This window comes from Niallia circulans (genome assembly GCF_003726095.1).
In the GTDB taxonomy this organism is placed as follows: Bacteria; Bacillota; Bacilli; order Bacillales; family Cytobacillaceae; genus Niallia; species Niallia circulans_A.
This window is the reverse complement of record NZ_CP026031.1, coordinates 4769600-4827270: the sequence shown is the minus strand read 5'-3', so window position 1 is coordinate 4827270 and position 57671 is coordinate 4769600. Positions and strand designations below refer to the sequence as shown.

51 protein-coding genes and 1 riboswitch (2 of these 52 running past the window's edge) are annotated in these 57671 nt (G+C 36.6%); of the genes, 8 read left to right on the top strand and 43 right to left on the bottom strand.

What is annotated here, in order from left to right:
* The 12 genes from C2I06_RS23015 to C2I06_RS22960 form a co-directional block, all read right to left on the bottom strand.
* Window positions 1-251: the 5' portion of a GNAT family N-acetyltransferase gene (locus C2I06_RS23015; protein ID WP_095330929.1), read on the bottom strand. The gene continues 181 nt to the left of window position 1, outside the view; 251 of the gene's 432 nt are visible here — the first part of the coding sequence; it begins with the start codon at window positions 249-251; its stop codon lies off the left edge, out of view.
* A gap of 4 nt (window positions 252-255) precedes the next feature.
* Window positions 256-1347, bottom strand: coding sequence for a threonine aldolase family protein (locus C2I06_RS23010; protein WP_123258943.1), 1092 nt, complete (start codon window positions 1345-1347; stop codon window positions 256-258).
* 262 nt (window positions 1348-1609) lie between these two features.
* Window positions 1610-3412 (bottom strand): ABC transporter ATP-binding protein, encoded by a 1803-nt coding sequence (locus tag C2I06_RS23005; protein ID WP_095330925.1) that lies wholly within the window; start codon window positions 3410-3412, stop codon window positions 1610-1612.
* A complete protein-coding gene (locus C2I06_RS23000; protein WP_095330923.1) occupies window positions 3409-5148 on the bottom strand; it encodes an ABC transporter ATP-binding protein in 1740 nt (579 codons plus the stop codon). Before C2I06_RS23000 ends, C2I06_RS23005 begins: the two co-directional genes overlap by 4 nt.
* Before the next feature lie 137 nt (window positions 5149-5285).
* The gene (locus tag C2I06_RS22995) at window positions 5286-5594 is read right to left on the bottom strand and encodes a hypothetical protein (RefSeq protein WP_123258942.1); all 309 of its coding nucleotides are present in this window, start codon (window positions 5592-5594) and stop codon (window positions 5286-5288) included.
* Window positions 5579-6601, bottom strand: a complete 1023-nt coding sequence (locus C2I06_RS22990; RefSeq protein ID WP_123258941.1) for an anti-sigma factor — start codon at window positions 6599-6601, stop codon at window positions 5579-5581. Before C2I06_RS22990 ends, C2I06_RS22995 begins: the two co-directional genes overlap by 16 nt.
* 3 nt (window positions 6602-6604) lie before the next feature.
* Window positions 6605-7111, bottom strand: a complete 507-nt coding sequence (locus C2I06_RS22985) for a sigma-70 family RNA polymerase sigma factor (RefSeq protein ID WP_047945023.1) — start codon at window positions 7109-7111, stop codon at window positions 6605-6607.
* Window positions 7112-7335: 224 nt separating this feature from the next.
* Complete coding sequence (nrdF, locus tag C2I06_RS22980) at window positions 7336-8313, bottom strand: class 1b ribonucleoside-diphosphate reductase subunit beta (protein ID WP_095330917.1); 978 nt, start codon at window positions 8311-8313, stop codon at window positions 7336-7338.
* Window positions 8314-8379: 66 nt separating this feature from the next.
* Window positions 8380-10473, bottom strand: coding sequence for a class 1b ribonucleoside-diphosphate reductase subunit alpha (gene nrdE / locus C2I06_RS22975; RefSeq protein WP_095330915.1), 2094 nt, complete (start codon window positions 10471-10473; stop codon window positions 8380-8382).
* The gene (gene nrdI, locus C2I06_RS22970) at window positions 10433-10834 is read right to left on the bottom strand and encodes a class Ib ribonucleoside-diphosphate reductase assembly flavoprotein NrdI (protein WP_047945020.1); all 402 of its coding nucleotides are present in this window, start codon (window positions 10832-10834) and stop codon (window positions 10433-10435) included. Before nrdI ends, nrdE begins: the two co-directional genes overlap by 41 nt.
* Before the next feature lie 609 nt (window positions 10835-11443).
* Window positions 11444-11680, bottom strand: coding sequence for a DUF6171 family protein (locus tag C2I06_RS25675; protein WP_095330913.1), 237 nt, complete (start codon window positions 11678-11680; stop codon window positions 11444-11446).
* Window position 11681: 1 nt separating this feature from the next.
* The gene (locus tag C2I06_RS22960; RefSeq protein WP_123258940.1) at window positions 11682-13133 is read right to left on the bottom strand and encodes an alpha-N-arabinofuranosidase; all 1452 of its coding nucleotides are present in this window, start codon (window positions 13131-13133) and stop codon (window positions 11682-11684) included.
* A gap of 286 nt (window positions 13134-13419) precedes the next feature.
* Between C2I06_RS22960 and C2I06_RS22955 the strand changes: the two genes are divergently transcribed.
* Window positions 13420-14334, top strand: coding sequence for an ArsR/SmtB family transcription factor (locus tag C2I06_RS22955; RefSeq protein WP_095330909.1), 915 nt, complete (start codon window positions 13420-13422; stop codon window positions 14332-14334).
* Between the two features lie 689 nt (window positions 14335-15023).
* On the opposite strand, the gene C2I06_RS22950 is transcribed toward C2I06_RS22955, so the two are convergent.
* Complete coding sequence (locus tag C2I06_RS22950) at window positions 15024-17030, bottom strand: beta-galactosidase (protein WP_123258939.1); 2007 nt, start codon at window positions 17028-17030, stop codon at window positions 15024-15026.
* Between the two features lie 114 nt (window positions 17031-17144).
* Here C2I06_RS22950 and C2I06_RS22945 point away from each other — a divergent pair, with 114 nt between their 5' ends.
* On the top strand, window positions 17145-17957 hold the full coding sequence (locus C2I06_RS22945; protein ID WP_123258938.1) for an AraC family transcriptional regulator: 813 nt from the start codon (window positions 17145-17147) through the stop codon (window positions 17955-17957).
* 38 nt (window positions 17958-17995) lie between these two features.
* Here the strand turns inward: C2I06_RS22945 and C2I06_RS22940 are convergent, their stop codons facing one another.
* From C2I06_RS22940 to C2I06_RS22905, 8 genes are all read right to left on the bottom strand, one after another.
* On the bottom strand, window positions 17996-18934 hold the full coding sequence (locus C2I06_RS22940) for a magnesium transporter CorA family protein (protein ID WP_095330903.1): 939 nt from the start codon (window positions 18932-18934) through the stop codon (window positions 17996-17998).
* Window positions 18935-19318: 384 nt separating this feature from the next.
* Window positions 19319-20680 (bottom strand): MATE family efflux transporter, encoded by a 1362-nt coding sequence (locus C2I06_RS22935; RefSeq protein ID WP_123258937.1) that lies wholly within the window; start codon window positions 20678-20680, stop codon window positions 19319-19321.
* Window positions 20681-20858: 178 nt separating this feature from the next.
* Entirely contained in the window at window positions 20859-21302 is a 444-nt protein-coding gene (locus C2I06_RS22930; RefSeq protein ID WP_047941643.1) for a MarR family winged helix-turn-helix transcriptional regulator, read from the bottom strand.
* A gap of 155 nt (window positions 21303-21457) precedes the next feature.
* Window positions 21458-22468, bottom strand: coding sequence for an SPFH domain-containing protein (locus C2I06_RS22925; RefSeq protein WP_095330900.1), 1011 nt, complete (start codon window positions 22466-22468; stop codon window positions 21458-21460).
* Between the two features lie 35 nt (window positions 22469-22503).
* Window positions 22504-23355, bottom strand: coding sequence for a TPM domain-containing protein (locus C2I06_RS22920; protein ID WP_095330898.1), 852 nt, complete (start codon window positions 23353-23355; stop codon window positions 22504-22506).
* Window positions 23352-24380 carry a TFIIB-type zinc ribbon-containing protein gene (locus tag C2I06_RS22915; protein WP_047941645.1) on the bottom strand — a complete coding sequence of 343 codons (1029 nt, stop codon included), beginning with the start codon at window positions 24378-24380 and terminating at the stop codon, window positions 23352-23354. Before C2I06_RS22915 ends, C2I06_RS22920 begins: the two co-directional genes overlap by 4 nt.
* Before the next feature lie 246 nt (window positions 24381-24626).
* On the bottom strand, window positions 24627-26102 hold the full coding sequence (locus C2I06_RS22910) for a protein adenylyltransferase SelO (protein WP_123258936.1): 1476 nt from the start codon (window positions 26100-26102) through the stop codon (window positions 24627-24629).
* A 147-nt stretch (window positions 26103-26249) separates the two neighbouring features.
* Window positions 26250-27221 (bottom strand): sensor domain-containing diguanylate cyclase, encoded by a 972-nt coding sequence (locus C2I06_RS22905; protein WP_123258935.1) that lies wholly within the window; start codon window positions 27219-27221, stop codon window positions 26250-26252.
* Between the two features lie 108 nt (window positions 27222-27329).
* Window positions 27330-27415, bottom strand: a riboswitch (cyclic di-GMP riboswitch).
* A 254-nt stretch (window positions 27416-27669) separates the two neighbouring features.
* Between C2I06_RS22905 and C2I06_RS22900 the strand changes: the two genes are divergently transcribed.
* Entirely contained in the window at window positions 27670-28206 is a 537-nt protein-coding gene (locus C2I06_RS22900) for a CueP family metal-binding protein (RefSeq protein WP_095330894.1), read from the top strand.
* A gap of 50 nt (window positions 28207-28256) precedes the next feature.
* Here C2I06_RS22900 and C2I06_RS22895 read toward each other — a convergent pair whose 3' ends face one another.
* From C2I06_RS22895 to C2I06_RS22885, 3 genes are all read right to left on the bottom strand, one after another.
* Window positions 28257-29081, bottom strand: coding sequence for a GNAT family N-acetyltransferase (locus tag C2I06_RS22895; RefSeq protein ID WP_061800605.1), 825 nt, complete (start codon window positions 29079-29081; stop codon window positions 28257-28259).
* A 65-nt stretch (window positions 29082-29146) separates the two neighbouring features.
* Window positions 29147-30208 (bottom strand): UvrB/UvrC motif-containing protein, encoded by a 1062-nt coding sequence (locus C2I06_RS22890; protein ID WP_123258934.1) that lies wholly within the window; start codon window positions 30206-30208, stop codon window positions 29147-29149.
* 22 nt (window positions 30209-30230) lie between these two features.
* Complete coding sequence (locus tag C2I06_RS22885) at window positions 30231-31196, bottom strand: S66 family peptidase (RefSeq protein WP_123258933.1); 966 nt, start codon at window positions 31194-31196, stop codon at window positions 30231-30233.
* 124 nt (window positions 31197-31320) lie between these two features.
* On the opposite strand from C2I06_RS22885, the gene C2I06_RS22880 reads away from it, so the two are divergent.
* Window positions 31321-31533 carry a DUF5316 family protein gene (locus tag C2I06_RS22880; RefSeq protein ID WP_061800598.1) on the top strand — a complete coding sequence of 71 codons (213 nt, stop codon included), beginning with the start codon at window positions 31321-31323 and terminating at the stop codon, window positions 31531-31533.
* Between the two features lie 15 nt (window positions 31534-31548).
* Here the strand turns inward: C2I06_RS22880 and abc-f are convergent, their stop codons facing one another.
* On the bottom strand, window positions 31549-33180 hold the full coding sequence (abc-f, locus tag C2I06_RS22875) for a ribosomal protection-like ABC-F family protein (RefSeq protein ID WP_061800594.1): 1632 nt from the start codon (window positions 33178-33180) through the stop codon (window positions 31549-31551).
* 536 nt (window positions 33181-33716) lie between these two features.
* Between abc-f and C2I06_RS22870 the strand changes: the two genes are divergently transcribed.
* A complete protein-coding gene (locus C2I06_RS22870; RefSeq protein ID WP_235850288.1) occupies window positions 33717-35111 on the top strand; it encodes an amino acid ABC transporter substrate-binding protein/permease in 1395 nt (464 codons plus the stop codon).
* Window positions 35098-35826 carry an amino acid ABC transporter ATP-binding protein gene (locus C2I06_RS22865; RefSeq protein ID WP_095330890.1) on the top strand — a complete coding sequence of 243 codons (729 nt, stop codon included), beginning with the start codon at window positions 35098-35100 and terminating at the stop codon, window positions 35824-35826. The genes C2I06_RS22870 and C2I06_RS22865 overlap by 14 nt, the downstream gene beginning before the upstream one ends.
* A 31-nt stretch (window positions 35827-35857) precedes the next feature.
* Here C2I06_RS22865 and C2I06_RS22860 read toward each other — a convergent pair whose 3' ends face one another.
* Window positions 35858-36205, bottom strand: coding sequence for a winged helix-turn-helix transcriptional regulator (locus C2I06_RS22860; RefSeq protein WP_047941655.1), 348 nt, complete (start codon window positions 36203-36205; stop codon window positions 35858-35860).
* Window positions 36206-36377: 172 nt separating this feature from the next.
* Here C2I06_RS22860 and C2I06_RS22855 point away from each other — a divergent pair, with 172 nt between their 5' ends.
* Window positions 36378-37238, top strand: coding sequence for an SDR family oxidoreductase (locus C2I06_RS22855; protein WP_123258932.1), 861 nt, complete (start codon window positions 36378-36380; stop codon window positions 37236-37238).
* A gap of 42 nt (window positions 37239-37280) precedes the next feature.
* On the opposite strand, the gene C2I06_RS22850 is transcribed toward C2I06_RS22855, so the two are convergent.
* The gene (locus tag C2I06_RS22850; protein ID WP_095330886.1) at window positions 37281-38114 is read right to left on the bottom strand and encodes a helix-turn-helix transcriptional regulator; all 834 of its coding nucleotides are present in this window, start codon (window positions 38112-38114) and stop codon (window positions 37281-37283) included.
* Window positions 38115-38220: 106 nt separating this feature from the next.
* On the opposite strand from C2I06_RS22850, the gene fabF reads away from it, so the two are divergent.
* Window positions 38221-39453, top strand: coding sequence for a beta-ketoacyl-ACP synthase II (fabF, locus tag C2I06_RS22845; RefSeq protein WP_095330884.1), 1233 nt, complete (start codon window positions 38221-38223; stop codon window positions 39451-39453).
* A 50-nt stretch (window positions 39454-39503) separates the two neighbouring features.
* On the opposite strand, the gene C2I06_RS22840 is transcribed toward fabF, so the two are convergent.
* The 16 genes from C2I06_RS22840 to C2I06_RS22765 form a co-directional block, all read right to left on the bottom strand.
* Window positions 39504-40772 carry an MFS transporter gene (locus C2I06_RS22840; RefSeq protein WP_123258931.1) on the bottom strand — a complete coding sequence of 423 codons (1269 nt, stop codon included), beginning with the start codon at window positions 40770-40772 and terminating at the stop codon, window positions 39504-39506.
* 133 nt (window positions 40773-40905) lie between these two features.
* Window positions 40906-41439, bottom strand: a complete 534-nt coding sequence (locus tag C2I06_RS22835) for a hypothetical protein (protein WP_123258930.1) — start codon at window positions 41437-41439, stop codon at window positions 40906-40908.
* Between the two features lie 74 nt (window positions 41440-41513).
* The gene (locus tag C2I06_RS22830) at window positions 41514-42557 is read right to left on the bottom strand and encodes an ArsR/SmtB family transcription factor (RefSeq protein ID WP_095330878.1); all 1044 of its coding nucleotides are present in this window, start codon (window positions 42555-42557) and stop codon (window positions 41514-41516) included.
* A 127-nt stretch (window positions 42558-42684) separates the two neighbouring features.
* Window positions 42685-43899, bottom strand: a complete 1215-nt coding sequence (locus tag C2I06_RS22825; RefSeq protein WP_123258929.1) for an MFS transporter — start codon at window positions 43897-43899, stop codon at window positions 42685-42687.
* Between the two features lie 243 nt (window positions 43900-44142).
* Window positions 44143-45126 (bottom strand): ketoacyl-ACP synthase III, encoded by a 984-nt coding sequence (locus C2I06_RS22820; RefSeq protein WP_095330874.1) that lies wholly within the window; start codon window positions 45124-45126, stop codon window positions 44143-44145.
* 216 nt (window positions 45127-45342) lie between these two features.
* Complete coding sequence (locus tag C2I06_RS22815) at window positions 45343-46503, bottom strand: sugar ABC transporter permease (RefSeq protein ID WP_123258928.1); 1161 nt, start codon at window positions 46501-46503, stop codon at window positions 45343-45345.
* A complete protein-coding gene (locus tag C2I06_RS22810) occupies window positions 46478-48019 on the bottom strand; it encodes a xylose ABC transporter ATP-binding protein (RefSeq protein WP_123258927.1) in 1542 nt (513 codons plus the stop codon). Before C2I06_RS22810 ends, C2I06_RS22815 begins: the two co-directional genes overlap by 26 nt.
* Before the next feature lie 68 nt (window positions 48020-48087).
* Window positions 48088-49185, bottom strand: coding sequence for a D-xylose ABC transporter substrate-binding protein (gene xylF / locus C2I06_RS22805; RefSeq protein WP_123258926.1), 1098 nt, complete (start codon window positions 49183-49185; stop codon window positions 48088-48090).
* 382 nt (window positions 49186-49567) lie between these two features.
* On the bottom strand, window positions 49568-51184 hold the full coding sequence (locus C2I06_RS22800) for a response regulator (RefSeq protein WP_164463767.1): 1617 nt from the start codon (window positions 51182-51184) through the stop codon (window positions 49568-49570).
* An 11-nt stretch (window positions 51185-51195) separates the two neighbouring features.
* Complete coding sequence (locus C2I06_RS22795; RefSeq protein ID WP_123258924.1) at window positions 51196-52956, bottom strand: sensor histidine kinase; 1761 nt, start codon at window positions 52954-52956, stop codon at window positions 51196-51198.
* The gene (locus C2I06_RS22790; protein WP_164463766.1) at window positions 52957-53994 is read right to left on the bottom strand and encodes a substrate-binding domain-containing protein; all 1038 of its coding nucleotides are present in this window, start codon (window positions 53992-53994) and stop codon (window positions 52957-52959) included. It lies immediately after the preceding gene.
* 330 nt (window positions 53995-54324) lie between these two features.
* Window positions 54325-54984: a phosphate signaling complex protein PhoU gene (gene phoU / locus C2I06_RS22785; protein ID WP_123258922.1), complete on the bottom strand. Its 660-nt coding sequence runs from the start codon at window positions 54982-54984 to the stop codon at window positions 54325-54327.
* A 12-nt stretch (window positions 54985-54996) separates the two neighbouring features.
* Window positions 54997-55827, bottom strand: coding sequence for a phosphate ABC transporter ATP-binding protein PstB (gene pstB, locus C2I06_RS22780; protein ID WP_095330859.1), 831 nt, complete (start codon window positions 55825-55827; stop codon window positions 54997-54999).
* 19 nt (window positions 55828-55846) lie between these two features.
* Window positions 55847-56671: a phosphate ABC transporter permease PstA gene (gene pstA, locus C2I06_RS22775; protein WP_095330857.1), complete on the bottom strand. Its 825-nt coding sequence runs from the start codon at window positions 56669-56671 to the stop codon at window positions 55847-55849.
* Between the two features lies 1 nt (window position 56672).
* Window positions 56673-57587: a phosphate ABC transporter permease subunit PstC gene (gene pstC, locus C2I06_RS22770; RefSeq protein ID WP_235850287.1), complete on the bottom strand. Its 915-nt coding sequence runs from the start codon at window positions 57585-57587 to the stop codon at window positions 56673-56675.
* Window positions 57588-57625: 38 nt separating this feature from the next.
* Window positions 57626-57671: the 3' portion of a phosphate ABC transporter substrate-binding protein gene (locus tag C2I06_RS22765; protein WP_095330855.1), read on the bottom strand. The gene runs 788 nt beyond the window's last position; only the last 46 of its 834 coding nucleotides appear in the window; its start codon lies beyond the right edge, outside the window; the stop codon is at window positions 57626-57628.

Sequence of the window (57671 nt, the reverse complement as noted above, 5' to 3'; positions counted from 1 at the left end):
GCCAGCAGTTCGCTTCCATATCCTTTTTTTCTAACACTCGTGTCTACCCATAAGAAATCGATATGCATATGGTGCCAAAACATATGACCAGTAATGCCTGCCTTGATTATGCCCTCCTCATCTTTTACAACAAAACTAATATTTTCATAGGCGCTTTTTAATTTTTCTGGTAGTTGCTCCATATTATAGGCAACCAATTTTCTTCGAATATAATCACTATCTTCTTGAACCCATTGCTGGATAATTTCCATTATGTCATCCTCTTCTCTTCTTGATTTTTTCAGCAAATAAACTAAACATTTCCCTGACAGCCTCTTTCGGAGCTTCTTGATAAGCATCCCCTAAGCTAATTTCAAAGGAGGCGTTTTTCTCGTCAATCTCCTTCACATAGCCGCTTATTCCAATTCCTGCTTTCTCATGAACAGCAGTTAAAATTTGTTCTACTTCTTCTTTTCCCAACTCAAAATGAACGTGGAGCATATTAGACACCGGTACAATCGGAAGAGTACGAACTCCTTCACACCCATTAAATAATACGGCCAGCTCTTTAGCAGATTCATAGTATTCAGCCATTTTCGAAGCTCTCTTCTCATAATAATAGTCAGCTGACAAAATATACGGATACAAACTGATTAAATCACCGCCATATCTTCTTTTCCAAACCTTGGATTGACTAGTAAAATCAGCGCTTCCCGCTAGTATAGCTCCAGCAATTCCCCCAATTCCTTTATAAAAAGACAGATAGACACTATCAAACAATGCACATACTTCTGCAGCAGTTTTTTGATAGTAAGGGAGCACCTCTAATAATCTTGCACCATCAAGATGGAGTTTAATGCCTTGTTCTTTACAATAGGATGAAATTTGTTCTAATGTCTCAAAGCTTGGTAGTTGTCCGCCAATTTCTCGCTGCGGCAATTCTAACAGCACACAGGCAACTCCACGCTCCATCTCTTTAATATCATCTAACTCTATTACTCTAGTCTCATCGGCTAAAAGAATCGTTTCTATTTTATGAAGCTTCTTTAAACCATCTTGTTCATGGATTTCTAAATGACTCAAGGGATGATAAGCGACTTTTCCTAAATCTTTTTTATCACACCATATACGAAGAGCAATTTGCTGTGCCATTGTTCCACTGGGAAAAAATACAGCCGTTTCTTTTCCTAATAGATCAGCCATTTTTTGCTGAAAGTCCTCTATTATTTTTCCTTGTCCGTAAATATCACTTTCTGCATTTTCATCTATTTCTTGTAACGCTTCTTTTAATACTTGGACATTTCTTTTGCCATGATTGCCTAATTTATATGTTGTTTTGCTATAGGATTCTCTTAATATATTGGTCATTCTTTCCCCTACTCTCTCTCAGAATATTTCGACTACAAAATAACTATAGCACTTTTATATTCTGTGATGTATTTTTTATCTGTTTATTCTTTTGTTTCCTATAAAAGTGGACGAACGCGCTTTTATTTCATAAATGTTTTCTTTTCCCTCCATCAAGTACCAAACAGTAACTGACGCGGTTCTTCTCTTCCCTTTTCTCCTCTTCCATCTACAAAAAGAACAGTAATCTCTCTCATAAGAAATTACTGTTCTTTGCCGTTAATTATAGCAACTGTGCATTTGTATGATTGACGGTTGCTTCTCCTATATCTGTTTCCCGCTTGAATAAGCGCGTATATACTCCATTGTTATTCTGCAACAGTTCTGTATGGGTGCCTTCTTCGACAATGACTCCATTATCTAATACGATAATACGATCTGCTGCTAATACGGTTGATAACCGGTGAGAAATAATGAATATTGTTTGTTTCTTCGTTGTTTTTAAAACTGCTTCATTAATTTTCGCCTCTGTTATTGGATCTAGTGCCGAACTTGCTTCATCTAAAACAAGGATTGGCGCATCTTTTAGAATGGCCCTTGCTAAGGATAGACGCTGTTTTTGACCGCCAGAGAGAAGGCTTCCTCTTTCGCCAACTTTTGTATTTAGTCCATCTGGAAGAGAGTCTACTAATTCACCTAAACCACTCGCACGGAGAACCTCATACAATTCTTCCTCTGTCGCCTCTTTTTTTCCAATTCGTAAATTATCTGCTAATGTCCCACTTCGCATTAATACATCTTGTGTGACAATGGCCATTTGGGAGCGAAGCCAATCTGTATCCCATTCTTTGATTTCTCGACCATCTACTTCAATCGACCCTTCTGTCGTATCATATAATCGAAACAGCAAGTCAATAATCGTTGATTTCCCTGAACCACTTGGTCCAACTAACGCTATCTTTTCCCCTGCCTTAATGGTAAATGAGACACCCTTTAAGACATTCTCCTCTTTATCCGGGTAAACAAAGGAAACATCTTTCAAACGAACGTCACCCTTTGCTCTTGTTCCCTTCAACCCTTGCTTCGTTTCTGCTTCCGATACCGGTTGTGAAAGCAAAATATCCGAACGATCCAATGCTGGTCCTGTTCTTCTGACCGAAAGCCAATTCCGAAGAAGACGCTGCATTTCATTTGCTGCAATCGTTACTAAACCACCTGCCGTTAGCATTTGACCACTTGTTAAATCGTTATTCCAAATAAGTAATGTACTAATAAAATATACTAGACCTAATGCAAAACCATTATAACTGGCAATCACTACAACCGACTGCATTCTTGCTTTTAATTCTTTTAGAGAATGTTTCACAAAAGAATCCCTAATGGAAATAACACTTTCCACTTCACTATCGGAAACACCCATTACTCGAGAAAGATGAATACCTGTTACAGATTCTCTTAATCTCTCTAAATATCTAGAGGCTTCTGCCCGAGCGTCTGCTGATGCTGCTCTCGTTCTTGCGCCAACATAGTTCGATGCCCAGTAAAAAAGGATTCCAAGCACAACACTTGTAATCATTAAATACGGGTGAATGAAAAGTAGAACGATACTATAAATCACTACCCCTTGTGCACTCGCCATAAAAGTTGACCCTTCCCATGCTAAAAAATTATGAAGGGTATCTGGATCATCCGAAGTTCGTGCTAGCAATTCTCCAGATGAATTGTTTTGATAAAATGAAAAAGGCAGTACTTGCAGATGTCCAAATAATCGTAGCTTTTGCCTATTTGTAACAGACTTTGCTGTAATATGGCAAAAATACTCATCAATTATCATCATTCCTAAATCTAATACAGCAGATAATACCAATAACCACATTAATCCCCATAGCCATGTATGATTCTCACTTGGCAGGATGGTATCAATGAGCCAGCTCAATGCTAAAGTTGGTATTAACGCGGAAAAAACTTGGCTAATTGCAATAACGATAGAATCGCCAATTACCCATTTCTTATAAGGCATTAAAAATCGAATAACACGTTTGCCGTCGCCCATTTGCTTTTGGTTGGAGATTTTCTGCTTACTCATCCAATCATCTCCTTTTCTAGCTCGCTATATTGTGCTCGGTATAATTGGTAATACTGCCCTTTTAGCGCTAGCAGCTCTTCATGAGTTCCTTGTTCGGCAACCATTCCTTGATCAAGCAAAAGGATAGTATCTGCCTTTCTAACGGTTATCAAGCGATGGGCAATCGTAATGGTTGTTCTCCCTGGAATTAACTGTTCCAGCGATTCTTGAACCTTCTCTTCGGTTTCCCCATCTAAGGACGACGTCGCTTCGTCAAAAATCAATACTGGCGGCTGGCGCAATATCGCTCGTGCAAGGGCAACCCTCTGTCTTTGACCTCCAGATAGTTTTAAACCACGTTCTCCGACAATCGTTTCATATTTATCCTCTAAAGAATCAATCAGCTCTTTTAACCCTGCCGCTTCTACAGCCTGTTCCAGCTCTTCCATCGTTGCATCTGGTTTGCCATATAAAAGATTGTTGCGAAGCGTACTATTTAATAGGAAGGTTTCTTGTGAGACCACACCTACCTGCCTGCGAAAACTATTGCGATTATAAGCAAAGAGATCTTTTCCATCAATGGTGACAGAACCTTTCTCCGGTTCATATAATCCCAGCAGTATTTGAATAAGTGTACTCTTTCCGCCCCCACTCGTTCCAACAATACCGATATGCTTTCCTTTCTCTACCGATACCGACACACCTTTTAATACTTGCTTATCACTTCCTGGATAGGAGAACCAAATATTATGTAAATCAATTTCACCTTGAACTGAACCAAAATTCGGAAGATTTTGTTCATGCTCCTCTGGCAGATCAAAATATTCGTAGATTCGTTGTAAAGCAGGAATCGCCTGCTGAATCGTTAAAGCATTTTCCGCTAAGGAACGAACTGGCTGAAACATAATCGGAATAAAATTCAAGCAAGAAATAAGTGTTCCAACCGTAATATTCCCTTGCCAAATTGCCAATCCACCAATAAGCATCACCACACCAGGTGTAGCAATATTAAATAAATTTCCGAGACGCCAATTGACTTTTCCGATTAAAGCTGCCCGGATAGAATAATTTTTCCAATTTGTTAATTTCTGCTCTTGGGTTGCCATTTCGTCTTTTTGTGTTTGATAGGTTCTTACTAGTCGAACACTCTCAATGCTTTCCTGGAGATGCTGATACATATCTGCACTCATATCTCTTTGTACAGCACTCATCTTCCGCATGGTCTTCCCTAATTTAAAGGATGGAAAAATATAAATAGCAAATACTGCGAACATCACAATGGCTGCTGGCCAATATATTGCAAACACGGTGATAAAAGCTGCTACTGCACTAATCACTTGCTGAAGAATCCGAGGTACCACGGTATTGTTCAAATTCTGGATGGATTCTACATCATGGGTCAGGCGATATAACATGTCTCCACGAGGTGTATTCGAGAAAAAGGACATTGGTGTTCGATGAAGCCTTTTAAAGGCACGAATCTGCATATCTGTAATAACATCAAAGCCAATCTTCACCTGTACAAATTCTTGTAAGGATTCAAATAGCGCTTTTCCTAGAAATGCTGCTAATATTCCGAAAACAATCCATAATATAAAGGCTATCGCTTTATCACCGATTACTTCGTCTACCAATTTCCCGACTAGGATTGGAGGTAAAATCGTAAACGCACCGCCAACTAATGAGAAAAATAAGGCAATCAGTAACTTGCGCCAATATGGTTTAAAATGCTGTAAAGTAGTTCTTAATAAGTTCATTCTTTCTCCTCCCCACAAAGAGTTATTGTATTACAAATAATGAAAATATTCACTATAATTTCTAAAAGTTTTTCGGATGATGAAAATTCTTTCCTTTTAAAACAAAAAAGCTACCTTGATAGATAGCTTTTTTCAGCTTATGGTTTTGGATTGATTGTCCAGGCTAAGCCAAACATCATCATGAAGAAAACGAAAATAAAAACACTAAGAGAAATTCCCATAATCGCAAAGGCTCTTGACCTACGTTTTGTGAATAAACCAATTATCCCTAAAAGCAAACTAATGAATGGGATTTTTGTAAAGACTAATTCAGGAAGAATATCCACCTCAAAAATAAGCCCTAAGTTTATTCCTGTTAATGCAACTAAGCTTAATAAAAAGGAAACAAGTCCAGTCCATGTATTTTTTGTTGATCTTATTCTTTGTTTTTTCAATACCAATTCCATAACCTCACTTCCCCTAGCTTCATTCCTTTAACCATATCGTTGTCCTGCAGCTTAACAAGTGATTCTTTTGGCCCTGTTACAACAGCACCATAGATGTGAATCCCGTTTTTTTGTAGATATTCAATTCTTTCAGGGAGTGCCAATGGTCTTTCCGCAATCGTTTCTGCCGTTTCTTGATTTTTGCTTAGATACGTTAGTATTTCCATAAATTGCTTGCTGTTAATTTCATCGCTATTAAAAGGAGACCAATTATCTGGATCTTCTTGTGCCGGATATCCAATAGGGGAAATATAATCACCATCTGCACTTAAATTTTTCTCTTCTAAACCTGTATCAACTGCAAACCATACTAAATCTAGATCCTTTGGAAATTCACTAAATAGCTCTTTTTCTGTATATAATTGGTCAAATGAAACAAAAGCCTCTGCAACAGTTCCATCCGGCAATCCTTTTAATACCGTTTCGTCTTGTTTAACCATATAAGGAATGGCTCTATGGGGGTGAAATAATACTTCCTTATCCTCATCACGGTATTCAGTAAATGGTTTTTCTGTAATAAAGCTTGTATCTGGAAAAGAAGGCGTACTGAAGGTGAAGTGAGCCTTTGAATCTCCAATTCGAACATCCTTTTTTCCTACCCTTTTATATAGATCATAGGATAAATCCATATTGAAGAAGCCTATCTTGCTGTCAATCTCCATTTCTTCTAAGCTTACATTCGGTTTGGTAATATAAATCGTTTTCTCCATGATATCAATAAAATCATTCGCCTTATTTCCTATTCCGTAGTACAGATAGCTCCCTAGCGTTGCAACCGGGATGATAAGGAGGAGAATAGTAAGACTATATAAAATGTTGGTAAGTCTCGCCTCCACTTTCCCTCTTCTTACAATCAATTGCTGATCCTTATCCGTAAATGGAGTCTCTGCTTCAAATTCATCTATTGCTTCTTGTATTTTATTTAAATAATCTTTCTCTTCTTTTTCTTTAAATCCATCTTTTTTCATAAGTTACCTGCCTTTCTTCCCCATGCTATTTTCCTCTGCCTTTTGAACCATCCTGTTCAATTTTTTTCTTCCGCGGAAGACATGACTCTTCACCGTATTTTCTTTTAGATTTAGCACTGCAGCTGCTTCTTTATAAGGAAACTGATGGAAATCACACAAAATAATCGCATTTGCTTCTTTCTCTGAAAGCTGGGATATATAGTATAAGAGCTGGTTAAAGCTTTCTTTATGCACGATTTTACTTTCTGGTGTAGAATTGTTTATTTCCTCCTGAAAGGATTCCTTTAGAACAATTCGTTTTCTTTTTCGGGTGTAATCGATAAATGCATGATAAGCTACTTTGAATAACCATGGCTTGATTTCCAGAATGTCATAAGTATCTAATTGTTTATATGCTCGGTAGAAGGCATCTTGTACCAAGTCCTCTGCAGTATGATGGTCCTTTGAAAGGGAATATAGATAACGATATAATTCATTTACATACATGCGATATGCATCATCTAGCTCCAAACTTTTTCCCCCTTTCACCTAGACCACGTTTCACCCATACATAAAGTTGCACTTTTTGTAAAAAAATTCATGTTCCGTTTATCCCAGTGTATCGAACCGTAAAATATAGACACAACCTTGTGAGAAGAAGGCAAAAAAATCCCCTCCGCAACCGGAGGGGATTCCGAGGCAGGCTAGATATCGAGCACTAGCACTCACCTAATTATTCTTTTTAATAGCTTGCCTTACTTCCAATCAAAAACAAAATCATCATCTGATATAGGTTCTACTTTTGTCGCTTTAACATAGCCATTTCCTTTTACAGAGAAGAAGTCATGGTTCTTTGTATCTGTCTTCATGCCATTTTCAACAATCGGGTTGATTGGTTCTGAAGGATAGACAGGTTCATAACCAAGATTCATACAAGCTTTATTAGCATTGTAGCGGATAAATTTATTTACTTCCTCGACTAATCCGATTTGCTGATATAAATCCTGTGTATATTCCAATTCATTCTCATATAGAGATTCTAATAATTCTAATCTTTCGCGAGTAGCTTGTTCTTGTTCCTCTGGTGTCAATTGTGCATATAATTCTTGAGCGAGAAGCCCAACATAGACCCCATGAATGCTCTCATCCCGAATGATTAAGTTAATGATCTCACCTGAAGCAGTTAACTTTCCTTGTCCAGCTAAAAATAGTGGATAAAAGAAGCCGGAATAGAAAAGGAATGATTCCAAATAAACGGAAGCAACCATTGCCATATAGAGATCATATTTGTTTATTTTCGGGCTAAACAGCTTCTGATAATATTCAGAGATGCGTTTCCCTTTTGCTTGTAGCTGCGGGTGATTATGCACCCAATTAAATACTTCGTCAATCTCTTCTTCAGATGCTAATGTAGTAAAAATAGTGGAATACGATTTAGCATGGATTTGCTCCATCATACCCATAAACGAAAGAACGCCCTTACGCTGCAATCCTTCAATGTGCATGCCAATTAGCGGCATTCCCTCGCCACCTTGCTCTGTATCCAGCAGCGTAAGACCACCAAGTACTTTTTTGTAAGTATCTTGCTCCTCTTTCGACAATTCCACCCAAGTATTTTTATCAGAAGAAAGGCTGATTTCTTCTGGCAGCCAAAACTGTCTAGTATTCTGTGTATAGAACATTTGTGTGAAATCATCTTCATGCTGATTCCAGTTAACAGCATACTTTGTCATTTTATTACCCCCAGTAATTCCAGAAAACAGGAGGAGTTTCCCTCCTCCTACTTCTTCATTCTTCTCTTAAACGGCACATGCAATGCACTCATCAATAGCTAGATTGCGAGTTCTTGTATAGTAAAGTGATTTTAACCCAATTTCATTTGCATAAATATAATAACGAGCTAATTCTTTCGTAGAAACATCTGAGTTTACGTAAAGAATCGTTGATATCCCTTGGTCGACATGTTCTTGAGCTGCAGCGATTAAGTCCATTACCTTGAATTGGTTCATATCAAACGCTGATTTATAATACCAGAAGTTTGTTTCATCCATATATGGCATCGGATAATAAGTCGTAGAGTTAGCATAAGTGCGAGACTCAATTTGGTTAACAACCGGCATTACCGATGCTGTCGCATTTTGGATATACCCTATTGATTGGGTTGGTGCAACAGCCAAGCGATACGCATTATACATCCCATGTTTTTGCACTTGTGCAGCTAATTCTGCCCAATCTTCACAAGTAGGAATATAGATGCCTGCAAATAGTTCTTTTACTTTGTCTGTTTTCGGAGCAAAGCTTACTTGTTTATATTTTTCAAAATAAGTTCCTTTAGCATACTCCGATTTTTCGAACTCTTTAAATGTTTCTTCTCTTTCTTTAGCAATTAGCATGCTCTTCTCAATTGAATAGAAGTTCATCATCATAAAGAAAGTCGCCGTAAAGTCTTTTGCTTCTTCTGATTCATAGCTAATCTTGTTTTTTGCTAAATAGCCATGAAGATTCATCGCCCCTAAACCGACTGCATGAAGTTCTTCATTAGCTTTTTTGACAGATGGAGCATTTTGAATGTCTGAAATATTTGATACAGTAGTTAATGCTTCAATACCAACATGAACAGAATCTCTGAATACTTCGCCTGGCTTCATCACATTAGGGATGTTTAAAGAGCCTAAGTTACAGTTAATATCACGGCGAATAATATCTTCTTGTCCATAATCCGTAATTTCTGATGTCTCTTGAAGCTGGAAAATCTCTGTACATAAATTACTCATTTTAATTTGTCCAATATCCTTAAGAGCATGTCCATTATTGGCATTTGATTTATTCATAAAATATGGATAACCAGACTCCAATTGGATTTGCGCAATTTTTGTCAGCATTTCACGTGCAGACATAATGACACGCTTTTTCACGTTCGGATTAGCAACAAGCTCCTCATACATTTCATCCATTCTCATGTCATCCATATGAATGCCATATTCCTTGTACACACTGAATGGTGCGAATACGTATAGGTCTTTGTTTTCTTTCGCTAATTGGAAAAATTTATTTTCCACAATTAAGCCGATTGAAAGTGTTTGAATCCGTGACTTCTCGTCCGCATTGATTTTCTTTGTATCCAAGTATTCCACAATGTCCCAATGGAAGATATTTAAGTAGACGGCACCTGCGCCTTTTCTCTGTCCCAATTGGTTTGCATAAGAAAAAGTATCTTCTAGAAGCTTCATGACAGGCACTACACCTGATGCAGCATTATCAATTCCTTTTATTTGCTCATTGCGGGCACGAAGCTTCGACAGGTTAAGCGCTACGCCCCCTCCTATTTTCGATAGCTGTCCAGATGTATTAATATTATGGAAAATCGAATTTAAAGAGTCGTCCATTTCTAATAAGAAGCACGAAACCATCTCACCACGGCGACTTCTACCTGCATTCAAGAAAGTAGGTGTAGCAGGCTGGTAACGCTGTTCAATCATCGCAATTGCATTTTTCTTTGCTTTTTCGAAATCACCTTGTCCTAAGAATAGAGCGACAATAATAATTCGATCCTCATATGTTTCAAGGTATTGCTTCTTGTCATTTGTTTTTAAGGCATAATCTTTATAAAATTTGGATATAGCCATATAAGATTGAAACTTAAATTCATATGCATATACAAGCTTTGTAATTTCCTCAATTTCCGAAATCTTGTATTGTTCTAAAACCTGTGGATAATAGAAGTCCTCTTCCACCATATATTTAAATCTTTGTTCAATAGAGTCAAAACGAATCAATTTTGGATTGATTTCAGATTCTAGAAATTCAGCAACAGCTTCTTTATCTTTTTCGAGGCGGAAAAACCCCTTTTCATTAAGCTGTGTCACTTCGTTGTTTAGTTCTATATGTCTCATAGCTAATACTTTGCACCCTTTCTCTAACTATCTCTACATCTTCAGGCATACCACTCATTTCAAATTTATGTAAGATTGGTACTCCGTACATGGTTGATATTTTATTAGCACTTAAAGCAAAATTCTGGCCCCAGTTTTTATTTCCACTGGCAACTACAGCATGAAGGTTTGGATGATTTATTTTAAGGAAGTCTAAAGTTGTTTGAGGAACTTGTCCCATCCCGGTTGTGTAAGTTAATAGTATATATGGTTCATGAACTTTTAACCCAGCGCTTATCTCGATTCCTTTATTTGCTGGAAGTCCTAATTTATTAAAAAATCTTCGTACATTTCCCGTCTTACTGTCATAAACAATAAGCACAAATTCTCCCTCCTTACAAAGACTTGAATAAAAAAAAGAAAAAAAGCTATATTTTAAGCAATACGCTCCATTTCTTACAAAGTCTACTAAATATAGATAGATGTCGATATTCCGTTTCAATATATTGTGTCTAAGACTATATAATCCTTTTTTGAGGTAAGAGTCAATAACGTACTTTTATATTTTTTTGTCAACAATTATCGCTTAAATTTGATAGATTTTTATATTTCCTTGTCGAATGATTTTGAATGAATTTAACTAACATTTGATACAGACTGTTTTCATTAGAATTTTCATTTAAAAAGAAGGCTCTTCATTTTTTATCATCCTAAAAAATATTCGCCTTTAGACAAACGCTAAAAAATTTTTATTACTCTTTTGCATAAGGTCATCTTATTAAAATTTTATTTTTCCATTTAAATTCAAAAGTTTATTATAAGGTTGCAGCCAATTTTTTTCCATACATTTTTTTGCTTTTTTCTTTCCCTTCTCTTAAAAAGATTACACCTTTTTCTCTAAAAATATCTGTTTGTACTTTTATCCATAAAGAAAGAAGGCAACAATGTGCTGCCTTCCTTTATCTCACTTAATATTTCATTTTTGTCAGTCCTACCATTTTTTATCAGGACAGCTTTTTTTGTCTAAGCTAGCACGGAAGCGGACAAAACATCCGCATTTTCCACAGGTATGTTGATTTAGGTGCTCACACTGGACACATATGCTCAATCGTAGATCTCTTATTTCCTCTCGCGCTAAATCTACTTCGAAGGAAAGCTGTTCTTGAACAAGTGCATCAACATCTAATTGACTAACTTGTTCCTTTAGCTCGCAGCCTACACAAGCCATCTCAGTTTTCCTTTGTTACGATGCTTGCAACACTCATAGGTGGTAAAGTAACCTTTAATGTTCCTTTCTCAACTATATAGCTAGTAAACTCTTTTTTTGCTACAGCCTCTGGTTCTTCAAATGTATTATGAGCATTCATTGCATCTGCCGTAATATATTCTGCTTCCACTATTTCAAACTCCCCTTCTTCTCTGGAAAGGGTAATTTCTCTCGTTTCCGTTAAATCATAGTTACATAGTGAAACCGTTAATTTTCCATCCTTCTTAGAAGCTGTATATGTTACATGATTACTTTCATCCCCATAGGAATCAACTAACTCTGCATCCTGATGATGTTTATACAAATCAAAAACATGATAAGTAGGGGTTTTGATCATTTTCTCCCCTTCTGTTAATAGCATTGCTTGCAAAACGTTCACCATCTGTGCAATATTCGCCATATGAACTCGGTCTGCATGCTTATGGAAAATATTTAATGTAATTGCCACAAGCATAGCATCACGAATAGTGTTTTGCTGATATAAGAAGCCAGGATTTGTTCCAGGTTCTACGTTATACCAAGCTCCCCACTCGTCTACAATTAAACCAACACGTTTTTCTGGATCATATTTATCCATTATTGTACTGTGTTTGGTAATCAATTCGTCCATGTACTGAGCATGCTCTAATACAGAATACCACTGTTCTTCTGGGAAATTTATAGCATCGCCTTTATCCTCCCATACTCTTGTTGGAATGGAGTAATGGTGGAGGCTAATTCCATCCATAAACCTTGCTGCATTTTTCATTAATACTTCTGTCCAATTATAGTCATCTACACTTGCCCCACAGGCAATTTTGTAGATATTACGCTCTCCATATTTCCGAACATAGGTCTGATATCTCCGGTAAAGGTCCGCATAATATTCTGGACGCATATTTCCGCCACAGCCCCAGGATTCATTACCAACACCAAAAAATTCTACTTTCCATGCTTCCTCCTGGCCATTTTGCCGGCGGAGATTTGCCATTGGAGATTCGCCATTCATGGTCATATATTCTACCCATTCTTGCATTTCTTGAACTGTCCCGCTTCCTACATTTCCATTAATATAAGCTTCACAATCTAATTGGCGGACCAATTCAAAGAATTCATGGGTACCAAAGTGGTTATTTTCTGTTACTCCACCCCAATGTGTATTCACTATTGTACTTCTATTCTCTATTGGTCCAATCCCGTCTTTCCAATGATATTCATCAGCAAAACAACCACCTGGCCACCGAACTACAGGAATTTGAATCTCTTTTAATGCATTTACAACATCTTTACGAATTCCATTTTCATTTGGAATATCAGAGTCGGTACCAACCCAAACACCTTCATAAATGCACCGTCCTAGATGTTCTGCAAATTGTCCATAAATATATTTACTTATTGTTGGTCCTTGTTTATCTACTAATAATTTCACTCGCATGTTGTGATTCCTCCATTTTTAATTTTTGGAAAAACAATAACAAATTACTAAGTTGTTCACAATTCTATGTATAATATCCTCCTTTCTACTATTGCTAGTTACATAGTTAAAAAGATAAACTCATGACTAAAATATAATACAATAAGAAAGCGTTGTCAATAACTTAACGGTATACTATTATGATAATATCATTATTTTTAATTAACTAATTAGTTATATATAATATTTGATTTTGCTATTAACTTATTCTTGTAGTAATATAATAGTAATAAAGGGGGTACCAAAGATGCAATTAGATATATCGGAAAATTCTATCCCTGTGTACGAGGTTCTATCCAGCCCTACACGAATAAACATTATTAAATTATTATCCAAGAAAAAAATGAATATTGGTGAGCTCGCAAAAGAATTGAATATAAGCAGTGCCATAGTCAGTAGACATATTACAAAAATGAGTGATGCAGGTTTAGTAAAAACTGAAACAATCCCTGGCAAATCTGGTCTGCAAAAAATTGCTATCTTAAAAGTAGATCGAATCGAAATACAATTTCCTCAAAAGATTTACTCTGCTTTTGAAACCTATAAACAGGCAATTCCAGTTGGTCACTATTTTAATTTTGAAGTTTACCCAACCTGCGGCCTGGCGACTACCGCTAAAGCTATTGGCGAATACGATGATCCTAAATACTTTATGGATCCAGAAAAAAATCAGGCAGCTATCCTGTGGTTCACGAAAGGATTTATTGAATATCGCATTCCTTCTATTCTGAAAGAAAAAGATAGACTAGAGATGATTGATATTGTCTTGGAAGCTTCTTCTGAATTTCCTTATTCAAATAATGTCTGGCCTTCTGATATTACATTTTCTTTAAATGGTAAAGAACTGTGTACGTGGACTAGTCCAGGAGACTTCTCTGACACAAGAGGCCGTTTTACCCCCGATTGGTGGCCAAATGAAACCAACCAATACGGTATCTTGCTTACTATTCGCATCACCAAGCACGGGGTTTATGCTGATGGCAAAAAATTATCCGATACTACTATTGATCAGTTTCGCGAAGAACAAAGTGGAATGTGGGATTTAAAAGTAGCAGTAAAAGAAGATGCAGAAAATCTTGGCGGCGTTACTTTATTCGGAAAAGGGTTTGGAAATTACGATCAAGATATAAATTTCATTACGTATTATAGTAATCCCGTGTAGTCGATTCGATAAAAGTCGTACAAATTAATAGAATAAAACTTTACGTCTAAAGAAAAGGTGTTTGAAGAAAAACACCTTTTCTTTTTGTTTTAAATCTTCTTTTAATGAACACCATTTTTTAGTTTAGTCCTGAGATTGTTGGTGTTCATTTGCTTGATGAACGCCTCTTTTCCCTCAGCCTCCCTGGATTGTGGCTTTCATCCTCTTCATGAACACCTCTTTTCTCTCTTCCTTCCTAAATTTCGGCTTTCATCCTCTCCATGAACGCCTCTTTTCCCTCGCTCTTCCTGGATTGTAGCTTTCATCCACTTGATGAACCCCATTTTTTCCTCAGCCTCCCCGGATTATGGCTTTCACTCTCTTCATGAACACCTCTTTTCCCTCGATCTTTCTGGATTGTGGTGTTCATCCACTTGATGAACACCATTTTTTCCTCAGCCTCCCCGGATTGTGGCTTTCACTCTCTTCATGAACACCTCTTTTCTCTCTTCCTTCCTAAATTTCGGCTTTCATCCTCTCCATGAACGCCTCTTTTCCCTTCTCTCTCACAAATTGTGATTTTCATCCCATCCATCAACATCATCTCGCCCGCCCCTTCATCTAGCAGCAAATCTCATCCGCCTTCCTCCATACTCCCAAATAAAAAAGCTACATCGACTTATTCGATGTAGCCAAACTCCACGTAATTTTTATTTCAATATAAGTACATCAAATTGCTTTAATTCCACAGCTTCCTTCACCACTTCTCCAGTTAGTAGATTAACCTTACCAACCAGCTCTTCCGGTAATTGCTGCTTGTTTACCTGTTGGTTAATGACAAAATAAAACGAAGCTTTGTCTGTATCTCTTTTCGTAATTTCTAAACCCTCTCCATTTGAACAAATTGGCTTTGCCTCTGTTCCCTCTATCACTTGGTTCAATAAATGAGTAAGACCAGTCTGTTCTACTTGTGTACCAACATACCAAACAGTCCCTTTTCCATAAGTGTTTTTTGTAATAGCCGGTGTATTTCCGTAAAAATCTTTTTTATAAGCAGCGACAGTCTCTGCTCCTTCTAGATGAATAATGTCACATAGCAGCTGACAGGTATAGATATTTCCATCCGCAAATTCAACCCCGTTTTTTTGTTCTGGGGCTAATGCGTCAATTTCCTCGACCCAGATTCCTGCTATTTCTCTTAATGGTCCTGGGTACCCGCCAAGGTAGACATTATCTGATTCATTAACAATTCCGCTCATAAAAGTAGTAACAAAATGTCCGCCATTTTCCACAAATGCAGTGATTCGCTCTGCCAGTCCTGCTTTCATCATATAAAGAACTGGGGCAACGACCATGTCATACTTAGAGAGGTCACTATCAACCGAGATCATATCAACTGGAATATTCTTTGTATAAAAATATTGATAGTATTGATGAATTTGATCAACATATTTTAAATCTTTATTTGGTCCACTCGTATACTCGAGCGCCCAATAGTTTTCCCAGTCAAAAATGATGCCAACCTTACTATCAATGGTAGAGCCTAAAAATTCATCCCCTAAATTCTGCAATTCATTCCCAAGTTCTCTTACCTCTCGAAACACTCTTGTATTTTCATGCCCGACATGCTCAATAACAGCACCATGAAATTTCTCGCATGCTCCGACGGAACGGCGCAGCTGGAAAAATTGAATCGTATCTGCTCCATGTGCTATCGTTTGGTAACTTTGTGCCCGCATTTTCCCAGGTCGCTTTAAGGAATTATAAGGCTGCCAGTTTTGCTGGCTAGGAGTTTGTTCCATTAACATAAACGGCTGCCCATCTTTAAGTCCGCGCATTAAATCATGACACATCGCTGTGTAGCTCAATGGTGTATTATAGCTTGGATAATTATCCCATGAAACGAGATCCATTTCTTTTGCCCATTTAAAGTAATCTAAATTTTTATAAGTGCCCATTAAATTTGTGGTGATAGGCGTATCGGCGTCATATCTTCGTATAGCATCCCGTTCCATCTTGTAATTTTCCAGCATACTATCGGAATTAAAGCGGCGGTAATCGATAGATATTCCTGCAAATGCGGTTTTATCACTGCCAATCCCTTCACTTAATGCATTCGGAAGAACGATTTCATCCCACTCATAGATGGTATGACCCCAAAATTCCAAATTCCATGCTTGGTTCAATGCTTCAATCGTTTGATATCGTTTTTTCAGCCACACTCGAAATGCCTTTTCACAGTTTTCACAGTAACACTCGCCGCCATATTCATTGTTAATATGCCAACAAGTAACATATGGATTATTTCCGTATCTTTCTGCTAATTTCCCCGCTAGTTTACTTGCATACTTTTGGTAAACGAGACTGTTTGGGCAGGCATTATGTCTCTGTCCAAATTTATGGTGTCTGCCCTCATAATCAGTTCGTGCTACTTCTGGATATTTTTTTACCATCCATGCTGGTAACGAAGCTGTTGACGTGGCCAGGATGATATCATACTTATCCCGGCTTAGCATTTCAACTATGTCATCTAGCTCCTCAAAGTAGTATTCATCTTCAGAAGGTTGAATTTTTGCCCATGAAAAAACATTAATCGTCGCTGAATTAATCCCCGCCTTTTTAAATATCCGCATATCCTCTTCCCAAATCTCTTTTGGCCATTGATTCGGATTATAATCTCCTCCATATAAAATACGATTAAAGAATTTTTTCGCCATCTTCATCCCTCCACTTTTTTTATACATTCATTATAGATAGGCAAATAAAGAAAAAGTATAATAAGAGTAACTAGTTTATATAAAAATATGAAACTAATGTAAGGGGATACATAAATGGAAGTACATTTTAATTTATTAGATGGTTCTAATCCCTTTTCCATCGAAAGCATCGGCTATCAGTGGGAGCAAGAAATGATTATGCGAGCGGATGGCTATCCGTATTACCATTGGTTACAAACGGAAGAGGGGTTAGGGGAGGTCACCATTGAAAATGAAAAGATCCGCTTAAGACCTTCGGAAGGAATTCTGATTACACCATTTGTTTCACATTACTATCAGGCCATTTCGGCCAAGGGCTGGCAAACAAATTTTTTAACGATTAACGGTACTTTTTCTCCAAATATAGCAGATATCCTTGGAACTGCTCCATACTATCTTGCCAACGATTGCCAAGATTTCTCTTACAGTAATTGGACGAGAAAAATGTTGTCCCATATAAAAAACGAAAACCAAAATAGACAGCAGCAGCTTTCCATTGATGTGTATACCTTTTTATTAAATATACGAGACCATGGCTTACATAGAACCGTCCATACTAATGATTTATATCAGCAATATATTTGGCCGAGTATCCAATGGATTGAAACAAACTATGTAGAGAAATGTGATATTGGCGATATCGCAAAGAGACTCTATATCTCCCCACAATACTTGAATAAGCTTTTTAGACGATTTGTCGGTGTTTCTATCTATCAATATATCCTTGCATACAGAATAAAAAAGGCAAAAGAAATCTTAGTTACCAATAGAGAAATAAAAATCAAGGACATTACGTTCTTAACTGGCTTCAATGACACCAGTCATTTTGTTGCCACCTTTAAAAAGGAAACAGGCTTCACACCAAAAGAGTTTCGAGCATTTTATTAAAGAAGCTCCTCCCTATCATAAGGAGGAGCTGTACATTATCAAAAGAATTTCTTTTTCCAAAAGACTAGAGCTGTTATTCCTGATAATAGGAAGGAAATCATAATCGCAATGGTGAAAGAATAGGACATATCCTGAAATGGAATATGCACATTCATGCCGTAAAAGCTCGCAACCATTGTTGGTAAGGATAAAATAATCGTGAAGGATGTGAGAAACTTCATGACCATATTAACATTATTGGAAATAACTGAAGCAAAGGCATCCATCATTCCACTTAAAATCGACATATGGGTTTCGGCCATCTCAATTGCTTGCTGATTCTCAATGATAACATCCTCTAACAATTCTTGATCATCTTCATACATTTTCAAATAATTACTTTTAAGCATTTTTTGCATAACAATATTATTCGATTTTAAAGAAGTCGTAAAGTACACTAAACTTTTTTCGATGTTAAGCAAAGAGAAAAGCTCTTTATTTTTCATGGACTGCTGCAGCTCTTTTTCAATGCTATCTGTCTTCTTGCTGATTTGCTTTAAATATTTTAAATAAGCTGTCGCCATACTATACAGTATTTGCAAGGAAAAACGAGTTTTTTTGTACGTAAAAAAGCTCTTCATTCTTCCTTCAGAAAATTGTTGAAAAATAGGATTATCCTTTAAGCAAACAGTAATAAAGCAATTCTTGGCAATAATCATTCCTAATGGAATGGTGTCATAAATTTGTGTCTTTTTTTCATCAAACGAAACGAGCGGAAGATTGACAATGATCAATATATTCTCCCCATCTTTTTCAATTCTTGAACGCTCTTCTTCATCCAATGGATCTTTCATAAACGCTAATGGAATATCTAAACCTGTTGCAATTTCTGTTATCTCCTGCTCTGTTGGTGCTATTAAATTGATCCAGCAGCCATTGACTACTTTATCTGTTTCCTGCAACATTCCATCTTCATTTGAAATATAAATTTTTCTCATGCTTTTACCTCCTCTTGTTGTAGAGGAAGTCAACATTCTCTGCCAAATAAAGTTGAATCTTTATCAGTATTCAAACTTCTAAAGGAAGGGCTATATATGACTTCCTCTTTCATGGCCGTGGGTTCTGGTTCAGGTTCCATACACTTTCGAGTACTCATAAAAATTCAACTCCTTGCTTGTAATCTTTAAACCTCTTACATACTACTTTATAATTTATTGATTGTAAACCGAAAAAGACTAAATTTCTCTCGTTCCCCTTATAGCTTACATAAATAGACACTATCTCTGCAATATTGCTGAGACTAGAGGAATTAGTGTTTCTTCTCCTATTACAGCAATATTGCATTTTTGTTTTCCTAAGCAAGAATCCATTATTTTGGCGTATTATTCTCCTTGCAGCAACTCTTCCACAGAAGGACTATTTAATTTATTTCTTAATACATATAATATAGCTGCGGCTACTATGAATGTAATACTATCTGCTATAAACAGGGACCAAACGACACCATGAAAACCAAAAGTGAAATTAGCAAAAAACAAAATAGGAATTAACACCAATCCTTGCACAAAGGCCATAACAAAGGCAGCAGTACCCTGACCAGTCGCCTGAAACATGCCAATAATTAAGAATGTAAAACCAGATAAAAACATAGATAAGAACGTTACTTTTAAGATATAGCTTCCTACTGTAATTAATTCGATATCATTAGTAAATAAACCGATAAGGTTGCTGGATGTAAAAAAGATAATTAATCCAAAAAGAACGGCCATTCCTAGTATAAGCTTACTCGTAAACGCCAAAACTTTTTTCATCCGCTTTCTATCTGCTGTAAAGGAATAAGCTATTAACGGCACTACCCCCTCACAAACTCCCATGATGAAAAACTCAGGAAACTGTTGTAATCTTGAGGAAATTCCATAACCAGCAACTGCTTTATCTCCATATATCATCATAAAGTGATTAAAGAATAGGGCTGTAACTCCCATAAACACATTCATCAAAAATACGGGAACCCCAATCGTTAAAATATGCTTAAAGATAGTTTTTTCGAATGAAAATTCTCGAAAAGATAAGGTAAGGAATTTGCTCTTTTTTCCCATATAATAACTAAAATAAATACAAGCCATAATATTTGAGAGAATGGTTGCTGCTGCGACCCCCATAATTCCTAGCTTTAAAACAAAAATAAACAATAAATCAAGCACAATATTTATGGCAACACTAAATATCATTCCAATCATAGAAACATTTGCCGCACCTTCTGATCGAACTAATTGTTCCATAGTAAAAAATAAAATGATAAACGGTGAACCAATAATTAACATCAATACGTATTGTTTTGTATAATCGAAGGAATGGAGGCTACTACCCAATAATGAAACAATCGAATCTATCAATGGAACTGTAATTATAATGATTAATAAACCTAATAATATAGAACTGTAAATAGAAATCGAAGATACTTGTTTTACTCTATAATATTTTTTTTCACCAAGAAGCCTTGATATATAGGTACCCCCTCCCATTCCTATTAAATTTCCAAAAGCCATGATTAGAGCAAAGACGGGAAGTGCTAGTGTAATAGCTGTAAGCATCGCAGTGTCCTGTAAAAAGCCAATAAAATAAGCATTTAAAATCGAATAAACTACTGTCATTGACATACCAAGCATCATTGGGATAGCAAAATGGGCAACCGCTTTAGCAATTGGTGCTTTTTCAAAATAATAAAGATTTTCTTTTTCCATATTCCCACTACTTTCTTTTTTATTTAGTTAGAAATCTAACTATTTATTTGTAATAAACAGACCTCATTCGTTGAACCGTACTTAATCTAAATGTATTGAAAAGGAAAAACAATTTAGTTTTTTATTTACTTAGAACTCTAACTATATACGGTGATATCCCCTGTAAGATATCACTTTGCTAAAGTTGTTTGTCTACATTTACATTCATTCGTTCTAAAAAATGAAATAGCTGTTTTTTCTCTTCTTCACTAAAACCCTCTACCAGCATATTCTCAGCATTTGCAAAAAAAGCTTCAAAATCACCTACGATTTTTTTCCCTTTCTCTGAAAGAGACAATAACTTTCTACGCTCATCCTTTGGATCAATTGTACGTTTTATAAAATCTTTTTTTTCCAAATTATGAATGATACTACTGATGGAGGAACCCTTTCGATTAAACCTTGATTCTAAATCCTTATGCGTAATCCCCTGTTCCTCATGCGCATCAATGAAACCCATAGTACGAGCCTGTTCTAATGTAATCCCATGCGCTTCCAACCTTTTATCACCACTTAGCTTAATTTTATGATTAATGGTGCGAATAAGATATTGAAAATTTACTTCAAACTCCCTCTCCTTCATGTTCATTCCTTCCTTTTCAATTACTTAGAATACTAACTAATTTACCTCACCTTCTATATAATGTCAATAAAATGCTTTTTGTGTTTGTAAAATAACAACCTATAAACCCAAAAACAAAACGGTTTCCCTCTATGGAAAACCGTTTTGCGTCTCTTTTATACTAATTTATGGCCACAATTGGAGCAGAAATTGCCTTCCCCTGTTTTCGTTCCACAGTTCGGACAAAAATTGGGCCGTTTTTTCTCTTGATTCTGGGATGCTGCTTCTGGTGTTGGTTGTTGAGCCGGCGCTTGCTGCTGATTTTGCCCCTGGCTTTGATTTTGCTTATTCATTTTATCCATCATTTGATTAGCCATATTCATTCCCATCATCATGCCAGCCATATCAGACGCTGCACCCCCGCCTGACATTTTCCCATTAGCCATGCCATCAATCATCGAGATTTGCTGGTACTTATCTATATTGCCAACCATTCCGTGTGAGGCATTTTTATTAATCATTTCCTGTACTTCTTGCGGATAGCTGAAGCTCATAATCTGGAAGCCTGTTATCGCAAGCCCGCTTTCCATCATCTGGCTATTTAAATCTTCTTGAATGCCTTTGGCAATTTCAAAGGAGTTTGCTTGGAGATTGAACATATCCTTGCCTGCTGTGACTATCCACTTCATTAATAATTGATCCAGCACAGAGATAATGCGAATTTTTACATCTTCTACTAAATATTGATTTTTAATCCCAGCAATTTTATCGATCAGCGCGATATAGTCCTTTACTTTAAATTGAAAGGTTCCGTTTGCTCTTATTGGCATTCCACCAGGAAGCCCAGCAGCTGGTATATTTATTGCGTTTTTCGTGCCCCATTTAACTGTAAATTCCTTAGTATTGACGAATAGTACTTCAACTCGCATTCCACTATTGAATCCGAACTTAAAGCCTTTTAAAGTGGACAGAAATGGAACAATTTGCGATTCAATATCATACTCACCCTCCTCTTGAAAAGCTCCTTCTATATTGCCATTATTTAAGAAGATAGCATCCTGTCCTGGGCGAATAATTAATTTACTTCCCTTTTTAATTTCACGATTTTTCCATTTATAAAAAATCATATCTTCACGAAATTCTTCCCATTCCACTACATTGGCAAATTGATTACGAAAAAATGACATCCTTTTTTAACCCCTTTCAATAAGTAAATATTTGTTTAGAATTTTCCTCCGCTTCCACTATGGGAGTGACCACCGCCAGTGATCCCGCCACCGCCACCTGAGTTGTTTTGTGGCTTTCTTTGTTTTGTTACTGTTTTTCGAATAAAGCGATCATGTCTATTTATAATCTTCGAGTTATCCATATACGTATTGCCATTCACGGTTACTTTTCCTCCAGATTGGAAAACCATTATACTAACGATGATCCCTGCAATCACGAGCGAGGCAATTAGCTGAAAGCCCCAATGAAAGAAAAATGCTGGCATTCCACTTGCATTATTTTCCTCGTTATATTCATTTCGAGCCTCATCTATGCCGCTATAATCATAATCATTTTCTAAATTAGCCGGATCATCCACTAAATAATAAGTCGATTCATGCATAAAAGTGGAAAAAGCTTCAAAATAATCACCATCTGATAAAGCTGGCGTTATCTCTTCACGGATATAATCGATTGTCGCATTATCCAATGCATCTTCCGCTTTTTTAAAACCTGCTAAATAAATATCTCTTTCTTCCATATCAATGGCTAAGATGGCTGTATTTCCATGAGGCTGGTCATAGCCAGGGGCTTCTTCGTCATAATAATCCTGAACATATCTTTTGATTTTTTTTCCATCTGTACCATCTAGCGTAAGAATCAATAAGGCAGTTTCGGTTTCTTCGCCTAATTCCTCTGCTAAGCTTTCCAGTTCTGTTTTTTCAGAATCTGTTAAAAGCTGGGCATCATCAAAGATATATTCCGTTTGATTTTCTGAAGCCGCACTTACAGCACTGCCTGAAAACAGAGTAAATATTGCCAAGGCAATAAATAGTAAACTACTATAGTTCCTTAAAATTTTTCTCAAAAGAAACCACCACCCATTAAGAAGGAGATACCTTTTAATGCAAGGAATGTGCCGCAAGCAATTCCGCTAAACCATAGCGCTACCTTGCCTTTACTAATCGGCGGTTTCCCGACTACTTTTCCTGTCTGCCCATTCATCGCAAAAATATGCTCTTGGCTTTCGTAATCGTAACTGACCATCCATACAGGTAGCAAGACATAATCACTCCGGACCGCTTTTGTATCAATATTTCTATCCCGATAATTTATCGTATGATACCCTATAAAAGTAGAGTGTACAAAGGAATCAATGTAATCACTCACTTTATCTTTGGCTCGCGGCAATAATTCCGCATCCGTATAATTATATTTTTCAGAAATAAAGCCAGCTAGATAAGGTGTTTTAAAATCTTTTAACTGCTCATATGGAAAAGGTTCCAATTTATCCATTAATTCATCTTTCATTTTTTCAGAAGCATCAACTGGAATTTTCGTATAATCTAAATTTATCTTTCGATATGCTTCATAATACTTCGTTTCCGTATAGATATAATCACCGCTTGTATACGTCCGGACCTTTGTGCAAAGGGCAGTTACATCAACATCACTGTTTAAATCATAAAGCCAGAATGGTACATACATACCAGTAATACTTTTTATCCTGTCTGCATTCATAAATCCCTTTGGAGTCAATAGTCCCTTTCTGCACCATTTTTGAAAAGCCGCCATAGCTTCTTCTTTACTGATTGTAAAAGGGATCACTTTCTTAGGAGCAAGCGCTCCTGCCAAGCGGTCAGCAATAACAACGCCTGCACCGCAAAAGCTACAATTTGTTGCCGTTGTGTCTGCTTCTGTTAGTAATACTGCCCCGCAGTTGTCACAATGGTATTCCTTCACCTCATTCTCTTCAAAAGAAGCGGTCATTAAATTTTCTGGATAGCTCTCAATATTCTCTTCATTTCCACAGCTAGGGCAAGATAAACTGCCTGTATCTGCATTAAAGCTCATATCTCCCCCACAATTTGGGCATTTATAATGAAGGATCAAGTAAATCACCTCAATTTTTATCTCTTCTTATACTAATCATACCTTATTTATCCACTCGCTGCTCTGCTGCCGTGAAAAATTTCCGTTATATACATATACTGATTGAACGTTTAAAAAGTTTCATTTTCACACTTTGTTTATAGATGACAGAGATGTAAACATTTACTCGAAAATAATAAAAAAAGTTCCTCGTTTCTAAAAAGAAACAAAGAACCTTCGATTGTTATCTATGCCCTATTAAAATCATCATGTTCCGCAATACGTTTTATAAGCAGGGTTAATCTTCACTGGAGCTATGCCGTACTCCATTTGTGCTTGTGTATATGCATACGGGTTAGATAGCATTTGTAATAATTCCTCCATTACACTTAAATCTCCGCCTTCTGCAGCATCAAGTGCTGCTTCGACACGATGATTGCGAGGGATTACGACCGGATTATGTTTTTTCATTCGTTCACGAGCAGCCACTTCTCCCCCTTCTTGTCCTGCAATTCTTTCCTTCCAAGCTTTATGCCATTCGCTAAATGCTTGATTTTTATTTAGTTCTATTCGTTCTACTTCCCCTATCGTTAAAGCACGGAAAGTATCTGTATAGTCCGCCCGATTATTTTGCATAATGCCAAGGAGCTTCTCTATTAGCTTAGCATCTTTTTCTTCTTCCGCTGCCACTAATCCTAATTTTCCTCTCATTCCATCAAGCCAATGCTGCTGATATAAAGGATTAAATTGATCTAATTGTGCTTGCGCAAGTTCCACTGCTTTTTCCGTATCATCATGGAATAATGGCAACAGGCTTTCTGCAAACCTAGCCAGATTCCACCCCGCTATTTTCGGCTGATTTCCATAGGCATACCGACCTTGAACATCAATCGAGCTAAAAACAGTATCTAAATGGAAGCTATCCATAAACGCACATGGTCCATAGTCAATCGTCTCGCCACTAATCGTCATATTATCTGTGTTCATAACACCATGGATAAAACCAACTAATTGCCATTTAGCAATTAATGCAGCCTGCCGCTTCATTACTTCTCTAAACATTTCAACATACGGATTCCCATCTTTCTTAATTGTTGGGAAATGCCGTTCCATAGCATAATCCGCAAGTGCTTTAAGTTCCTGCTTTGACTCAAGAGCAGCTGCATATTGAAATGTTCCTACGCGAAGATGGCTTGCTGCCACTCTTGTTAAAATCGCTCCTGGCAAACTCGTTTCCCGGACAATCTTCTCACCTGTATCAACAACCGCTAAGCTTCTAGTAGTCGGAATCCCTAGTCCATGCATCGCTTCACTAATGATATACTCCCTTAGCATCGGCTTAAGCGCTGCTCTTCCGTCGCCACCGCGCGAATAGGGAGTTCGGCCAGAGCCTTTTAATTGGATATCGAATCGTTCGCCTGATGGGGTAATCTGCTCTCCGATTAACATCGCCCTTCCATCGCCTAGCATGGTCGGGTGGCCAAATTGATGGCCTGCATATGCTTGCGCAAGAGGAAAGCCTCCTTCTGGAACCTCATTCCCGCTTAATACTTGTATTATCTCAGGGCGCTGCAATTGCTCCCCATTTAATCCAAGTGTCTTAGCCAAATCCTCATTAAGCTTCACTAAACTTGGGGAACTGACTGGATTTACTGTCATCTTAGAATAAAATGTTTCGGGAAGACGAGCATAACTATTATCAAAATTCCAGCCAACATCTGTTTTTGTCTCTTTATTACTCATATTAGCTCCCTTCCATTCCTTTTTGATATTTCTATTATACCCTTTTCACCGTGAAGAACATGCAATAACACTTTGCAAAAAACAATTCTATATAAAGAAAACAGCTTCCTTTAGTTGAAAGCTGTCTTCCCTGTGCTGCAAAACAAGTTATTCTGCCAATACTTTATTGTGATTTTTCTTTTTCTTCTGAACTTTATTTTGATACATATGATTATCTGCTTCTGTAAATAAGGCTGTCATTCTTCCAAGAGAGCTTTGACCAAATGCGTAGCCAATCGACATTCTCACCATGTTTTCTTCTACGCATTTTCCCTTATCGCTTAATCCCATCGTCATCCTCTTATATAACTCTTCTATTTCTTCTTGCTGCATTCCTTGAATTAACAAGACAAATTCATCCCCGCCGATTCTCGAGACCGTAATATAAGGAGAAGAAAAAGTATTTAATAATTTTCCAGCTGCTTTAATTAAATCATCGCCTTGTTTATGACCGTACTTATCATTAACTTGTTTTAGTTCATCTAAATCACATAGGATAATGGCAATTACTTCATCTATTTTCGTATCAAATTCTTCCATCTTTTGTTCAAAGTAAAAGCGATTATATACTTCTGTCAATGCATCATGGATCAGCTGATGCTCTAAATTCTCTCGTAGTCTTACTTTCTCGTCGATATTACGAATGATTCCATGAATCGCTACAAGCTCTCCATGCTCATAAATAGGCGTCGCATATTCCTCAAACCATTTATAAGAACCGTCTGAACATCTCATTCGTTGAACCAATGGCTGACTATAATCAATTGCACCATGAAGTTTTTTGTACATAATGTGATAATCATCGGGATAAATCATTTCTAAAGGGGCATACGGATTCCGATAAAATTCCTTGACCATGCCATCTCCTAATACAGCATCGGCGGAAGGACTAATATACGAATGTCTCATTTGCGGTTTCACTTCATATCGATAAACGATGTCCTTTGAGCTTTCCACTAGTCGAAACATAATGTCTTCTTTTTCTACTTTCGCTTTCCACTTATTATATTTACGCTTATCATTTTTTTTCCAAAAGAAAATACCTATCATTACTCCGCAGCAAAAATATAATATCCCCATTTTTCTCCTCACCTTACCATTAGTGAGACTATCATCGACATATTACAGCTATCCAAATAATAGAAAAAAGCTAATCTTCGACCGATTAGCCCTTCTTTATCAAGATAAATCGGTAACTGGCTGACTTAATCTCCACGATCTTAGTCCCTATAGCTTTGCGTCTTCACCTTTCGATGAATTTGCCTTTATCATTTTATTATATTTAAATAATGAAATACTCTATTTCCTTTTTCTAGTTTCTATTACAAATTTTATAGGAAAATAGACAGATATACAAGAGAAAGAAAGGACTTTTCTCACAATTTTTACCAAACTTCTGAAAAATGAAAAAGAAATCGATTAAATAAAAAAAATTCACAAAATCTCCATTTTTCTTTCATAATTTTTTGCTCTTTTTTGTTATCTTTATACATAAGCAGTCAAACTTGAAAGGGAGAATGCGATTAATATGAAAAAAACTAAACTTATCATTCCGATATTTATTACCATACTATTTGCTGTAACGATTCTTTTAATTATTACCCAAAATAACCGCTATGAAAAAATGGACGATAGCGATCTCAAACAACTTGTTCAAGATTTTAGTTCCGGGAAGAAGTCAGCAGCTGCCGCTTCCATTACCTCTGATACATTAACAGTGAATACTCTCGACAACGAAGAGCATCTCTATCGCTTGCCCAAGGAGGAATTTTTTGTTTCTGTTGCTCCTTACTTAGTAGATACTCACCCTTGTGCTATCCATAATTTAACAGGGTGCCGCGGGGAATTGGCAAATAAGGAATTCGCGGTACTTATTGAAGATGACGTGGGGAATGTTTATGTAGATGAACTTATAACTTCTCAGCAAAACGGGTTTATCGATTTATGGCTTCCACGCAATAAAGATTTAAAATTAACCATCTCCTATAATGGCAAAACAGCCAAATCGGATCTCGCTACTTTTAAGGATGATAATACATGTATTACTGCTCTTCCTTTGATATAAGGATAGAAGGTATCTTAATGACTACATTTAGATACCTTCTGTCAAAAGAGTTATTTATATTCATAATAGTCCTGAGAATGATAGCTTCGAAATCCACAAGACTCATAAAGTTTAAGCGCTCGAGCATTTTTTGCTTCTACTTCTAAAAAGATAGAAAGGCCTTTTTCCTTTTCCATTTTTACCACTTTGGATAATGCCCTTCTGCCAATTCCTTTTCCGCGAAGCTCTGGAACAACAACGAACCCGTAAATCCATGCTTCTCCATCGGTTTCAGAAACTCTGATTTTCCCCGCTGTTTTTCCATCTACCTCAATAATCATGCGTTTATCACCAGCCTGCTCCGTTATGGTGTTAACGTAATCTCGAGCATCCTCCTCAGCTATACCAAAGCCTAAAACATCAAGCTCTATTTCTATTTCTTTATCCTGATCATAATCATATGGTCTTAAAGAAATCGCAGCATCCTCTATTAAATCTTCCTTATGCCATTTCATTTGATGTTCCGAAAAGGCATAGGAACATGGTAGCTTCTCTAGAAATACTTTTGCACTCTGCGATGCAGCAGGAGCATTCAATAATATACTCGTAGCTTCTCTCTGTCTTGCTGTTTCTAAGCCTTCTTCCAGCAAAGCTGTAAAAATCCCGTTCCGGCGAAAATGTGGATGAACCATACCACACAACTCAACTTTTTTGCCAAAATAGTAGCTCCCTAAAAAGCCAACTAGTTTGCCGTCTACATAATAAAAAAAGTCCTCTTTCTTTTCTCCATTTCGATTTTCGAGCATATCAAAGTTAAGCTTTAACTCAAAACCTTCTTCTTTCTCACAAATATCCTTAAGCTCTCTAATTTCAGCAATTTGTTCTTTTGACAGCATATTGATTTCTCCTCTATTTTAGGATATCACTGCATTTTTATCTGTATTTCTCGAAGAATCTCTTTTTAATAGGGAAGGATTTTCCTGAGACTGTTTTCCAAATTACCACATTCTCTATTTCCCTGCCATTCGCCCTCTATGACAACATACTGACAATTGCCGCTGTTTAAATAGTTGTAAATAATATAAGCTTCGTCTATTTCTGCTTTATCTAAAGTGCCAATAAACAGATTCTTTCTTGAAAGATATGTGCAAATCTGCCTCTTCACCACTTGCATATCAAAATGATTTGCTTCATATATTTGCCGGTATAAAATTTGATTTCGTCTAATCAGAAAGAGCTTTATCCGGCCATTATCTAAGTACTCGACTGCTAGAAAAAGACGAGTATCTACCATAAAATTTATTACTGTTTCTGTTTGCAGAATCGTCTTTATTTTGGCAATGGTATCTCTTATTTCCGCTGCTTTCTCAAACTCAAAATTACTAGAAGCTTCATTCATTTCAGCGGACATCTCTTCTAGTATTCTAGTATCCTTTTTTTTAAATAAAGAGATAAGACGATGGATAATTTGTTGATACGTTTCTTCAGCTATTGGATTGAAGCAAATCCCTATACACTTTCCGATTGTATAATTGAGACAGGGACTAGTACTGTTTGTCGTATTGGAACAATCTATTTTATAAAATGATTTGATTCCTTTTATCGCATTTTCTACTGTTCTTTTACTAGTGAAAGGACCAAAATAATAATGAATATCTTCCTTCTCCAATTCATTTACAATCTCCAAACGGTAGCTGCCCTTCTGGTATCGGAATATGATGTAGTTGTATGCCTTTGTCGCTTTCATCATCCGATTGTACATGGGCTGGATCTCTTTTATTAACTTACATTCCAGCATTAATGCCTCAAACTCCGTGTCTGTGACAATAAAGTCAAAATCCTTTATATGCTTCACTAATTTTTCTACTTTACCAATCCGATTTTTCGAATACTGAAAATAAGAAGAAACTCTATTTTTTAATCTTTTGGATTTGCCAACGTAAATGATTTGTCCAGAGGAATCCTTCATCAAATATACCCCTGGAGATGCGGGCAGATTTTTTATCTTTTCTTTAAGCTCCAAGTCTATTCCTCCACTGAACCATTTAAAAAGTAGTCATTTTAATTCCATAGTTCTTTGTATCAATCTCTACTTCTCCCCCAATGGGAAAAGTAAAGAATGGTTGGATATGACCAAAATCCACATCATATAATACAGGGATTTGCTGCAAAAGAGGATGTTTATCTAAAATAAACAAAAGCTGCTCTTCTGTCATTTTCGAAGCTCGCTGAAATCTCCCAATTACTAATGCTTTAATTATTCCTGCTGTCTGCAACAAAGAGGTTAAATCTCTTGCGAATGTTTCTGGAATGGTTAATTCATCATCTTCTACAAATAGAATGCCGTCTTTAAGATTAGGCATATATTCTGTTCCCTGCAGTAAATTTAAGGTACATAGATTACCACCAAACAATTGCCCTTTTGCACTTCCCTCTTGGTATACCCTCCAGCCTCCAGGTTCATATCGGCGATTTTCTTGATCCAAATACCACGGATCATCTGTCCACACATCAGAAGGCTCTATGATAAACGCACTAGTTTCCATCAAGCATTTCCGGAAATATTCTGTTTGGTATTCCTGTAGCTTTTCCATTTGGAAGCTAGAAAAGTGTGGACCAGAATAGGTAATAAAATCAGCCTTGGTTGTAATCGCAGTTGCTAAAGCGGTTATATCACTATACCCACAAAGCATCTTAGGGTTAGCTTTTATTAAATCAAAATCTAAATAAGGCAACAGCTCATTGCTGTTAAATCCGCCAATGACCGTTAATATTCCTTTTACATTTTGATCCCGAAAAGCATCATGAATATCCTCCACCCGATGCTCAATCGTGGAGGAGAATTGTAAGTCAGATTCAAAAATATGCTTCCCAAACGTCACAACAAAGCCAAGATTCTCTAATCTTTTCTTTGCTTGCTCTATTCCCTCTTCTGATAAAATTGCTGCACTTCGACTAGGGGCAATTACTCTAATTTCATCGCCCTTTTGTAGCTTAGCAGGTATTCTCATGTCTGTTCCTCCTCTTTCTTCTTATTAAAGCATAAATAATCTTATATTTCTGTAACTTTCAAGTTGGATCAAACGTATATTTTAAACAAGAAAATTACTTCTTGTTTAAAAAGGAGGAATATCTATGTTTGTGTTTTTTTTCATCATCGGTATCATCTCGATCTTCATCGCGGTGACAATGATCGGAGCGTGGCCAGATGGCAGGCAGCACAGAAACCACCATTTCACAGAAACAAAAGAAGATCGCGCATTAAACATAAAAATATCCATGATAGCCTTTCTAATTGGTGTAGTCTCATTAGCAATAGCTGGAATAATTAATTATTTTACAAATTAAAAGGGGAATAACCCCCTATAGCTCCTTCATTTGCTTCGTTAATTCCAGAAACTTTCTATCTAATTCCGCATATTCCTTATCCTTTGGTGTCATAAAGCTTAATTTTCCTAACACTTCTTGTCTTTCTGTCTCCAGTTTTAGCCGTAATTCTTCTTTATTATCTCTATCCCGTTTTGGAGACTCTGTCCATTGCCTTTGAACCGTTCCATTACCTATGATTAGCTTACTTGACGTTGTTTGCTCTAGGAAATAACGGTCATGGGAAACAATAATAAGTGTTCCATTATACTGGGATAGCGTTTTTTCTAATTGCTCTCGGGAAGGTAAATCAAGATGGTTGGTTGGTTCATCGAGTATGAGCACATCTTTTTCTTCTAAAATATAAGCCATTAATTTGCATTTTACCCGTTCTCCCATGCTCATACTTTTTATTGGTTCCTTCCATTGAGACGCCATAAACCCTAAATGTTTCATCAGTGTTTGTACTTTTCCTCTTTCTTTAAATGTTTCTTTAAAGAATAGCTGTTCTGGTGTTTCCTCTAAAGGAAGATCGAATACTTCCTGTGTTAGATAGCCGATAGTGGCTGTCGGTGAAATCCAGACTTCTCCATTGGCCTTTTCTTTTCCTAAAATAATGTTTAATAAGGTTGTTTTCCCACTTCCGTTAGGTCCCATAATCGCAACCTTTTCCCCATGCTGAATCGTTATATTCACCTTTTCAAACAACATTTTAGAGTCAAATGCTTTGGATAAATCTTTAATTTCCAAAAAGCGTTTCCCCTTCTTTTTATTCGCTTCAATCGAAAAAGCTACCGTATACTCTTCGTCTAAACGTTCCACTTTATTTTTTTCCAGCTCTTTTTCTAAACGTTTTTGCTTTGATTTGACTTGAGCATCCATTCGTTTGGCCTTTGTGCGATAATATTCTTTTGGGAATTCTTGTTTTGTTGATTGGGCATGTGCTTTCTGAGACCAAGAGGTGAGCTCCTTCATTTGTCCTTCCACTTGTTTAATCTTCTTCTGCTGTTTATCATACTCCCGCTGCTGGGTTAATCTCTTTTGCTCGCGTGCCTCCATATAGCTTGTATAATTCCCTTTATGTTCGATAAGCTGTTTATTTTCAAGCGACCAGATTTTCGTCGTAACTTTATCCAAGAAATAGCGGTCATGAGAAACGATAATAATGGTTCCTTTATATGCTGTTATTAGTTCATGAAGCAGTGCCATACTTTGTTCATCTAAGTGGTTGGTTGGTTCATCTAATAGCAATAAATCAGCATCATGGGCAAAGCCTTTACCAAGACGTGCTTTTAATTTTTCCCCGCCACTCATTACTCGGAAGTCCTTTGTCGGCACCTGCCATTTCTCTAATAGCTTCGATTCCAAAAAAGTTTCTTTCTCTAAGTCATAATTTTCGGTCTCCTGTTCAACCATTTTAACCGATAAGTCTTCCTTTACCCACTTAATATGTCCATCTGTAGGGACAATTTCTTTATTTATTAACTGCAGTAAAGTCGATTTGCCTGCACCATTTTTGCCAATAATCCCAATAACTTCTCCTTGCTGTACACTTGCATTTATATTTGTAAAAATAGTTGTATCGAGCACTTCATATCCGATATTGATTAACTTTAAGAGTTCTTTCATATTATCAATCCCTTTCAGAAGGGAGAAAAAAATCCTCCCAAATTTTCTCTGGAAGGATTAGCCGTACCTAATTATTTGCTCATTCACACCATACATAACCGATATACAAAAAGCGTGCATATCGACCAATCATTGTGCACATACCATTAGAGATATGCTTGAAAAAGCGATTTATGGAAATGGGCAGACTAATCCTATTTTTTGTTCCATTTGAAATGTATTTCATTCAAATTTTGGAAAAATAAGATTAGTTCTTCATCGTTCACCCATCATCCCTTTCGTTATAAGTAACTGTAGTATAACATACTTGCCCTTAAGGAATCCAGCGTCTTAAAAATAATTGGTAAATTTTCTCTTAATATTCCTATCTGTACAAGATCAAAATTGTTTAGTATTATTTTAATTATGTTTTGTTAGGTAATCTAACATGTTATACCAGAACTTTATAACCTTAAGAAAAACGAAAAGGAGTTGCACGAATGAAAGAAAAGAAAAGGATGTCTAAATTAGTTTTATTCTTCGTAGTTATCTTAACTATGCTGAATATTATTTCTCCTATATCAAAAGCAGAAGCAAAGGAGAAAGTATATCAGATTGCAACAGATATTACATTTGCACCATTTGAATTTCAGGATGTAAATGGCGACTTCGTCGGAATCGATATGGATTTAATGGCTGCTATTGCGAAAGATCAAGGTTTCAAATATGAAATGAAGCCACTTGGATTTAACGCAGCTGTTCAAGCACTTGAATCAAAACAAGTGGATGCTGTTATTGCCGGGATGAGCATAACAGAAGAACGACAAATGAAATTTGATTTCTCGGAACCCTATTTTGATTCTGGTATCATTATGGCCGTCGACAGCGATAATGATAAAGTCTCCTCCTATAAAGACTTGAAAGGTCAAAAGGTTGCTGTTAAAACAGGAACAGAGGGTGCAAGCTTTGCAGAAAGCATCAAAGACAAATATGGTTTTTCCATCGTAACATTCGATGATTCTGCTAATATGTACGAGGAAGTAAGAACTGGAAATTCCGTGGCTGTATTTGATGATTATCCAGTATTAGCATATGGAATCAAGCAAGGAAATGGCTTAAAAAGTGTAACAGATAAAGAAGCAGGAGCCTCTTATGGATTCGCTGTTTCCAAAGGACAAAATACAGAGCTTCTTGAAATGTTCAACACTGGATTAGCCAATCTAAAGGCATCTGGAGAATATCAAGAAATATTAGATAAATACTTAGAAACTGGATCAGATGAAGAAGCTAAGAGTGGCTTTTTTGGTTTATTAAAAGAGAGCTTCCCAAGCTTATTATCTGGTTTAAAAATGACACTTATCTTAACAGTCGTTTCTCTATTAATTGCAACTGTACTAGGAATTATCTTTGGACTATTACGTATTGCAAAAAGTAAAGTTTTACGAACAATTGCTGGTATATACATTGATATTTTCCGAGGAACACCATTAATTGTCCAAGCATTCTTTATTTACTTCGGAATTCCAGCAGCTCTTGACTTCCGAATTACAGCAGTTGCTGCCGGTCTTATTACATTAAGTTTAAACGCTGGTGCTTATATGGCTGAAATTGTTCGCGGAGGAATTCAATCCGTTGATAAAGGGCAGATGGAGGCTGCGCGCAGTTTAGGACTTCCTTATGGAAAAGCAATGAGAAAGGTAGTGCTTCCACAGGCTATCCAATTAATGATTCCAGCATTTATTAACCAATTTGTTATTACACTAAAAGATACGTCTATTCTTTCCATTATCGGTATTAACGAATTGACACAAAGCGGAAAAATTATTATTGCAAGAAACTTAGAATCATTCCAAATGTGGCTAATCGTCGGAATTATGTACTTTATCGTCATTATGATTCTAACAAAAGTATCAAATCGATTAGAAAGAAGGATTAAAAATGGCCAAGCTTAATGTGACGAATCTGAAAAAATCATATGGTAATCTTGAAGTTTTAAAATCGATTGATTTACAGGTAACAGAGGGCGAAGTTGTTTGTTTAATCGGTCCTTCTGGCTCCGGAAAAAGTACCCTTCTTCGCTGTTTAAATATGTTAGAAGAAGTTACAAGTGGCGAAGTTGTTGTAAATGACTTTAAATTAACGGATAAAAAAAATGATATTAACAAAATCAGAGAAAATATCGGAATGGTGTTTCAGCATTTCAATCTTTTCCCACATCTAACGGTTTTGGAAAATATCACCCTTGCTCCAGTTGATTTGAAAAAAGCAACGCCACAGCAAGCAAAGGAAAAAGCCTTACAACTATTAGACCGTGTCGGCTTAAAGGATAAAGCTAATGAAAATCCTTCTAAATTGTCTGGCGGTCAAAAGCAAAGGGTTGCCATTGCACGCGCCCTTGCGATGAACCCTGATATTATGCTGTTCGATGAGCCAACAAGTGCACTTGATCCTGAAATGGTCGGAGAAGTATTAAACGTTATTAAGCAATTAGCTCAAGAAGGAATGACGATGGTAATTGTTACACATGAGATGGGCTTCGCTAGAGAAGTAGCAGATCGCGTAATCTTCATGGATAATGGCTATATCGTGGAAGAGGGCACACCACAAGAGATTTTTGGAAACCCACAAAATGAGCGTACAAAAGATTTCTTGAATAAAGTATTGTAAAGCTAATGGGGACAATTATTTGTCCCCATTTTTATTCCTTAAAATGCTTTTTCCCCCACTCTCCCATTAAATCAAGAATAGGAATAAAGCTAACTCCCTTTTCTGTTAAGGAATATTCCACTTTGGGAGGCACTTCTTTATAAACTTCTCTGTGCACCATTTGATCTGCTTCTAATTCTCTTAACTGCCTTGTTAAAATCCCTTTTGATATGCCAGGCAATAGTCTTTGCAATTCATTAAACCGTTTTGTCCCCTGACTTAAATGCCATAAGATAATAATCTTCCATCTTCCCGCCGTTAAATTTTGTGTATAAGTTACAGGACAAAAACCCTCCTCATCGATTGAGACAGATTCATTTTGAACAAAAAAACGTGCCATTTTCTCTCTCCTTCCCATGGTACTATTTATGTGACTATGTTATAAAAAAATAACTACTTTCATTTTTTTTACTATGAATATACTATATACCTATATTGGATATCCAACAACACATCTTGTTAAAGTCGTTGGGTTATAATGAAAGAAAAACATTAATTGGAGGGAATTTCAAATGAAACTATTAGTAACAGGCGCTACTGGTAAACTTGGATCTAAAATCGCAAATGTTTTATTAGCAAAAGTACCTGCTGATCAGCTTGCTGTCAGTGTACGCAATCCAGAAAAAGCAGAGGATTTACGCGCAAAAGGCGTAGATGTTCGCCATGGAGATTTCGATCAGCCAGAAACTTTAGCAGCAGCCTTCAAAGGAATCGATCGCCTATTAATTATTTCAGCAGATGGAGATACAGAAACTAGAATTCGCCAACACAATAATGCTGTCAATGCTGCTAAAAACGCTGGTGTTTCCTTTATCGCATATACAAGTATTGCGAATGCACAGAAAAGCACTAACTTCCTTGCTGAAGTTCATAAAGCAACAGAGATTGCTATTCAAAAAACAGGTATCCCTTATTCCTTCTTACGTAATAACTGGTACCTAGAGAATGAGCTTTCTACTATTCAAGGAGTTCAAGGTGGAGCACCGTGGGTTACCTCTGCTGGCAGCGGAAAGGTCGGCTGGGCTCTACAGCAGGACTATGCAGAAGCTGCAGCAGAAGTGCTAGCCAGTGAAGGACATGAAAATACGATTTATGAACTTTCTGGCAAACCTTTATCACAAGAAGAGATCGCTGCTGCTGTTAGCCAGGTGATTGGAAAAGAAGTACCTGTCCAACATGTAGATGACAGTAAATATGCAGAAATAATGACACAAGCTGGCATACCAGATTTTGTTGTTCCTATGCTTGTAGCAATTCAAAAGGATATTCGCGAAGGTACTTTAGACATTGAAAGCAATGATTTTGAAAAATTGCTGGGCCGTTCGGAAACACCTGTAGTGGATGGAGTTAGAAAGCTTATTTCTAATTCTTAATAAACAGGAAAGGGGACACAAAAATCGACTGTGTCCCTTCTTTCATTTCATCAAATGCTTAATCTTCTCCTCCGTCCCTGTTCCATCAACAGGCGTATAAATACTACATCTTAAATCATTTGCGCCATGAACTTGTAAGGAGGTTAAATTATAAATCATTTTTCCTGCCTTGGAATGGCGAAATTCAATTAATACCTCAGGAGCAGAACTTACTTCACTTTCATTCCACATCCTATTAAAGTCTGGATAGTTCTTTTTCATGTCTTCGATAAATTCTTGATACCACTCATCGGCCATATATTGTCCTAAATAAGTGCGAAAGATGGAAATAAATCCTTTTACAAAGTCCTCCCAATTGACTGCCAATGCTCTTAGTTCTTTTCTGGAAAAAAGCAATTCGATGAGATTTCTTTTTTCCGATGGGATTTTTTCAAAGTCTAGGAATACTTGCTTGGCGGCTTCATTCCAGCCGACGATAAAAGAACGGCGATCCGTTATAATAGTTGGACAGTAGCGAAGTTCCTTTAAAATTCTTTCTAAGGCTGGAGTCATCATGTCTTCTTCCGCCTCTTTAGGAAAAAAAGAATTTCCCTCCTCAAACGCTAATCCATATACATATTTTCGCTCATCCGAATTTAATTGCAGCGCATCTGCTACTGCTTCGAGAACAGAGATAGACACTTTAATATCTCTACCTTGCTCTAGCCAGGTATACCAGGTAGTGCTTACTCCAGCTAATTGTGCCACTTCCTCACGGCGGAGTCCTGCTGTTCTTCTTCTCGTTCCAGCTGGGAGTCCAACCATTTGCGGCTGTATCTTAGAGCGCTTTGTTTTCAAAAATTCCGAGAGTGCTTCTAGCCTTATATCTCTATTCATATCCATTCTCCTTTTTAAGCTAGTACTATTTATACTAGTATAAACTACAACTTGTAATAGGATAAGAAAAGGATACAATAAAGAAAAAAGGAATGGGGGAAAAATCGTGAAAAGAGTTGTTGTCACTGGAATGGGAATTATTTCACCGTTAGGAAATAACGTGGATGAATATTGGCAGAACCTCTTAAAGGGTGAATCGGGAATCCTTTCTATCGACCATTTAGATGTATCTAATTCCAAAACAAGAATAGCTGGAGTAGTAACTGACTTTCATCCAGATGAAAGATGGGGAGCAAAAGAAGCAAAAAAATTGGACCGATTTAGCCAGTTTGCGTTAGCTGCTGCAGAAGAAGCCTTAACAAATTCACAGTTAGACTTAGATTCAATAGATAAAGAGCGAATGGGTGTTTATGTAGGATCAGGAATCGGCGGTTTGACCACCCTTATCGATAATGTAAATACATTGAATCAAAGAGGTCCTAATCGAGTCAGTCCTAACTTAGTACCGATGATGATTTCCAATGCAGCTGCAGCGCAAATTAGTATTAAATTCGGAGCTCAAGGTCCTTCCCTCTCTCCGGTAACAGCTTGTTCCATTGGAAATACATCGATTGGGGAAGCCTTTCATACGATTCGAAATGGTGATGCAGATGTGATGGTTGCGGGCGGAGCGGAGGCTGCAATTACGAATCTTTCCTTAGCAAGCTTCGGGAATGCCAGAGCATTATCGACAAGAAATGACGAACCTGCTTCAGCAAGTAGACCTTTTGATAAAAATCGAGATGGATTCGTGATGAGTGAAGGGGCAGCTATTTTAGTAGTGGAAGACTTGGAACATGCTATAAAGCGTAATGCTCCCATTTTAGCTGAAATCATTGGATATGGTGCAAGCTCAGATGCCCATCATATGGTGGCTACCCATCCAGAAGGAAGAGGAGCATATCTTGCTATGAAGCGGGCATTAACTAAAGCAAATATTTCTCCTTCTGATGTAGATGTGATTAGCGCCCATGCAACCAGTACGCCTGTCGGCGATCTCTCGGAAACATTAGCGATTAAGAAATTATTTGAAGAAGACGCCTATAAAATTCCTGTAACGGCGAATAAGTCCATGCTTGGTCATATGCTTGGTGCTGCTGGTGGAGCGGAAGCAATTGCTTTAATACAGAGCTTGAGAGAAGGGATTATCCCGCCAACTACTAATTTGGAAACTCCAGACCCAGACTGTGATTTAGACTATGTTCCAGAGGGAGCAAGAAAAGCCGACATATCCATTGGTCTCTCTAATTCCTTTGGCTTTGGCGGTCATAACTCAGCAATTTTGTTAAAGAAATATTAATAGAAAAGACTAGGAAAAAGGAACTCCATTTCCTAGTCTTTCTTAATTAATTAAGCAGCCAGCTTGTTTTTATTGATGCTTTCTTTATCCAAAAAGGCAAAGTAAGGAATCAATAGCCCCACTAAAGATACAGTAGTAATTATTGCTCCAATTAAAATGTATAAAGGCCGGATTCCCCATAATTCACTTAATGCTCCGCCTACTAGTACACCAAGCGGCATCATCGCTCGAATGATAAAGGATCGGACCGAGATAATTTTGCCCATTAAATGATTGGGAACGGTTTGCTGACAAAGTGTAATATTATGTATGCTGAAAAATGCCATAGTGATGCCAGCAACTATTTCCGTTGCGATGGCTGAAATGAGTGAGCTTGTTATTCCTAAATTAATGTATGTCACTCCCCCTATTAATAGTGCTCCTAGCATCAAGCGTCTCCGTGATTGGAATTTGATTTTGCCAACAAGTAAGGTTCCAAACATATATCCTAAAGGAAAACCCGCCATAAAATAACCATACATGGCATTATTTCCATTTAGCACTGTTTTAATATAGGGAATATTAATCACCATTGTGACCCCTACCCCAAATTGAACAAATGCTAAAAAAATCCCTAACCACACAATCGTTTTTTGTTGAAAGAAGTAGCGAACCCCCTCCATAAATTCCACTGCCCACGTTTTTCTTTCTACTTTCTCTTCTCTTACTTCCATAATACCTAGCAAAAGACATCCACTAAGCATCAGCGCCGTACAAATAAACAATAAAGTACTGCCAATTCCGATATATTCAATGACAATCCCTGCAAAAACTGGCGCTGTGAACGTCATTAATCTGGCCATTCCTTCTACATAGGCATTAGCACTACTTAATTGCTCTGTGGAAACAAGATTAGGCAGTATGGCTTGATTAGCAGGAGAATAAATCGGAGTTATTAATCCAATGATGATTTGAACAATATAAACATGCCACGGTACTAATGTGTCTGATACAAACCCAATGAGAGGAAAAAGAAATATTATGCCTCTACTCCAGAGAGCAAAAATCATCATCCATTTTCTACTCCAACGATCAAGGTATGGACCAATAAAAAGCTGAAGGATGAGAGAAGGCAGAAAATATAATAGCCACATACTGCCTAAAGCCCAAGTTGAACCAGTAATTTCATAGATTAATAACGAGTTGCAAAAGGTCCCAAAGGCTCCCGCTAACTCCGATATCCCATTTCCAATCCACATAGTCGTGAATGATTTATTGCGAAAAATATTCAAATGAACACCACTTTCTTTGGTTTGATCGGTTGATTGGTGATTTGGCATCTTATCTTAGATGCTTTGGCCGATTTCCCTCCACTTTGGCTGATATTTTCCTTGTTTGGCTGATTCCCTTCTCCCTTTGGCTGATATTTCTCCAGTTTGGCTGATTTCCCCCTCCCTTTGGCTGATATACCCTCTAGTTTGGCTGATTCCCTTCTCCTTTTAGCTGATATACCCTCCAGTTTGGCTGATTCCCTTCTCCTTTTGGCTGATATTTCTCCAGTTTGGCTGATTTCCTCCTCCCTTTGGCTGATATTTCTCTAGTTTGGCTGATTCCCTTCTCCCTTTGGCTGATATTTCTCCAGTTTGGCTGATTTCCTTCTCCCTTTGGCTGATATTTCTCCAGTTTGGCTGATTCTCTCCTCCCTTTGGCTGATATTTTCCTTGTTTGGCTGATTCCCTTCTCCCTTTGGCTGATATTTCTCCAGTTTGTCTGATTCTCTCCTCCCTTTGGCTGATATTTTCCCAGTTTGGCTGATTTCCCCCTCCCTTTGGCTGATATTTTCCCAGTTTGGCTGATTCCCTCCTCCCTTTGGCTGATATTTCTCCAGTTTGGCTGATTCCCTCCCCGCTTTGGCTGATATTTCTCCAGTTTGGCTGATTTCCCCCTCCCTTTGGCTGATATTTTCCTAGTTTGGCTGATTCCCTTCTCCTTTTGGCTGATATACACCTCTTTAAGCTGATTCTCCTCCCTAATCTAGATTAGATATCCCTCCTTTCACTCTTTAATCTCCTTCAAATCGTTTATTGCTGAATATATTGTTCTAATTCTTTTGCCAGCGAGGTAATTGCACTACTTTTTAATACATATTTTCCATCTTCTATTCCTACTAGCTGTGCTGATCTCAATATTTTTAAATGATGATGGATCGTGGATTTTCCCATTTCTAATTTTTCTGTTATGTCTTGGAGTGTTCGACTTTGTTCAAATAATAGTTTTACCATTCTTAGTCGAACTTCATCGCCCAATGCCTTGTGCTTTAAAACTAAAAAGTTACTTGGCATATATTTATCGTTCGGCGAAATACTTTCATTGGAAACCGGGTAGTAATAGACTGTTGTCCCTTCTATATCTGCTTTAATATTCCACGGACGATAGATGTATTGAGGAATGAGTAATACCTTATGAACACTCGGCTCGGGTGTATATCGTATTCCTCCTGTGGCCCATTCTACAAATTCTTCTGGATCCATTTTCTGTCTCATTTTTTCTTTTATGGAGACATCTGTTTGTAAAATGGATGTGAGTTTTTCTCTATCTGGTTCTATAACTGCTTCATACCATTCACTCATCACAGTGATAAGATGCTGTTTTAATTGCTGAGAATCAACTTGGCAGATAAAAGAAATATAGGTTGGAAAAAAAGGATTATCTTTTGTAGCTTCTTTTAACTTTTCTATCGCTTCTCTGTTTCCATCAGCTGCATGCTCCCTAATAGGTTGATAGCTTTCACTTAAAAACGGAATGCATTGATAGATTAATTGTCTCTCCGTTAGTTTATTTATATATTCCGTAAATACGTCAAGACTCAAAAAATCCTGTTGATGCAGTAATTGTAGCAATGCTTTCCATGTATTATTCGCTTCTACGTAGTCTAGTTGTGCTTGTAAATTCTGAGAAAGGTTTGTTCGAACATTTTCCCAATAACTCTTCGGCTGATCTAATGAATCTAGTAAACGTTCATTGGTAATCGCAGCAATCCCCAAAGCACATTCCCATAATAAAGAATATTTCATTTCAACTTGATATGTTTCTTGTTTCCGACCTGTTGTGCTAAATACTTTCATTCGAAAAGCACCTCCATCTATTTTCTTTTATTCTAAATTATCCGAATTATAAATTCAACATTTTTAGAATCAACCATTCAAAAAAACTCGACCTATTGGTTAAGGTCAAGTTTCCAGTAAATGACTTTTATTCTTTTTCTAAGTGGCTTTGAATACGAAATAAAGATTTATTTTTATATATAATCATACTGACCAATGCAAGGAGAACACCTGAGAAAAGGAAGACTATCCTTACCCCTAATAAATCTGCCAGTAACCCCATCAATAAGGAGCCTATCCCGAAAATTCCTGTACCAATTGCTCCAAGAGAAGTATACACGGTTGATAGCTGCTCTTTGGGGACGCTTGTTTGAATAACAGTTTGCTGTGGTATATTTTTTATTTGTGTAACAATACCAACACCGAATGATAGAACTAATGCAAGCATAGGAATACTGTTTAAACTAAATAAAATCGTTAGCAGAAAGCTTATAAAAGATCCCGCAACTAAAAACACGCCTAATTTTCTTTCCACAAAAGAAGAATAGTTCATGCAATAGAGACTTCCCAAAATTAATCCTAAAAAGAATGTTCCATTCATAAAGCCCCACCACTGTTGGTCCACCTTTAACGCATCCTGAATAAACACATATAAAACAGCTGCAATCCATACCGTTGCAGCGAGACTTTCTAAACATTCCACTAAAGCCATTTTTCTTAACACCGGTGTATGAAATAGTGTTTTCCAGCCCGCTTTTATTTGTTCTAGTTTACCCGCTGACTCTATTGTTTTCCCATCTACATTTTCTAAAAGGCATAATAAACAACTCGAGATAAAAAATAAACAGCCAACAAACCAAATAAGATTTTGCGGACTTAAAAAAAGAAGAAACATGCTTCCTACAAACCACATTCCGGCCTGAATCAGCTGTGTCACTGTTTCTACCATCCCGTTTGCTTTCATTAATTTTTCCGGTCTAACATAGTATGGAATTAAAGTTCTTGTGATTGGATTGGCACAGCCATCAAGAAATGCAATAAGCCCTATAACTATAAAAATGATAAAATAATTCGCTTCTGTTATTCCTGGCAAGATAAACCCCAATAGTAAGAGTAATCCGGTCTTCCCTATTTGGGATCCTGCCAATAACCGATTCAATCGAATTTTCCTCACGAAAAGTGGTGTTAAAACACTTGAGACAAACATACTAGTTGTAATCGTAAACGGCACAAATGATGCCGCTGTTGCTGATCCCTTTACGGTATAGATCAAATTAATAATACTCACCATATAGAGGACATCCCCTATATTGGCAAAAGACTGCCCATTCAATAATAATGTAAAGTTCTTATTTAATTTCATGCTTTATCCCCCGCTAATTAAAAAATAATTAAGTTATTCATTCATTAACGGAGATTATTAAATTGGACAGTTCATTCTGATACATACTCCTTCTAAGTAGATAAGCCAGGGGGATAAGGCGTATTCTAAAATTTTGTTACATCCATCTTATCATAAAGGAATAACTCTTGCTTTTGTTTTTAAAGTAATTAAGCTTTTTGATTAATCAAACGTTTGATTCTAATAAGCCACCGTTTCTTGTTATTAAATCGTCCATTTAATTAATAATCCAGCATGTGCTAGACCACCGCCGAAGCCATATAGTAATACATGATCCCCTTGTTTTAATTTCCCTTCTTTCACTCCGATATCCAATGACAATGGGATCGTACCAGAAGAGGTATTTCCGTAGTTAACTAAACTATATAAAGTTTGTTCGATTGGAAAATTACTTTTCTCGCAAATTGATTCTAGCATTCTTAAATTCGCACTATGGGGGACAAACCAATCTATCTCATTTAAAGTCCTATTTCCTCTTTCAGCAACAATTTTCATCCCATTAGTAACTGTTTTAACAGCCCATTTATAGACTTCTCTACCATTTTGAACAATACAGCCATTTCCCTGTAAGTCAACACCATTCATTTGAGTAGCTAGACTGGTGCAATATAAATGCTGTCCCCCTTCTCCTTCTGATCCGATATGAGAAGAAAGAAAGCTTGGTTTTGTTTCATCATACTCTACCATTACTGCCCCTGCTCCATCTCCAAAAAGAATACATGTTGTACGATCAGTGAAGTCTGTAATTTTAGATAATGTTTCCGCCCCTACAACCAAAACTTTTTTATTTAGTCCTGATGTAACCAGTCCATTTGCTACATATAATCCATAAGTAAATCCTGCACAGGCTGCATTTAAATCCATTGCTCCTGTATTCTTTATTCCTAGTTTAGCCTGCAGGCTGGAAGCCACACTCGGTGTTTTATATTCAGGAGTCATCGTACAAACAATGATTAAATCAACATCATCAACTGTTTTATCGTATCGTTCCATTAAATCAAGGACTGCTTTATAGCTAAGATCGCTTGTAAATTCCTGCTCATCCGCAATTCTTCTTTCCTTAATACCTGTTCGCTTTACAATCCACTCATCATTTGTTTCCACCATTTTTTCTAAATCATTATTTGTTAAAATACGTTCGGGAACGTATGAACCAATCGCTGTAATACGTGCTTTGGAAGTTGACATTCACATCACCTCATTATTCATTTATTTTTATTTTAACACCAATTACTATTACCTGGTACTAATTTTATGCAATTTTATTCTCTACTTTAAAAATATTCGCTCATCTCTCTTTAGAATATGTTTTTTCTTTGTATTTGCTTTACCTATTTTCACCATAAAAAATCCTCACCTTTTTACAAGGTAAGGACTCTTCTACTCATTAAGCTAGCCTATTATTTACTTCTTACTTGATATATCAATCCAAACGGCAACAATTAAAATAATTCCTTTTACTATATACTGCCAGAAGGTTTGGATATTCATCATACTCATTCCATTGTCGATACTAGCCATAATTAAAGCACCAATTAGCGCTCCAACAATTTTTCCTTTTCCTCCTATCAGACTAGTTCCACCGATAACACATGCAGCAATCGCATCAAGCTCATACATATTCCCCGCACTTACGGTTGCTGCATTTAATCTACTTGTTAACAGAACACCCGCCACACCAGCAAGCCCTCCCATCGTAATAAACACCCACAGCGTATTCCATTTTATATTAATCCCTGACAATGCCGCTGCCTCTTGGTTTCCCCCAATTGCATAGACATATCGGCCGAATGGTGTTTTATTTGAAATAAAGATAAAGATTGCAGCTATTGCTAAAACGATTAAGATTGGAATTGGAATACCTAAATACCGATTCAACATATAGGTTGCTAGCAGGATAAAAAAGGAATAAGCTACAGTCTTACCATAGTCTATCTTAGCAGCAGGGATCATTAAGCCCATATTTTTTCGTTTTGTACGATGTTTGGTCGTCCAAAGGAATAGCAAAGCGATACTAACTAATGCAAGAATATATCCAGGAATGTATGGAAAATAACTAGTTCCAATTTTTTTAAAACTATCACTCATTGGTGCGACCGTTTGTCCCTTACTTATACCAATGAGTATACCTCGGAAGATAAGCATTCCTCCAAGTGTAACAATAAAGGCAGGAACAGCTCGGTAAGCAACCCACCATCCTTGCCATAATCCTAAAAGCGCTCCCACAATTACTGCACAAAGGACTACTAAAAAAGTATCCCAATCATACCAGACTTGCAAAATTGCCGCGATTCCTCCTGTTAATCCTACTAATGCTCCAACTGATAAATCAATATGACCTGCAACAATTATTAGCGTCATACCAATAGCAAGGACGGAAATAACGGACATTTGCGTAAATAAATTAGAGATATTTCGGGAAGAAAGAAATTCACCTCCAGTGAAAAAACCAAATATTAATGCAATTAATAGTAAAGCGATAATAAGTGTGTAAGATTGCATATCAACTTTAAAGCTTATTTCTCTTTTCTTGCTCTCTTCAACTGTTTGATGTTGAATATTCATTTTTCTTCCCTCCTGTGGCGCATGTCATAATTTTTTCTTGGGTAGCTTCTTCACGTAAAAATTCGCCAGAAATTTCACCCTCAGCCATAACTAGCACTCTATCTGACATTCCTAATACTTCAGGCAGTTCAGATGAAATAATAACAATTCCGACCCCCTGTTGGACAAGTTCATTAATAATCTTATAGATTTCATATTTGGCTCCAACGTCAATTCCTCTTGTCGGTTCATCAAGAACTAATATTTTCGGGTTATTTAACAGCCACTTACTTAGAACTACTTTTTGTTGGTTTCCACCACTTAGTTGTCCAACTCTTGCTTCTAAGCTCGGCGCTTTTAACTTCATTTTTTCCGTTATATCTGTTGCACTTTTCACTTCTAATGCCTGATCAATAACATTTAGCTTAACAACTTTATTTAATGCCGCTAACGTCGTATTTTTTGTTATATCCATTCCTAACACAAGACCGTAGCGCTTACGGTCCTCTGAAACATACGCTAATCCTTCTTTAATTGCATCAGCCGGTTTTTGGATATTTGTTTCTTTTCCATCTATGATGACCTTTCCTTCTTTTTTTCCTTTGAATCCACCGAAGAGACTAATAAATAATTCTGATCGTCCGGCTCCCATTAATCCTGAAAATCCTAAGATTTCTCCCTTTTTAAGTAAAAAGGAAACTTGATTAATGATTTTATTTCCTTGCTCATCATAGACAGTATAGTCTTTCACTTCTAAAATATTTTCTTTACTAATAGCATGCTCCTCATATGGGAACAGTTCTGTTAATTCTCTTCCAACCATCTTTGTGACTATTTTATCCTCTGATAATTCCTCAATGGAATTAGTGCTTATCGTCTGGCCATCTCTTAATATGGTGACCGAATCAGCAAGTGACATAACTTCTCCTAATTTATGAGAAATATAGATGCAGGTAACTCCTTGTGAACGTAGATCTTGCAATAAATGGATTAAGATTTCTACATCACTTTCTGTTAAAGCAGCAGTTGGTTCATCCAAAATGAGTATGCTTGTTTTTTTCGTTAAAGCTTTTGCTATTTCTACCAGTTGCTGTTTCCCGACTGTTAAATCGGCAACTTTTGTTTGCGGATCAATATTTAACCCAATATGATCGAGCCACTTTTGGGCCTCTACATAAATTTCATTCCAATTGATTATTCTTTTTCTCATTAACTCATGACCAAGAAAAAGATTCTCGGCTACTGACATTTCCCCTACAAGCGCAAGCTCTTGATAGATAATACCAATTCCTGCCTCCTGCGATTCTTTAATAGATTTAAACTGAATTGTTTGACCATTAATGATGATGTCACCTTCATAGGTTCCATGTGGATAAACGCCACTTAAGATTTTCATTAATGTTGATTTTCCCGCACCATTTTCTCCGCAAAGGGCATGAATCTCCCCCCTCTTTACGGAAAAAGTAACATTATCTAAAGCCTTAACACCCGGAAATTCTTTCACAATCCCTTCCATTTGAAGCGCATATGTGTCCATTATTCATTCACCACCTATTAGTCAGGGAAAGCATTAGCTGCTCCCCCTTTAATTAAATATTTTGAGACTTACGGACGTTCTGGTCGTTCATTTTCTGGAACATTTTTATAAATATCATCATAAGAATGGAATCCATCTTTAACAACAGTGTCAACAATGTTCTCTTTACCTACTTTAATTGGATCCAATTTTATAAATGGCACATCTATCTTTCCATTATTAACAGTTGAATCAGATGACACTTTTTCTCCTTTTCCTAGTTGAACAGCTACTTCAGCGCTCTTTGTTGCAATTGCCTTAATTGGTTTATAAACGGTCATTGTTTGAACACCTTCTGCAATACGCTGCACTCCTGCTAAGTCTGCATCTTGGCCAGAGATAACTACTTTTCCAGCTAAATCCTGTGCTTCTAGTGCTTGAATTGCTCCCCCGGCAGTACTATCATTAGATGCCACTACTGCATCAATATCATTCTTATTGGCAGTTAAAGCGTTCTCCATAATTTTTAATGCTTCATTTGCATCCCAATCTTTTGCCCATTGATCACCGACAATTTCAATATCACCTTTATCAACTAGCGGCTGAATAATATTCATCTGTCCTTCTCTAAACATCTTGGCATTATTATCAGTTGGTGATCCTCCCATTAAGAAATACTTTCCTGAGGGTACTTTTTCAACAAGATACTCTGCTTGCATTTCCCCAACCCGTACATTATCGAATGAAACGTAGGCGTCAATATCCGTGCCATTAATTAATCGGTCATATGCTAACACAGGAATCCCTTCGGCCTTAGCTTGATCTACTACCGTTGACAGGGCATCTGAATTGATAGCAATAATAACTAGTGCATCGATACCTTGTGAAAGCATATTTTGTATTTGCGATAATTGTTTTGCCTCATCACCATTTGCTGATTGTACTAACACATTTGCTCCTAGCTCTTCTGCTTTTTCAACAAAAAAATCACGATCATGTTGCCAACGCTCTAATGTTAAATCAGAGACGGAAAGACCAATTGTAATCTTCTCTTTTTCTGTTCCCCCTTCATCCTTATTTCCTTTCTCATTTGCTGGTGTGCCATTTGCATCCTGTCCACACGCAGCCATGATAAACATTAGAGATAGAATAAGTACAAGCGAAAGAAAACTGTTACGTTTTTTCATAAAAATACCCCCCTAATTTTTAAGTAATTGATAAGATTGAATTCCTTTTCTATTAGTAAGACATAAGTTGATTGCCGAATATGAAGTCGGCCCTCGGTACGTATAGGCGAGTAGAAATGACTTCGTTTCTTCCCTCCTCCAAACCGTTTGTAAACCGCTTTCATACAAAGAATATATTTTTTCCTCCCTATTGGAAATGGAATATTTTTTATAATCCTTTAATATTTTTCGAAGTTCCTATTTTCTTCTTCAGTAAGGAAAACTTAGATCTGCTGAAGTTTTACTGCTATTAAAAGTGGAATAAAAAAACACTCATCATGGATGAATGTTTTTTGCATAGTGTTTCACTACAATTTTTTTGTTGTTAATCCTCCCCACTATTTTACTCATTCCGATACTGGGTAGGATTAACTCCTGTTACTTTTTTAAATACGGAGCTAAAGTAATAAGCATCTCTATACCCTATTTGTGCGGCAATTTCTTTAATACGTAAATCTGTATTCTTGAGCAGCTCTTTGCCCTTTCGGATACGTAAATTTGTTAAATATTCACTAAAATGTTGGGAAGTGATGTCTCGAAATAATATGCTTAAATAGCTGGGACTTATATTAAATTTACGGGATAGGCTCGTTAGGGAAATATTCTCGGCAAAGTTTTCATTCATGTACTCCTTCATTTCCGCAATAAGCCTGTCTATTCGATTACCGCGTTTTGATTCGATGAAGGAATGAATAGCGGAATAAAAGGAATATAAGCAATCCTCTATTTCTTTATAAGTAAAATTATTCTCTTGATTAAAGATAGGTAGTCCCGTTTCTCCGAATATTTCGTTCACATCGTACCCTTGTTCATTTATTGTCTTACAGGACATAAATACGATATTATTAATGGCTGTTGCCACTGCTTCATATGGAATACTTTCATTCTTAAGTTCTGCAAGCAATTCCGCTACGTCCTTTTTTACTTCTTCAAAGTCACCTGATTTTAAATCCTGATAAATTTTATGATTTACTATTTTGTGTAATTGCTTGCTGTAATAAGTATGGTTGCTGATAATATTATGATAGAAATACACATCGCCAGAACCGTGAATTCGACTTAATGCAGCTGCAGAACAAGCTTCTTCATAGGATAAATGTAAATCAAGTAATTGATTATACTTATCTCCTATCCCAATTATTAAAGTGAAGCCTTTTTCCTGATCTTCTTTCTGAATAACCTTTCTTAGTTGATGTCTAATACCAATATCTTCGAAGACAATTAACACAATTTGATCCATTTTATAATTTAAGATATAGCCCTTTTCTATCTGTCCACGTTCAGAGAACTGCCCCCATTCTTTTTCCAGCAGACGAGAAAGTCGCTTATAGATCGATACATTAAATAAATACTTATCATTTTCCTCCATTTCACTTCGATCTGTTTGAAGTTGTTCAATATTTAGGACGGCTACAAAAAAGGAAGCATTCTTAAGATGTTCCATTTCCATATATTTCAGGTTATTATCTAGATCTCCCACAAAACTATTGGTCAGGAGATTCTGGATTAGTTTTTCTCGTAAAGAATGCTTATTTTCTTGCAATTGTCTCTTCATTTTTTCTATATTTTCTTGTTCTCCCTTATCCCGAATCAAATCATTCTTTACATTTAATACGAGTTTTAATAGATTCTTAGATTGAAAAGGCTTTAGCATATAATCACAAACCTTTAAAGTAATTGACTTTCTTGCAAAGTCAAAGTCTGCATGACCTGAAATAATGATTACTTTTATTTCTGGATAAAACTCTTTTACATGTTTTGTTAGTTGGATGCCATCCATTTCTGGCATTTTGATATCGGTAATCAGAATATCAATATGGTTTTCAACTAATATTTTTACTGCTCCTGAACCATTTTCCGCTTCAAATACTTGTTGGAAACCATGACTTAACCAATTCGTATTATTGATTATTTTGTGACGAATCATATCTTCATCTTCTACAACCAATAAATTAAACATAGGATTCCTCCTCATATTTTTACAATAGGTAAAATGACTGTTACAGTTGTTCCCGCATTTGGTTTACTTTTAAAATAAATCCCATACTCCATTCCATAGGTTAATTTTATTCGCTCATTCACATTTCGAATGCCAAAATATTCATTTTCATCCTCTATTTTTTCTATTCCTGTTAATACATTATTAATGTGATTCACCTTTTCAGCTGTCATTCCCACCCCATTATCAATGACTTCCAGAACCACTGCCCCCTCCTTTTCTTTGCCTTTAATTTCAATTAGCCCCCTTGTTTTCATCCGTCGTACACCATGATAAATCGCATTCTCTACTAATGGCTGCAAAATAAGCTTGACCGTCTCATAATTTAATATCTCTTCGTCTACTTCTACTTTTGTATCAAATTTATTAAAAAAGCGAAATTCCTGAATCGTAAAATAGTTACGAATATGCTCGATTTCTGCACCAATAAGAATGATATCCTTTCCATGGCTTAACGATGTTCGAAAAAACATGCCAAGTGCTTCTATTAAATCTAGCGCTTCTTCAATTCGCTCTTGCTCTAATAATCCAATAATCGAGTCTAATGTATTATAAACAAAATGAGGCTTTATTAATTCTTGTAGTGCTTTCATCTCTATTTTGCGAATTTTCACTTGATCATCCATCGTTTTTTGAACGAGCCATTGAATTCGATTCATTAATTCATTAAAACTGCTTGCTAGTTGCCCTATTTCATCGTTCGTTTTGACTTGTGCTCGAATGGCTAAATTATCATCTGCAAACCGTTTAATTGTTCTGCGCAAATCACGAATTGGATTTGTTAAGATATTCGTTAAATAAATACTTATGAGCACAACGACCAGAAGGCTGCCCACAGCAATTACAAGGGTTATCTGCCGGATTTTATTTATGTCTTCATTAAGTTCATCTGCATAAGTGACCCCAATAATATTCCAACCTGTAATCTCAGATTGTTTAAAGTTAACAAGATAATGTTTTCCCTTTACCGCTTCTTCAAATGATCCTTTATCTGAATTTAACCATCTATCATTGTTCATTAGTTCCTTTATAAACATAGGATGACTAGTATCTGCCGGAAAAAATTCTACCTCCCCTGTTCTATCTATAAAATAGACATACCCTTTCTCTCCTAATTTGATATCGTTTACAATTCGATTCAATAGATTTACATCAATATCAATAATCAAATAAGCTGGTTCACTTAAACTAGGAGATAAAATTTTCTTTCCAATAGAAAAAACATTGCGATTAAACATATCCATATAAGGTGATTTTACTGCAAATTGCGCTTCATCTATTTTTCGCATATTCGTAAAAAAAGGATCATTCATATCGCTCCAATATACGCCTTGAGCGCTTATTGTCTCTCCTGTATGAGAAATGATTCTTATATCCACTAAATCGGATTTCATATTCCTAATTAGTTCTATCGTTTCCCATAAACGAACAGTATATTTCTGTATCCCATCTATATCTCCTGCCTCATTCAACCTTAAGTACTGAATTGTGTAATAATCATCATAGATTTCTAGAATATTCTCGATATCTAAAATGTATGTTTCGATATTTTTATCCACACGCTGAATTACTTCATTGGTATAAACATTGATACTGTTTTGGAGATCATTGATGTAATATTGATAGGAAAGATAACCAAGAATTAATAACGGGATAAGACTAAGTGCCAAGAAGCAGACAATCATTTTTGTTCGGATACTATAAAGATCGATCCATTTCAGCCATTTCTTCATTTATTTTATCTCCCACGGCTTTTTTCTTTTTAACAGTTCTTCATAATTATCTGCATTGCCGTATTCCAATCCCGTATATATCATCGTTTCTTTAACTTTGTCCCCATTAATTAATTTATACATGTTTTCAACACTTAGACGTCCCATTTCCTGAAAGTCTTGTCCAACTAGCGCATCTGCTAATCCTTTATTGGCAGCAAATACTATTGGATAAAATGTATCAACAATCACAGCTATACCGCCAGTTTCTTTCCACCTTTTATATGAAATCATCCCTTCAGGAGGAGAAAATAACGGCCATGCTCCAGCACTAAAAAACAAATCAAAATGAGGATTCCTTTTCACATAATTCTCTAGAAGCTCTGAAGCGCGATTTATGTCATCATAGGATTCTACCATATCAACAAACTCTAAATCTAATTCTTCCGTTGCATCTTTAAATCCTTCGATTCTCTCTTGCATATTGACACTTTCCTTCACCCCAGTCATAATCAAAACTCTGAGATGACGCTGATGCAATTTTTTTTCTTTTACTATTTTCACCAAAGATTTTCCACTTTCTTGTCCAAGTTCATAATTATTCGTTCCAACATAAAATGCCCGATTGCTAGCCGGTGCATCGGAATCAAAAGTAGCCACCTTTATCCCTTGTGATACTGCTTTATTGATAAGCGGAGTCATTTTCTTGGTATCCAAGACACTGATAACAATGCCATCTACCTTTCTTTCAATTAAGCTCTCTACTATTTTTGCTTGCTCCTGACTATCGACTACCATCGGGGCCAACCATTCCATTTTCACCCCTAACTGAGAGCTTACTCGTTCTGCTTCTTCCTTTGCTTCTATGAAAACTGGATTATCAAGAGACTTTGTAACAAAGGAAATTATCTTTTCCTTATCTTGATTAAGCAATGGCTCTTTATAGATCGCTTGTTCATGGGGGTTATTTTTGATACGAATGCTAGTTGCCTGTTTATTTTCACATGCACTAACGAATATAAGCAGAATTACAAACAAGATATAGCCTTTGTTTTTCATACTTTCTTCCCCTAACCTACTCATTGATTGGTCTAGCTCATATAAAATTAAAGAAAGGTTACTCTATAAGCAGCCTAAATGAAACCGCTACCAAAATTATAGTTAGTAAATAAAAAAGAAGACACCAATTTAGTTGAATTAAAATGAATTGTTTTTAAGAAATTTTTTACAGATGACGAAATACATTATTGCTAACAATATTTTCTATTTATAATGATGTGTTTGTCAATATTAAAGTCACCAATTCTTTTGAACTGGTGACTTTAATATTAGAATATGAACTCAATCGATTAAGGGATAGAGGTCTATACTTTTCAAATTGCTTTTCTCTTAGGAATTAAAATCATAAATCTTTCCTTTAATCAAATATCCCGTGCTTTCCGCCATATTGGTTATATGGTCAGCTGTTCTTTCCAAATAACGGTTGATAAATAATAATTGAACAAGCTGATTTGTTTCTTCGGGATGTTCACTTAAATAGGCTGTCAATTTTTTATAGGTTTCTAAATAATAATCATCCACTTTATCTTCTAACTTACTTACTTCCTTTGCAAGGACAATATCTTCCTCTATAAAGGATTTTACTGCTTTTTGCAGCATTTCGATTGATAGTTCCTTCATTTTCTCTAAATGGGTTAAATCCAGAAGAGAAGTTGCTTTTCCTATCTTAATTGTTGCTTTAGCAATGTTTACAGCAAAATCAGCTACTCGCTCAATTTCGGATGAAATTTTGATAACACCAATTACAACACGTAAGTCTCTTGCAACAGGCTGTTCCTTCGCCATTAACCAAATTGCAAAATGATTAATTTCAGATTCTAGATTATCAATGTCATTATCTTCTTCCATTACATTTAAAGCAATTTCTACATCTTGCGCTTTTAATGCATCAAAAGCCTCTTCTAACTGAGTAATGGACATTTCACCCATTTCACTAATTTTTTGTTTTAACTCGCCTAGCTTCTTCTCAAAGTTTTCTCGAATGACCATTAGTTCCTCCTATTATCCAAATCGACCTGTGACATAATCTTCTGTCCGCTGATCTCTAGGTGTGGAAAAAATCTTATTTGTTTCATCGTATTCAACTACTTCTCCGTTTAAGAAAAAGGCTGTTTTATCGGAGATTCTTGCTGCTTGCTGCATATTGTGTGTAACAATAACAATTGTATAATCCTTTTTCATTTTTGTAATCAGCTCTTCTACCTTCAATGTAGAAATCGGATCTAAAGCAGAAGTAGGCTCATCCATTAAAATAATATCTGGTTTCATTGCAATTGCACGAGCTATACAGACACGCTGCTGCTGTCCACCCGATAAGCCAAGTGCAGATGTCTTTAAGCGGTCTTTTACTTCATCCCAAATCGCAGCCCCACGTAAGCTCTCTTCGACAATTTTATTTAATTCTTTTTTGTTTTTAATGCCTTGCATTCTTGGACCATAAGCCACATTGTCATAAATACTCATCGGGAATAAATTCGGCTTTTGAAAAACCATGCCGACTCTTGTACGAAGCTTAATAACATCATTGGAAGAATAGATATTTTCTCCATCAATAATAATATCTCCTGCAATTTTTACGCCATCGATTAAATCATTCATTCGATTCAATGTTCTTAGGAAAGTTGATTTTCCACAGCCAGAAGGTCCAATTAAAGCTGTTACTTTCTTTTCTTCAATATCTAGGGTTACTCCAAACAAAGCCTGTTTTTCACCGTAAAATAAATTTAGGTCACTTACACTAATTTTTGATGCACCCGTTGTATCTTCTTGACCAACCTTTAAGAATGCTTTCCCTGTTTTCTTTTGACTTTTTTCTGTTACTGTTGTAGTCATAAACATACCCCTTTAAAAATTAGTAGTCTGCTTTGTTTAGCTTTTTCGATATAAATGTTGCGATAAGGTTTATAGCAAGAATAATAACGATTAGCACAATACCAACTGCTGCCGCTAATTCAATATCTCCAGACTCTTGTGTTACTAAGAAGGAATGAACCGTTAGCGTACGAGCGGAGGACAACAGGCCCTCTGGCATGGCAGCAACTGTTCCTGCCGTTAAGAAAATAGCTGCTGACTCCCCAACTATTCTTCCGATAGATAAGATAATTCCTGATAAAATTCCTGGCATCGCACTTGGTAAAATAACTTTATACAATGTTTGCAATCTTGTTGTACCAAGGGCTAATGATCCTTCACGATAAGTAGGAGGAACTGTCTTTAAAGATTCCTCGGTTGTTCGGATAATAACTGGCAGTACGATAATCGTTAATGTCAAAGATGCCGCTAAAATAGACATTCCTAATTTTAAGGTGGTTACAAAGAATACTGCCCCAAATAAACCATAAATAATTGAGGGAATACCTGTTAAACTTTCTGTTGCAAAGCGAATGATTTTTACCAATCGACCTTGTTTCGCATACTCTTGTAAATAAACAGCTGCTAATATTCCAATTGGTGTAGCAATCAGCAAGGAAATGACAATCGTATAAATTGTTGTGACAATCATCGGCCAAATTCCACCGCCGCCACTTGGAGAATAGTCACCAAAAATAAAATCGAAGCTGAGCAAGTGAGCTCCTTTATAAAAGATATAGCCAACAATCATAACGAGAACAGCAACAGATAAGAAAGCAGAAAACCAAAGAAGGCCGCGTAACAAGTTATCTTTCATTTTTCTCATCTTATTTGCCACCCTTCGCACTAATTTTCGCTAAAACAAAATTCAAGATTAAAATAAACGAGAATAATACAATCCCAGTTGCAAATAACATTTCTTGATGCGTTCCTGCTGCATAGCCCATTTCCAATGCAATGTTTGTTGTCAGTGGGCGTATACTATCTGTTAAGCTTGTTGGCACAATCAAACTGTTACCAGCAACGAGAATAACCGCCATTGTCTCACCAATCGCTCGACCTAAGCCCAATACAATGGCTGTCATAATACCTGACTTCGCTGCGGGGACAACAACCTTAAAGATTGTTCCAATTTCCGATACACCAAGCGCAAGGGAACCTTCCCGGTATGTTTTTGGTACAGCGCGAATCGCTGTCTCTGCGACTGTTACAATCGTTGGCAGCATCATAATTGCTAATACTAAAATAACCGCTAATAAACTTTGTCCTTTTACTAATCCTAAAGTATTTTGTAAAAAAGGTACGATAATTGCTAGTCCAAAAACACCATATAAAACAGATGGAATACCAGCTAAAAGCTGAATGGCTGGTGAAACAATTTTGGCTATTGGCTTTGATGCGATTTCCGCCAAGAAGATAGCTGTGAATAATCCAATGGGAACTCCAATAATAAGTGCTCCTATAGTTGCATACAGAGATGCGACAATCATGGGCCAAATCCCAAATTCTCCTTCACTAGGCACCCAGTCGACTCCAAAGAGAAAATCAAAAAAACTAAATCCTTCTGCAATAAAAGGATGGGCCCCTTTATAGAAAACAAATCCAATAATTAATACTAAGCTGATTACGGAAAGAAGGGCACAAAACAAGAAAACTCTTGCCGAAACCTTCTCAAACATATATTTCCTCTTATTTGCTTTGCCCATTGCTGAGGCTTGCTTTTCGGTTGTTTGAATAGACACTCTATTTTCCTCCAAGATTACTTCTAAAGATTTTGGTATTACTTAATAGGAATTGCTCCTGCCTCTGCTGCAATTTTTTGCCCT

What these genes read in the sequence shown, in the direction of transcription:
- C2I06_RS22795 (WP_123258924.1), bottom strand. Translation starts at nt 52,956, where the DNA reads ATGAAGAAATGGCTGAAATGGATCGATCTTTATAGTATCCGAACAAAA.
- C2I06_RS22855 (WP_123258932.1), top strand. Translation starts at nt 36,378, where the DNA reads ATGAAACTATTAGTAACAGGCGCTACTGGTAAACTTGGATCTAAAATC.
- C2I06_RS22910 (WP_123258936.1), bottom strand. Translation starts at nt 26,102, where the DNA reads ATGAGTAATAAAGAGACAAAAACAGATGTTGGCTGGAATTTTGATAAT.
- C2I06_RS22810 (WP_123258927.1), bottom strand. Translation starts at nt 48,019, where the DNA reads ATGGACACATATGCGCTTCAAATGGAAGGGATTGTGAAAGAATTTCCG.
- abc-f (WP_061800594.1), bottom strand. Translation starts at nt 33,180, where the DNA reads ATGAAAGAACTCTTAAAGTTAATCAATATCGGATATGAAGTGCTCGAT.
- C2I06_RS22830 (WP_095330878.1), bottom strand. Translation starts at nt 42,557, where the DNA reads ATGAAAGTATTTAGCACAACAGGTCGGAAACAAGAAACATATCAAGTT.
- C2I06_RS22860 (WP_047941655.1), bottom strand. Translation starts at nt 36,205, where the DNA reads ATGGCACGTTTTTTTGTTCAAAATGAATCTGTCTCAATCGATGAGGAG.
- xylF (WP_123258926.1), bottom strand. Translation starts at nt 49,185, where the DNA reads ATGAAAAAACGTAACAGTTTTCTTTCGCTTGTACTTATTCTATCTCTA.
- C2I06_RS22885 (WP_123258933.1), bottom strand. Translation starts at nt 31,196, where the DNA reads ATGAGAATACCTGCTAAGCTACAAAAGGGCGATGAAATTAGAGTAATT.
- C2I06_RS22950 (WP_123258939.1), bottom strand. Translation starts at nt 17,030, where the DNA reads ATGGCGAAAAAATTCTTTAATCGTATTTTATATGGAGGAGATTATAAT.
- C2I06_RS22870 (WP_235850288.1), top strand. Translation starts at nt 33,717, where the DNA reads ATGCTGAATATTATTTCTCCTATATCAAAAGCAGAAGCAAAGGAGAAA.
- C2I06_RS22880 (WP_061800598.1), top strand. Translation starts at nt 31,321, where the DNA reads ATGTTTGTGTTTTTTTTCATCATCGGTATCATCTCGATCTTCATCGCG.
- C2I06_RS22895 (WP_061800605.1), bottom strand. Translation starts at nt 29,081, where the DNA reads ATGCTGTCAAAAGAACAAATTGCTGAAATTAGAGAGCTTAAGGATATT.
- C2I06_RS22940 (WP_095330903.1), bottom strand. Translation starts at nt 18,934, where the DNA reads ATGAGAAAAATTTATATTTCAAATGAAGATGGAATGTTGCAGGAAACA.
- C2I06_RS22990 (WP_123258941.1), bottom strand. Translation starts at nt 6,601, where the DNA reads ATGAAAAAAGATGGATTTAAAGAAAAAGAAGAGAAAGATTATTTAAAT.
- C2I06_RS22865 (WP_095330890.1), top strand. Translation starts at nt 35,098, where the DNA reads ATGGCCAAGCTTAATGTGACGAATCTGAAAAAATCATATGGTAATCTT.
- C2I06_RS22820 (WP_095330874.1), bottom strand. Translation starts at nt 45,126, where the DNA reads ATGTCAACTTCCAAAGCACGTATTACAGCGATTGGTTCATACGTTCCC.
- C2I06_RS22815 (WP_123258928.1), bottom strand. Translation starts at nt 46,503, where the DNA reads ATGAATATTCAACATCAAACAGTTGAAGAGAGCAAGAAAAGAGAAATA.
- C2I06_RS22850 (WP_095330886.1), bottom strand. Translation starts at nt 38,114, where the DNA reads ATGAATAGAGATATAAGGCTAGAAGCACTCTCGGAATTTTTGAAAACA.
- C2I06_RS25675 (WP_095330913.1), bottom strand. Translation starts at nt 11,680, where the DNA reads ATGGCTTGTGTAGGCTGCGAGCTAAAGGAACAAGTTAGTCAATTAGAT.
- C2I06_RS22790 (WP_164463766.1), bottom strand. Translation starts at nt 53,994, where the DNA reads ATGAAAAACAAAGGCTATATCTTGTTTGTAATTCTGCTTATATTCGTT.
- C2I06_RS23000 (WP_095330923.1), bottom strand. Translation starts at nt 5,148, where the DNA reads ATGAACTTATTAAGAACTACTTTACAGCATTTTAAACCATATTGGCGC.
- C2I06_RS22905 (WP_123258935.1), bottom strand. Translation starts at nt 27,221, where the DNA reads ATGGGGATATTATATTTTTGCTGCGGAGTAATGATAGGTATTTTCTTT.
- C2I06_RS22840 (WP_123258931.1), bottom strand. Translation starts at nt 40,772, where the DNA reads ATGCCAAATCACCAATCAACCGATCAAACCAAAGAAAGTGGTGTTCAT.
- pstB (WP_095330859.1), bottom strand. Translation starts at nt 55,827, where the DNA reads ATGACTACAACAGTAACAGAAAAAAGTCAAAAGAAAACAGGGAAAGCA.
- C2I06_RS22935 (WP_123258937.1), bottom strand. Translation starts at nt 20,680, where the DNA reads ATGGAAAAAGAAAATCTTTATTATTTTGAAAAAGCACCAATTGCTAAA.
- C2I06_RS22930 (WP_047941643.1), bottom strand. Translation starts at nt 21,302, where the DNA reads ATGAAGGAGAGGGAGTTTGAAGTAAATTTTCAATATCTTATTCGCACC.
- C2I06_RS22825 (WP_123258929.1), bottom strand. Translation starts at nt 43,899, where the DNA reads ATGAAATTAAATAAGAACTTTACATTATTATTGAATGGGCAGTCTTTT.
- nrdF (WP_095330917.1), bottom strand. Translation starts at nt 8,313, where the DNA reads ATGACAAAGTATGCTGTTAACTGGAATCAGCATGAAGATGATTTCACA.
- C2I06_RS22900 (WP_095330894.1), top strand. Translation starts at nt 27,670, where the DNA reads ATGAAAAAAACTAAACTTATCATTCCGATATTTATTACCATACTATTT.
- C2I06_RS22955 (WP_095330909.1), top strand. Translation starts at nt 13,420, where the DNA reads ATGCAATTAGATATATCGGAAAATTCTATCCCTGTGTACGAGGTTCTA.
- C2I06_RS23005 (WP_095330925.1), bottom strand. Translation starts at nt 3,412, where the DNA reads ATGAGTAAGCAGAAAATCTCCAACCAAAAGCAAATGGGCGACGGCAAA.
- C2I06_RS23010 (WP_123258943.1), bottom strand. Translation starts at nt 1,347, where the DNA reads ATGACCAATATATTAAGAGAATCCTATAGCAAAACAACATATAAATTA.
- nrdE (WP_095330915.1), bottom strand. Translation starts at nt 10,473, where the DNA reads ATGAGACATATAGAACTAAACAACGAAGTGACACAGCTTAATGAAAAG.
- C2I06_RS22925 (WP_095330900.1), bottom strand. Translation starts at nt 22,468, where the DNA reads ATGTCATTTTTTCGTAATCAATTTGCCAATGTAGTGGAATGGGAAGAA.
- phoU (WP_123258922.1), bottom strand. Translation starts at nt 54,984, where the DNA reads ATGGTCATTCGAGAAAACTTTGAGAAGAAGCTAGGCGAGTTAAAACAA.
- pstA (WP_095330857.1), bottom strand. Translation starts at nt 56,671, where the DNA reads ATGAGAAAAATGAAAGATAACTTGTTACGCGGCCTTCTTTGGTTTTCT.
- C2I06_RS22995 (WP_123258942.1), bottom strand. Translation starts at nt 5,594, where the DNA reads ATGGAATTGGTATTGAAAAAACAAAGAATAAGATCAACAAAAAATACA.
- C2I06_RS22800 (WP_164463767.1), bottom strand. Translation starts at nt 51,184, where the DNA reads ATGTTTAATTTATTGGTTGTAGAAGATGAAGATATGATTCGTCACAAA.
- C2I06_RS22945 (WP_123258938.1), top strand. Translation starts at nt 17,145, where the DNA reads ATGGAAGTACATTTTAATTTATTAGATGGTTCTAATCCCTTTTCCATC.
- C2I06_RS22960 (WP_123258940.1), bottom strand. Translation starts at nt 13,133, where the DNA reads ATGCGAGTGAAATTATTAGTAGATAAACAAGGACCAACAATAAGTAAA.